The 57,671-nt window shown below is 34.9% G+C and carries 48 protein-coding genes, 1 pseudogene, 1 riboswitch and 2 other annotated features (2 of these 52 only partly in view); of the genes and pseudogenes, 37 read left to right on the forward strand and 12 right to left on the reverse strand.

Annotated features, from left to right (window positions below; genetic code table 11):
* Positions 1-107, forward strand: the end of a protein-coding gene (locus tag M1D73_RS11385) for a PBP1A family penicillin-binding protein (protein ID WP_001293963.1). 2,386 nt of this gene lie to the left of the window's left edge; the window shows 107 of its 2,493 coding nt (coding positions 2,387-2,493); the start codon falls outside the window, past its left edge; it ends in the stop codon at positions 105-107.
* Between the two features lie 101 nt (positions 108-208).
* Here the strand turns inward: M1D73_RS11385 and M1D73_RS11390 are convergent, their stop codons facing one another.
* On the reverse strand, positions 209-493 hold the full coding sequence (locus M1D73_RS11390; protein WP_000270101.1) for a hypothetical protein: 285 nt from the start codon (positions 491-493) through the stop codon (positions 209-211).
* Positions 494-728: 235 nt separating this feature from the next.
* Here M1D73_RS11390 and M1D73_RS11395 point away from each other — a divergent pair, with 235 nt between their 5' ends.
* The 8 genes from M1D73_RS11395 (at position 729) to M1D73_RS11430 (ending at position 10,412) form a co-directional block, all read left to right on the forward strand.
* The gene (locus M1D73_RS11395; RefSeq protein WP_000440662.1) at positions 729-1,874 is read left to right on the forward strand and encodes an MFS transporter; all 1,146 of its coding nucleotides are present in this window, start codon (positions 729-731) and stop codon (positions 1,872-1,874) included.
* Positions 1,875-1,889: 15 nt separating this feature from the next.
* Positions 1,890-2,180 (forward strand): HesB/YadR/YfhF family protein, encoded by a 291-nt coding sequence (locus tag M1D73_RS11400; RefSeq protein ID WP_001222842.1) that lies wholly within the window; start codon positions 1,890-1,892, stop codon positions 2,178-2,180.
* Positions 2,181-2,575: 395 nt separating this feature from the next.
* The gene (mmgD, locus tag M1D73_RS11405) at positions 2,576-3,697 is read left to right on the forward strand and encodes a citrate synthase (RefSeq protein WP_002041090.1); all 1,122 of its coding nucleotides are present in this window, start codon (positions 2,576-2,578) and stop codon (positions 3,695-3,697) included.
* Between the two features lie 98 nt (positions 3,698-3,795).
* Positions 3,796-5,232, forward strand: coding sequence for a 2-methylcitrate dehydratase (prpD, locus tag M1D73_RS11410; protein WP_000598123.1), 1,437 nt, complete (start codon positions 3,796-3,798; stop codon positions 5,230-5,232).
* Between the two features lie 19 nt (positions 5,233-5,251).
* The gene (gene prpB, locus M1D73_RS11415) at positions 5,252-6,160 is read left to right on the forward strand and encodes a methylisocitrate lyase (RefSeq protein WP_000312639.1); all 909 of its coding nucleotides are present in this window, start codon (positions 5,252-5,254) and stop codon (positions 6,158-6,160) included.
* Between the two features lie 152 nt (positions 6,161-6,312).
* A complete protein-coding gene (locus M1D73_RS11420; RefSeq protein WP_000415995.1) occupies positions 6,313-8,022 on the forward strand; it encodes an acyl-CoA dehydrogenase family protein in 1,710 nt (569 codons plus the stop codon).
* Between the two features lie 16 nt (positions 8,023-8,038).
* The gene (locus M1D73_RS11425; RefSeq protein WP_121868323.1) at positions 8,039-8,929 is read left to right on the forward strand and encodes an NAD(P)-dependent oxidoreductase; all 891 of its coding nucleotides are present in this window, start codon (positions 8,039-8,041) and stop codon (positions 8,927-8,929) included.
* Between the two features lie 22 nt (positions 8,930-8,951).
* Positions 8,952-10,412, forward strand: a complete 1,461-nt coding sequence (locus tag M1D73_RS11430; protein ID WP_000633344.1) for a CoA-acylating methylmalonate-semialdehyde dehydrogenase — start codon at positions 8,952-8,954, stop codon at positions 10,410-10,412.
* Positions 10,413-10,482: 70 nt separating this feature from the next.
* Here M1D73_RS11430 and M1D73_RS11435 read toward each other — a convergent pair whose 3' ends face one another.
* Together M1D73_RS11435 and M1D73_RS11440 are read right to left on the reverse strand one after the other, a co-directional pair.
* Positions 10,483-11,115, reverse strand: coding sequence for a LysE family translocator (locus M1D73_RS11435; RefSeq protein ID WP_000572360.1), 633 nt, complete (start codon positions 11,113-11,115; stop codon positions 10,483-10,485).
* Between the two features lie 251 nt (positions 11,116-11,366).
* Positions 11,367-12,422: an enoyl-CoA hydratase/isomerase family protein gene (locus M1D73_RS11440; protein ID WP_000139777.1), complete on the reverse strand. Its 1,056-nt coding sequence runs from the start codon at positions 12,420-12,422 to the stop codon at positions 11,367-11,369.
* Between the two features lie 329 nt (positions 12,423-12,751).
* On the opposite strand from M1D73_RS11440, the gene M1D73_RS11445 reads away from it, so the two are divergent.
* From M1D73_RS11445 to M1D73_RS11460, 4 genes are all read left to right on the forward strand, one after another.
* Positions 12,752-13,009, forward strand: coding sequence for a hypothetical protein (locus M1D73_RS11445; RefSeq protein WP_001119404.1), 258 nt, complete (start codon positions 12,752-12,754; stop codon positions 13,007-13,009).
* A 184-nt stretch (positions 13,010-13,193) separates the two neighbouring features.
* Entirely contained in the window at positions 13,194-13,433 is a 240-nt protein-coding gene (locus M1D73_RS11450) for a DUF2584 family protein (protein WP_000667342.1), read from the forward strand.
* 15 nt (positions 13,434-13,448) lie between these two features.
* Complete coding sequence (locus M1D73_RS11455) at positions 13,449-14,606, forward strand: exonuclease SbcCD subunit D (protein ID WP_000765152.1); 1,158 nt, start codon at positions 13,449-13,451, stop codon at positions 14,604-14,606.
* The gene (locus tag M1D73_RS11460; RefSeq protein ID WP_121868322.1) at positions 14,603-17,692 is read left to right on the forward strand and encodes an AAA family ATPase; all 3,090 of its coding nucleotides are present in this window, start codon (positions 14,603-14,605) and stop codon (positions 17,690-17,692) included. The genes M1D73_RS11455 and M1D73_RS11460 overlap by 4 nt, the downstream gene beginning before the upstream one ends.
* Positions 17,693-17,799: 107 nt before the next feature.
* Here the strand turns inward: M1D73_RS11460 and M1D73_RS11465 are convergent, their stop codons facing one another.
* On the reverse strand, positions 17,800-17,973 hold the full coding sequence (locus M1D73_RS11465) for a hypothetical protein (RefSeq protein WP_001141668.1): 174 nt from the start codon (positions 17,971-17,973) through the stop codon (positions 17,800-17,802).
* 336 nt (positions 17,974-18,309) lie between these two features.
* Between M1D73_RS11465 and M1D73_RS11470 the strand changes: the two genes are divergently transcribed.
* On the forward strand, positions 18,310-18,609 hold the full coding sequence (locus tag M1D73_RS11470) for an ArsR/SmtB family transcription factor (RefSeq protein ID WP_000214801.1): 300 nt from the start codon (positions 18,310-18,312) through the stop codon (positions 18,607-18,609).
* Positions 18,610-18,667: 58 nt separating this feature from the next.
* Here the strand turns inward: M1D73_RS11470 and M1D73_RS11475 are convergent, their stop codons facing one another.
* Positions 18,668-18,853, reverse strand: coding sequence for a YkvS family protein (locus M1D73_RS11475; RefSeq protein WP_000646793.1), 186 nt, complete (start codon positions 18,851-18,853; stop codon positions 18,668-18,670).
* Positions 18,854-19,540: 687 nt separating this feature from the next.
* Here M1D73_RS11475 and M1D73_RS11480 point away from each other — a divergent pair.
* From M1D73_RS11480 to M1D73_RS11530, 11 genes are all read left to right on the forward strand, one after another.
* Complete coding sequence (locus M1D73_RS11480; protein WP_000627304.1) at positions 19,541-19,858, forward strand: hypothetical protein; 318 nt, start codon at positions 19,541-19,543, stop codon at positions 19,856-19,858.
* Positions 19,859-20,208: 350 nt separating this feature from the next.
* A complete protein-coding gene (locus M1D73_RS11485; protein WP_000750111.1) occupies positions 20,209-21,411 on the forward strand; it encodes an L-lactate MFS transporter in 1,203 nt (400 codons plus the stop codon).
* A 627-nt stretch (positions 21,412-22,038) separates the two neighbouring features.
* Positions 22,039-22,824, forward strand: a complete 786-nt coding sequence (gene dhbA / locus M1D73_RS11490) for a 2,3-dihydro-2,3-dihydroxybenzoate dehydrogenase (RefSeq protein WP_001048437.1) — start codon at positions 22,039-22,041, stop codon at positions 22,822-22,824.
* 25 nt (positions 22,825-22,849) lie between these two features.
* Positions 22,850-24,049 (forward strand): isochorismate synthase DhbC, encoded by a 1,200-nt coding sequence (dhbC, locus tag M1D73_RS11495; RefSeq protein ID WP_001002068.1) that lies wholly within the window; start codon positions 22,850-22,852, stop codon positions 24,047-24,049.
* A gap of 12 nt (positions 24,050-24,061) precedes the next feature.
* Positions 24,062-25,678 carry a (2,3-dihydroxybenzoyl)adenylate synthase gene (locus M1D73_RS11500; protein WP_000960126.1) on the forward strand — a complete coding sequence of 539 codons (1,617 nt, stop codon included), beginning with the start codon at positions 24,062-24,064 and terminating at the stop codon, positions 25,676-25,678.
* 24 nt (positions 25,679-25,702) lie between these two features.
* Positions 25,703-26,596, forward strand: coding sequence for an isochorismatase family protein (locus tag M1D73_RS11505; protein ID WP_001007285.1), 894 nt, complete (start codon positions 25,703-25,705; stop codon positions 26,594-26,596).
* Positions 26,597-26,629: 33 nt separating this feature from the next.
* Positions 26,630-33,787, forward strand: coding sequence for an amino acid adenylation domain-containing protein (locus M1D73_RS11510; protein ID WP_001133913.1), 7,158 nt, complete (start codon positions 26,630-26,632; stop codon positions 33,785-33,787).
* Entirely contained in the window at positions 33,784-34,008 is a 225-nt protein-coding gene (locus tag M1D73_RS11515; protein WP_000184055.1) for an MbtH family protein, read from the forward strand. The genes M1D73_RS11510 and M1D73_RS11515 overlap by 4 nt, the downstream gene beginning before the upstream one ends.
* Positions 34,008-35,438, forward strand: a complete 1,431-nt coding sequence (locus M1D73_RS11520) for an MDR family MFS transporter (RefSeq protein WP_000660191.1) — start codon at positions 34,008-34,010, stop codon at positions 35,436-35,438. Before M1D73_RS11515 ends, M1D73_RS11520 begins: the two co-directional genes overlap by 1 nt.
* A gap of 57 nt (positions 35,439-35,495) precedes the next feature.
* Entirely contained in the window at positions 35,496-36,245 is a 750-nt protein-coding gene (gene sfp / locus M1D73_RS11525) for a 4'-phosphopantetheinyl transferase Sfp (RefSeq protein WP_000573004.1), read from the forward strand.
* Positions 36,246-36,270: 25 nt separating this feature from the next.
* On the forward strand, positions 36,271-36,813 hold the full coding sequence (locus tag M1D73_RS11530) for a hypothetical protein (protein ID WP_000959125.1): 543 nt from the start codon (positions 36,271-36,273) through the stop codon (positions 36,811-36,813).
* 38 nt (positions 36,814-36,851) lie between these two features.
* Here M1D73_RS11530 and M1D73_RS11535 read toward each other — a convergent pair whose 3' ends face one another.
* Positions 36,852-37,124 carry an HU family DNA-binding protein gene (locus M1D73_RS11535; protein ID WP_001043905.1) on the reverse strand — a complete coding sequence of 91 codons (273 nt, stop codon included), beginning with the start codon at positions 37,122-37,124 and terminating at the stop codon, positions 36,852-36,854.
* A gap of 204 nt (positions 37,125-37,328) precedes the next feature.
* On the opposite strand from M1D73_RS11535, the gene M1D73_RS11540 reads away from it, so the two are divergent.
* Together M1D73_RS11540 and M1D73_RS11545 are read left to right on the forward strand one after the other, a co-directional pair.
* Positions 37,329-38,096, forward strand: a complete 768-nt coding sequence (locus M1D73_RS11540) for a DUF3891 family protein (protein ID WP_000577298.1) — start codon at positions 37,329-37,331, stop codon at positions 38,094-38,096.
* A 14-nt stretch (positions 38,097-38,110) separates the two neighbouring features.
* Complete coding sequence (locus M1D73_RS11545; RefSeq protein ID WP_000656267.1) at positions 38,111-38,635, forward strand: DinB family protein; 525 nt, start codon at positions 38,111-38,113, stop codon at positions 38,633-38,635.
* Between the two features lie 91 nt (positions 38,636-38,726).
* On the opposite strand, the gene M1D73_RS11550 is transcribed toward M1D73_RS11545, so the two are convergent.
* From M1D73_RS11550 to M1D73_RS11560, 3 genes are all read right to left on the reverse strand, one after another.
* On the reverse strand, positions 38,727-39,920 hold the full coding sequence (locus M1D73_RS11550; RefSeq protein WP_000790938.1) for a S8 family peptidase: 1,194 nt from the start codon (positions 39,918-39,920) through the stop codon (positions 38,727-38,729).
* 232 nt (positions 39,921-40,152) lie between these two features.
* On the reverse strand, positions 40,153-41,520 hold the full coding sequence (locus tag M1D73_RS11555; protein ID WP_000451037.1) for an alanine/glycine:cation symporter family protein: 1,368 nt from the start codon (positions 41,518-41,520) through the stop codon (positions 40,153-40,155).
* 106 nt (positions 41,521-41,626) lie between these two features.
* Positions 41,627-41,747, reverse strand: a riboswitch (glycine riboswitch).
* Positions 41,748-41,955: 208 nt separating this feature from the next.
* The gene (locus tag M1D73_RS11560) at positions 41,956-42,531 is read right to left on the reverse strand and encodes a hypothetical protein (protein ID WP_001170888.1); all 576 of its coding nucleotides are present in this window, start codon (positions 42,529-42,531) and stop codon (positions 41,956-41,958) included.
* 132 nt (positions 42,532-42,663) lie between these two features.
* On the opposite strand from M1D73_RS11560, the gene M1D73_RS11565 reads away from it, so the two are divergent.
* The 9 genes and pseudogenes from M1D73_RS11565 (at position 42,664) to M1D73_RS11605 (ending at position 53,040) form a co-directional block, all read left to right on the forward strand.
* Complete coding sequence (locus M1D73_RS11565; RefSeq protein WP_121868321.1) at positions 42,664-43,026, forward strand: hypothetical protein; 363 nt, start codon at positions 42,664-42,666, stop codon at positions 43,024-43,026.
* A gap of 203 nt (positions 43,027-43,229) precedes the next feature.
* Positions 43,230-43,850, forward strand: coding sequence for a YdbC family protein (locus M1D73_RS11570; protein ID WP_121868320.1), 621 nt, complete (start codon positions 43,230-43,232; stop codon positions 43,848-43,850).
* 185 nt (positions 43,851-44,035) lie between these two features.
* Positions 44,036-44,743 carry a 23S rRNA pseudouridine(2604) synthase RluF gene (rluF, locus tag M1D73_RS11575; protein ID WP_001222162.1) on the forward strand — a complete coding sequence of 236 codons (708 nt, stop codon included), beginning with the start codon at positions 44,036-44,038 and terminating at the stop codon, positions 44,741-44,743.
* 121 nt (positions 44,744-44,864) lie between these two features.
* Positions 44,865-45,088, forward strand: a binding site (T-box leader).
* A gap of 36 nt (positions 45,089-45,124) precedes the next feature.
* Positions 45,125-45,346, forward strand: a binding site (T-box leader).
* A 44-nt stretch (positions 45,347-45,390) separates the two neighbouring features.
* Positions 45,391-47,313, forward strand: a complete 1,923-nt coding sequence (thrS, locus tag M1D73_RS11580; protein WP_063219978.1) for a threonine--tRNA ligase — start codon at positions 45,391-45,393, stop codon at positions 47,311-47,313.
* A 249-nt stretch (positions 47,314-47,562) separates the two neighbouring features.
* Positions 47,563-48,330, forward strand: coding sequence for an ABC transporter ATP-binding protein (locus tag M1D73_RS11585; protein WP_481158021.1), 768 nt, complete (start codon positions 47,563-47,565; stop codon positions 48,328-48,330).
* 11 nt (positions 48,331-48,341) lie between these two features.
* Positions 48,342-50,222 (forward strand): FtsX-like permease family protein, encoded by a 1,881-nt coding sequence (locus M1D73_RS11590; RefSeq protein ID WP_000897855.1) that lies wholly within the window; start codon positions 48,342-48,344, stop codon positions 50,220-50,222.
* Between the two features lie 206 nt (positions 50,223-50,428).
* Positions 50,429-51,147, forward strand: a pseudogene (locus M1D73_RS11595) (MFS transporter); the annotation flags it as partial.
* Positions 51,147-52,037: an ABC transporter permease subunit gene (locus M1D73_RS11600; protein WP_000583165.1), complete on the forward strand. Its 891-nt coding sequence runs from the start codon at positions 51,147-51,149 to the stop codon at positions 52,035-52,037. The pseudogene M1D73_RS11595 and the gene M1D73_RS11600, both read left to right, overlap by 1 nt.
* 1 nt (position 52,038) lies before the next feature.
* On the forward strand, positions 52,039-53,040 hold the full coding sequence (locus M1D73_RS11605) for an ABC transporter permease subunit (protein WP_000267877.1): 1,002 nt from the start codon (positions 52,039-52,041) through the stop codon (positions 53,038-53,040).
* A 44-nt stretch (positions 53,041-53,084) separates the two neighbouring features.
* On the opposite strand, the gene M1D73_RS11610 is transcribed toward M1D73_RS11605, so the two are convergent.
* Entirely contained in the window at positions 53,085-54,785 is a 1,701-nt protein-coding gene (locus tag M1D73_RS11610) for a pyruvate oxidase (protein WP_000467256.1), read from the reverse strand.
* Positions 54,786-54,921: 136 nt separating this feature from the next.
* The gene (locus tag M1D73_RS11615) at positions 54,922-55,659 is read right to left on the reverse strand and encodes a ZIP family metal transporter (protein ID WP_000440626.1); all 738 of its coding nucleotides are present in this window, start codon (positions 55,657-55,659) and stop codon (positions 54,922-54,924) included.
* Positions 55,660-55,813: 154 nt separating this feature from the next.
* Between M1D73_RS11615 and M1D73_RS11620 the strand changes: the two genes are divergently transcribed.
* Complete coding sequence (locus tag M1D73_RS11620) at positions 55,814-56,680, forward strand: MBL fold metallo-hydrolase (RefSeq protein ID WP_001186119.1); 867 nt, start codon at positions 55,814-55,816, stop codon at positions 56,678-56,680.
* Positions 56,681-56,844: 164 nt separating this feature from the next.
* On the opposite strand, the gene M1D73_RS11625 is transcribed toward M1D73_RS11620, so the two are convergent.
* On the reverse strand, positions 56,845-57,671 hold the 3' portion of the coding sequence (locus tag M1D73_RS11625; protein WP_002195488.1) for a nucleoside hydrolase. Its footprint extends 127 nt past the window's final position; the window shows 827 of its 954 coding nt (coding positions 128-954); the start codon falls outside the window, past its right edge — the gene reads right to left on this strand; the stop codon is at positions 56,845-56,847.

A 57,671-nucleotide genomic window follows, 5' to 3' on the forward strand; every position in this document is an offset into this window, starting at 1 on the left:
CTCCAGCAAATAACGGAGGAGGTCAAGGAAATACAACTCCACCAGCGACCACACAACCAGAGACTGGCGGTAATGCAGGAGAGACCCCTGCTAATAATGGGCAATAAGAAAAATTTATAAAAAATATTAAAAAGCACTTAAGATTTGTGAAAATTACAATCTTAAGTGCTTTTTTCGTTTAAATGTAGTAGCTATGAAATGATGTGTTTTAAATGTTAAACGTACCATAAAAATTTTGAAAATAAATTGATGGGAAATGATAAAAGACTTGAGCCTGAGGTAGTGGAGCGTGGCTAGGATGATAAAAGGTAGTGCTACTTGGATGGGCACCATGATGCCAAAATGAAGGGGTAGCTTGACCTGGTGATTGGTATTGTTGCCAAATTGCTGGAAGTTCAATGCCGACATCGGAACTTGCTGTATGAACGGCGGGGGCATGTATTTCGGGTATCGAAGGAACCGCGACAGTTACTCTTGATGATAATACCCACATAAAATAATCACTCCTAAGTTGTGATAATAAATTAGTATATTCTTTTCACACGTATAAAGGTACATATATAGGACTTTCGTTTAAAATATGCGTACAAAGTCTTAAGACTAATGTAAGCTGATGGTGGACTATTTAATATGAAAAGATACGTCTATTTGCGGAGGGAAAAGAGATAAAAAAAATATACAATGAGAGTGTTAATCGTAATATTTTACGAGTGTATGGAGGTATTTTTATGGAACGGTTATGGACGAAATCATTTATTCAAATGACTTTCGCAATGTTATTTTTATTTACAGGATTTTATTTACTTGTTCCAACGCTCCCGCTCTTTATTAAAGAGATAGGTGGCAATGAATCGCAAGTTGGACTTATGATGGGGATGTTTACAATAGCTGCTGTTGTAATACGACCGATTATTGGAGGAATGTTAGATCAATATGGTAGAAGATCCTTTATTATTTTCGGACTCATCTTTTTTGGCTTAACGATGTATTCCTATAATATAGCATCGACTATTGTCCTTTTAGCTGTTTTACGTGTTATTCACGGAGTAACATGGGCTGTTTCTACAACAGCTGTTGGAACAGCAATAACGGATATTATTCCAGATTCACGCCGCGGTGAAGGTATGGGTTGGTACGGGATGGCGATGACAATTGCAATGGCGATCGGACCTATGATTGGATTATGGGTTGTGCAAAATTATTCATTTGATGGTCTATTTTTATTAGCGACGTTGTTATCTTTTATGGCAGTCGTATTATCATTAATAACGAAGATCCCATTTACGCCACAAAAAGAAAAAGGGAAAATTCAGCTATTTGAGAAATCCGTATTAACAATCACGATTGTAGTATTCTTTTTATCGTTTGCATATGGAGGAATAACAACCTTTTTACCGTTATTTGCATCATCAATTCATGTAAACCCGGGAACTTTCTTTCTTGTATATGCAATTGCATTAACAATTGTAAGACCAATTTCAGGGAAACTATTAGATAAGTATGGAGAAGTATTCATTATACTTCCAGCATTATGTATTACTATTTTAGCTATAGTTGTTTTAACTATTTCAAATGGTTTGATAGGTGTAATTATCGCAGCAACATTATACGGTATTGGATTTGGTTCAGCGCAGCCAGCTTTGCAAGCGGCAATGCTTACAATTGTCGATCCGAGTAAAAGAGGAGTTGCAAATGCTTCATTTTTTACAGCGTTTGATTTAGGAATCGGGTTAGGTGCTATTTTACTTGGAGTTGTTTCACAAATGTTTGGTTATCGTATTTTATTTTCAGGGAGTGCAATTTCAGCATTGATAGCCTTAATTATTTTCGTCTTCTTTGTAAAACAACGATTAGGAAAAAAAGAGTTTGCGTAAACTGGAGGAATAAAGATGAGAATTTCAATTGATCGTAAAGCTCTGCAATGGTTCCAGGAAGAATTACGTATAAAGCACGGTGAATCTGTACGTTTTACTGTAAGGTACGGAGGGGATAGTTCAATTCAGCCCGGATATTCTTTAGGGGTTGTTGCTGAGAAACCCGATGGCGAAATAGTGTCAGTTGAGAAGGAAGGTATTATATTTTTTGTAGATTCTGATGATCTTTGGTATTTTCAAAACTATGATTTATTTGTAAGTTATCATGAGGAAATGGAAGAAATTCAATTTAATTATGTAAAATAATAACTTTATTAAAAATGAATAAGTTTTATATAAAAATTATATTTAAGAGATAGTGAAATAAATATCATATAGTAACGAGCTGTATTTATGTACAGCTCGTTTTTTCTATTTCTCAAATAAAATTAGAATAATTGTATATTTGGAGGTGTTATATGAAAAATCTTTATATCTTGTTTTTGAAAATACGCAAAGAAGTCTATCCTTTCTTTATAAAATATAAGAATTATTTTCAAAAAATTGTATTGTTACAGTAAGAAAAGTGTAGGAAACTTATCATTATAAAATAAATTGAAATCTTCTAAAAACTCTGATACATTGAAATAGAAATGTAGTTTCACAATATTGTAAAGGCTTACAGTTATGTGCACGAAGATCTATTAGGATTGGAGGAAATAATGATGAAAGCTGAAGAGAAATTTTCCCCGGGATTAGATGGTATAGTGGCAGCGGAGACGAAAATCTCGTTTCTTGACACAGTAAAAGGTGAAATTGTAATTCAAGGGTATGACTTAATCGAACTCTCAAAAACAAAAGAGTATTTAGACATTGTGCACCTTTTATTGGAGGAACACCTACCGAATGAAGATGAAAAAGTAACACTTGAAAAGAAATTAAAAGAAGAATATGCAGTACCAGAAGGTGTATTCAACGTACTAAAGGCATTGCCTAAAGAGACGCATCCCATGGATGGATTACGTACAGGTGTGTCAGCGTTAGCTGGTTACGATAATGATATCGAAAACCGCTCGTTAGAAGTGAATAAAAGCCGAGGGTACAAGCTGCTAAGTAAAGTGCCAAACATTGTAGCGAATAGCTATCATATTTTAAATAATGAGGAGCCAATTGAACCTCTTAAAGAATTATCTTATAGTGCGAATTTCTTCTATATGTTAACTGGTAAAAAACCAACTGAACTTGAGGAAAAGATCTTTGATCGTTCCCTTGTTTTATATAGTGAGCATGAAATGCCAAACTCTACATTTACAGCTCGCGTTATTGCATCAACACAATCAGATTTATACGGTGCCTTAACAGGTGCAGTTGCATCTTTAAAAGGAAGTTTACATGGCGGTGCAAATGAAGCGGTTATGTACATGCTTTTAGAAGCTGGTAATGTTGAGAAATTTGAAGAGTTATTACAGAAGAAACTATATAACAAAGAAAAAATTATGGGCTTTGGACACCGTGTTTATATGAAGAAGATGGATCCAAGAGCACTTATGATGAAGGAAGCTTTAAAACAGTTATGTGATGTAAAAGGTGATTATACACTATATGAAATGTGTGAAGCTGGAGAAAAGATTATGGAAAAAGAAAAAGGAATTTATCCAAATCTTGATTATTATGCAGCTCCAGTATATTGGATGCTAGGTATTCCAATTCAACTTTACACACCAATCTTCTTTAGCTCTAGAACAGTGGGGTTATGTGCGCACGTTATTGAGCAACATGCAAATAATCGTTTGTTCCGTCCTCGTGTAAATTATATTGGCGAGCGACATGTACTTAGTAAATAAGAACAACTGGGGAGTTGTTAGCGCCGCCCGCCAGATGGGTGTTTGACCGACACCCATCATTAATAATAACGAATTTTCGACAGAAAGGGAAGAATAGCATGATTAAAACAAATGAAATTAAGCAAAAAGATGCATTATTAGAAGAGATTACCGATTATGTATTAAATAAAGAGGTTACTAGTGCAGAAGCATTCAGTACAGCTCGTTACGTATTACTTGATACACTTGGATGTGGAATTTTAGCACTGCAATATCCAGAATGTACGAAATTACTAGGACCAGTTGTGCCAGGAACAATCGTGCCAAATGGTACACGTGTACCAGGTACGTCTTATGTACTAGATCCAGTAAAAGGTGCATTTAATATCGGATGTATGATCCGTTGGTTAGACTATAACGATACTTGGCTTGCAGCAGAGTGGGGACATCCATCTGATAACCTAGGCGGAATTTTAGCAGTTGCAGATTATATTAGCCGTGTTCGTATTTCAGAAGGAAAAGAAGCTTTAAAAGTACGTGAAGTATTAGAAATGATGATTAAAGCACATGAAATTCAAGGCGTGCTTGCTTTAGAAAACAGCTTAAACAGAGTTGGTCTTGACCATGTATTATATGTAAAAGTAGCAACAACTGCAGTAGTTGCGAAAATGCTTGGCGGAACACGTGAAGAAATCTTTAATGCATTATCACATGCGTGGATTGATAATTCTAGTCTTCGTACATATCGTCATGCTCCAAATACGGGCTCACGTAAATCATGGGCTGCAGGTGACGCAACGAGCCGCGGTGTTCATCTTGCAATGACTGCTCTAAAAGGTGAAATGGGTTATCCAACAGCATTATCTGCGCCAGGATGGGGATTCCAAGATGTATTATTCAATAAACAAGAATTAAAATTAGCAAGACCACTAGAGTCATATGTAATGGAAAATGTATTATTTAAAGTGTCATATCCAGCAGAATTCCATGCACAAACGGCTGCAGAATGTGCAGTGAAGTTGCATCCGGAAATTAAAGAGAGATTAGATGAAATTGACCGTATTACAATTACAACTCATGAATCAGCAATTCGTATTATTGATAAAGAAGGTCCATTAAATAACCCAGCTGATCGTGATCATTGCTTACAATACATTACGGCAATTGGTTTATTAAAAGGAGATATTGTTGCAGACGATTATGAAGATGCAGTAGCAAACGATCCACGTGTAGATGAATTACGTAATAAGATGGTTGTTGTTGAAAACAAACAGTACAGTTTAGATTACCTTGACCCGAACAAGCGCTCAATCGCCAACGCTGTTCAAGTTCACTTTAAAGATGGCACAGTAACAGAAAATGTGGAATGTGAATATCCGCTTGGTCACCGCTTCCGTAGAGACGAAGCAATTCCAAAAGTTGTTCAAAAATTCACTGCAAATATGGCAGGTCATTATTCTAGTAAGCAACAAGAACAAATTCATGAAGTTTGTTTAAATGAAGAAAAACTAGAAAATATGAATGTAAACGAATTTGTAGATCTATTCTTAATTTAATAATAGGGGGGAATTTAGAATGGCTTGGGTTGTGAAAAAACAGTCAACACAAGAGGAGCTTGCGAATCGATTCCGAGCTTTAGTAGAAGCAAATGAAATTTTGCAAATTCCAGGTGCTCATGATGCAATGGCAGCTCTTGTTGCGAAAAATACAGGTTTTTCAGCTCTTTATTTATCAGGAGCTGCTTATACTGCAAGTAAAGGTTTACCAGATTTAGGTATCGTGACGTCTACTGAAGTGGCTGAGAGAGCAAGAGATTTAGTAAGAGCTACAGACTTACCTGTTCTTGTTGACATTGATACAGGATTTGGTGGTGTACTAAATGTGGCGAGAACAGCTGTAGAAATGGTGGAAGCGAAAGTAGCAGCTGTCCAAATTGAAGATCAGCAATTACCAAAAAAATGTGGACATTTAAATGGTAAGAAACTTGTTACTACAGAAGAATTGGTTCAAAAAATTAAAGCGATTAAAGAAGTTGCACCGAGCTTATACATTGTAGCACGTACTGATGCTCGTGGCGTTGAAGGATTAGATGAAGCAATTGAAAGAGCAAATGCATATGTAAAAGCAGGTGCAGACGCAATTTTCCCTGAAGCGCTTCAATCAGAGGAAGAATTCCGTCTATTTAATAGTAAGGTAAATGCACCTTTGCTTGCGAATATGACTGAATTCGGAAAAACTCCATATTATAGTGCAGAGGAATTTGCGAATATGGGTTTCCAAATGGTTATTTATCCTGTAACTTCACTTCGCGTTGCAGCGAAAGCGTATGAAAATGTGTTTGCTTTAATTAAAGAAACAGGTTCTCAAAAAGATGCACTTTCTAATATGCAAACGAGAAGTGAATTATACGAAACAATTTCATATCATGACTTTGAAGAGTTAGATACTGGTATTGCAAAAACAGTATTATCAGAAGATCAATAGATAAAGCAGCGAAGGCGATGAAAATACATCTTTGGCAAAATAAAATGCTTGATGTGAAAAATCATCGCCTTCTATTTTCAAAAAAGATATTCCACTCATCGTAGACGAGCATAAGCAAAAAGCTATGAAAGCCGAATGATAGGGGGATACATATGGAGAAAACGAAGTTACCATGGGATGAATTCTTTTCACTTAATAAAGATATAAATCATACTTACTTTACACCAGAAGATTTTTCAGGTGATGAAGATTTAATCGCAAAAACGACAGAACAATTCGTTAAACAAGAAATTGTTCCACAAATGGAGAATATTGAACAACATAACTATAAAGTTTCTCGTCAATTATTTGAGAAAGCTGGGGAACTTGGATTATTAGGCATTGAGGTACCAGAAGATTATGGCGGGTTCGAGTTAGGAAAGGCTGTCTCAGGTCTTGTAGCAGAGAAAATGGGTTACGCTGGTGCGTTTAGCGTTTCTTTTAATATACACGCTGGTGTCGGTACATTGCCTTACATATATTATGGAACGAAAGAGCAAAAAGAAAAATATTTACCGAAAATCGCATCGGGAGAATGGATTGGGGCTTATGCTTTAACAGAGCCAAATGCTGGTTCGGATGCATTAAGTGCAAAAACAAGCGCCGTATTGAATGAAGAGGGAACAGCTTGGAAGTTAAATGGTGAGAAGCAATGGATTACAAATGCTCATATGGCAGATGTATACGTTGTTTTTGCGAAGACAAATAAAGGAATGACAGCGTTTATTGTCGAAAGAACATGTGAAGGTGTATCTATTGGATTAGAAGAAAAGAAAATGGGGATTAAAGGTTCTTCAACAGCGACTCTTATTTTAGAAGATGTTGTCATCCCTGCTGAAAATGTTTTAGGGGAAGTTGGGAAAGGGCATCACGTAGCCCTTAATATTCTTAACTTTGCTAGACTTAAACTTGCTTTTGGAAATATTGGAACAGCAAAACAAGCAATTGGTTTGTCGGTTCAATATGGAAAAGAGCGAAAACAGTTCCAAACGGAATTAGTAGACTTTACGATGATTCAAGAGAAAATTGCAAATATGATCATTGCTACATATGGAGCCGAAAGTGCAGCTTATCGTACGGCAGGTGTAATCGATGAAGCAATTCATGAGAGCGATGAAGATCTTATGAAGAAAATGTCCCAATTTGCAATTGAATGTGCACTGAATAAAGTAAATGCTTCTGAAACACTTGCTTATATCGTAGATGAAGCTGTACAAATTCATGGTGGTTACGGTTATATGCAAGAGTATGAGGTAGAACGATTATATCGTGATGCTAGAATTAGTCGTATTTTTGAAGGAACGAACGAAATTAATAGATTAACAGTTGCCAAAATGTTAATGAAGCAAATCGAACAATTAGAAGATACTGAAGTAGAAAGTGATGTAGCAAATGTAGAAAGAAACCATCGTTACATTTTATTAGCGAAAAAATTGTTGAAACAATCTTTGAAAACGCTCTCTAAAACTCCAGGCCTAAAAATTGACCAAGAACAAGAATATTCACGTGTAATTTCAAATATGTTGACGGACGTGTACGTCATGGAATCAGCGTTTTTACGTACGAGAAAAGCGGTAAGTAAAAATGGTGAGGAAAAAGAACGTACGAAGCAATTAATAACGGATGTTATTTGTGAAGAAGGATACCGTAAAGTAGAAGAAGCGGCGATTTCTGTACTTTCAGCGGCTGTCACAGAAGAACAAGATAGACATGTGATTTTAGCTGAAATCCGTCAATTATTAGTGCCTTTATACACGAACGTATTTACGAAGAAGAGAGAAATTGCGAAAGCTATTATAAATCGCGGGAAATATATTGTGTAAATAGGAGGAAAGCGATATGAAAAAGATTGGTTTTATCGGTTTAGGTAACATGGGCCTTCCAATGTCAAAAAATCTAGTTAAATCAGGTTACACAGTATATGGCGTGGACTTAAATAAAGAGGTGGAAGCGTCTTTTGAAAAAGAAGGCGGAATTATCGGTCTATCAATCTCAAAACTAGCAGAAACATGTGATGTAGTTTTTACAAGTTTACCTTCACCTCGCGCTGTTGAAGCGGTATATTTTGGAGCAGAAGGATTATTTGAAAATGGTCACTCGAATGTAGTTTTCATTGATACAAGTACGGTATCGCCGCAGTTAAACAAACAGTTAGAGGAAGCTGCAAAGGAAAAGAAAGTAGACTTTTTAGCAGCACCTGTGAGCGGTGGTGTAATAGGAGCCGAAAACCGTACATTAACGTTTATGGTTGGTGGATCGAAAGACGTATATGAGAAAACGGAATCTATCATGGGCGTACTAGGCGCGAACATTTTCCACGTTAGTGAGCAGATTGATAGTGGTACAACTGTTAAGTTAATTAATAACTTATTAATTGGTTTTTATACAGCTGGTGTGAGTGAAGCTTTAACATTAGCGAAAAAGAATAATATGGATTTAGATAAAATGTTTGATATTTTAAATGTAAGTTACGGTCAAAGTAGAATTTATGAACGTAATTATAAAAGTTTTATAGCACCTGAAAACTACGAGCCAGGATTTACTGTGAACTTATTGAAGAAAGATTTAGGATTTGCAGTTGACTTAGCTAAGGAAAGCGAACTCCATTTACCGGTAAGCGAAATGTTATTAAACGTATATGACGAAGCGAGTCAAGCTGGATATGGTGAAAACGATATGGCTGCTTTATATAAGAAAGTTAGCGAGCAATTAATTTCTAATCAAAAATAAATTATACAAAGGAGAGAATGCAATGATTACAACTGAAATTAAACGAGTAAAAAATCACATTAACGGTGAGTGGGTTGAATCGACAGGTACGGAAGTAGAAGCAGTTCCAAATCCAGCGACTGGAAAAATTATCGCTTACGTTCCACTATCTCCAAAAGAAGATGTTGAAAAAGCTGTTGAAGCGGCAAAAGCAGCATTCGAAACATGGTCTAAAGTACCAGTTCCAAATCGTTCAAGAAATTTATATAAATATTTACAGCTATTACAAGAAAACAAAGATGAGCTTGCAAAAATCATTACGCTAGAAAATGGTAAGACGCTAACGGATGCAACAGGTGAAGTACAGCGTGGTATTGAAGCGGTAGAACTTGCAACATCTACGCCAAATTTAATGATGGGTCAAGCACTTCCGAATATCGCTAGCGGAATTGATGGATCGATTTGGCGCTACCCAATCGGAGTTGTTGCTGGTATTACACCGTTTAACTTCCCGATGATGATTCCGTTATGGATGTTCCCACTTGCAATTGCTTGCGGTAATACATTCGTATTAAAAACATCTGAAAGAACGCCACTTTTAGCGGAGCGACTTGTAGAATTATTCTATGAAGCAGGTTTCCCAAAAGGCGTATTAAATTTAGTGCAAGGCGGAAAAGATGTTGTAAATAGCATTTTAGAAAATAAAGATATTCAGGCTGTTTCGTTCGTTGGCTCTGAGCCGGTAGCTCGTTACGTATATGAAACAGGTACGAAACACGGAAAACGTGTACAAGCATTAGCAGGTGCGAAAAACCATGCGATTGTAATGCCAGATTGCAATCTTGAGAAAACAGTACAAGGTGTAATTGGATCTGCATTTGCAAGTAGTGGAGAGCGCTGCATGGCATGCTCAGTAGTAGCAGTAGTGGATGAAATTGCTGATGAATTTATTGATGTATTAGTAGCAGAAACGAAAAAATTAAAAGTAGGCGATGGCTTTAACGAAGATAACTATGTTGGACCATTAATCCGTGAATCTCATAAAGAGCGCGTTTTAGGCTATATTAATAGCGGTGTAGCAGATGGGGCAACTTTATTAGTAGATGGCCGTAAAATTAATGAAGAAGTTGGAGAAGGTTACTTTGTAGGTGCGACAATCTTTGATGGCGTGAATCAAGAAATGAAAATTTGGCAAGATGAAATTTTTGCTCCAGTATTAAGTATTGTACGTGTTAAAGATTTAGAAGAAGGTATTAAACTAACAAATCAATCTAAATTTGCAAATGGTGCGGTTATTTATACGTCAAATGGTAAACATGCACAAACATTCCGTGATAATATCGATGCTGGTATGATTGGTGTAAACGTAAACGTTCCAGCACCAATGGCATTCTTCGCATTTGCAGGAAATAAAGCTTCATTCTTTGGTGATTTAGGTACAAATGGTACAGATGGCGTTCAATTCTATACACGTAAAAAAGTTGTAACTGAGCGCTGGTTTTAATATAGAGTAAACAACCAAATCAGTTATTAGATGAAAACCACCACTATTAATAGTGGTGGTTTTCGTCTTGTTAATTATTTTTTTCAAAAGCTAGTTTAATACCAAATCCAATTAGGACGACTCCTGTTAGCCCTTGAATATAACGTTGCGTCTTCGGTTTTTTCATAAAAGCACTAATTTTATCAATTAAAAATATATAAAATGCAAACCAAATGACTGTTAAAACGAGGTAAGTAAGGCCCATTACAAGAAGTTGAATAAATGTATTATGATTTGGATTTAAAAATTGTGGTAAAAAAGTTAAAAAGAAGACTGCTACTTTAGGATTTAATAAATTTGTAAGAAATCCTTGGCGAAAGCAAGAAGTATGTTCGTTTTCATTATTCAAAGATAGATCATTTGTATCTAAGTTTTCTTTGTTTCTTACTGCTAAAAGGGCTTTAATACCGATATATATTAAATAGAGAGCCCCAACGTACTTGAAAATAGAAAATAAAAGAGCTGACTTTACAATAAGTGCAGAAAGACCAATTACAGCAGCTAAAGTATGAATTAATAGTGCAATACATGTACCAAACACTGTTTTCACTCCACCGACTTTACCAGCAACCAATGTATTTTTCGTAGCCATTGCTGTATCTGGACCAGGTAAAATGATAAGGCAAATAGACATAATGATGAAAAGAAGATAATTTTCTATCATAGCCGCCCCTCCTTTTTATTTTTAGAATATTTGATTAAAATCAGTGTAGCACAAAAATGGATTTAATAAAATTAAATTTTATTAAAAATAATTAAATAAAAAGGCTATATAGTAGCTGTAATTACACTACTATATAGCCTCGATTTTATACCGCTATTTGCGGGTAGTAAGATTTTCACCGCACAAGATTTAGCTGAAGCAAAGAAGTTAGGTGGGGGATGAACAAAATATCCCCTCATGACAATTTCATTTTATGCATTAAGTAAGTTAAAGAAACGATTCACATCTTCTTCTGAAACGTCACTTAACTGTTTATATTTATAATTCGGATTTTGATCTTTATCAACGACAACGGAGCGTACTCCTTCGAAGAAATCTTCATGTCTCATGAAGTTTTTAGCAAGTATAAGGTCCGTAGCGAAACATTCTTCAACGGATTTATCTTGTCCATCAATAAACTGTTTTAATGTTACTTTTAGTGAAATAGGGGATTTTGATAACAGTGTTTCTTTCGTTTTTAGAGCAAAGGAACTTTCATCTTTCTCCAATGAATGGATGATTTCTTCAATTGTATCGAAAGCAAAATGTGAATTGATTACTTCTAATGAAGGAGCGAGCTCGCTTTCTAAGTTTGGAGCAGTTGCAAATGTACGAATAACTTCTTTTAAATTAGTATGTACATCATCTTCTTTATGCCAATTTACACTTTCAAGTTCAGTAAGAAACTCTGGTAATGAATCAGATGTCATAAAGTAATCTGCAGCATTAATAAATAATACGTCAGAAGCTTTTAAAATAGATGCTGTTAAAGCAACGAATCGTCCTGTATATCCAGGCGCTTTATTTAAGAAATATGCAGCTCCGACGTCTGGGAAGAAGCCGATATTCATCTCTGGCATTGCCCATTTCGTACGCTCAGTTACAATGCGATACTTCGCACCATTTGTAAGACCGACACCACCGCCCATTACAATTCCATCTAAACAAGCAATAATCGGTTTTGTATATTGATAAATATATGTATCAATTTCATACTCTTCTTCAAAAAAACGTTCTGCATGTTGCAATGCCACTTCATTGGAACGCGCTTCATAAAGAGTTTTAATGTCGCCACCTGCACAAAAACCTTTTGTGCCAGCTCCTTTTAACACGATAAGTGCAATACGCTCATCGTGTTCCCACTCTTTAAGTTTTTGTCCGATAGGTTGTAACATGTCATAAGATAAAGAATTAAGTGCTTTTGGACGGTTTAAAGTAATTGTCGCAACGCCGTTTTCACTAACAGAAAATAAAACTTGTTCAGTCATAATGCATCCTCCCTTACATATCTTCTTATTCTTAATTCTTGATATGTACTGAAATGTCCTTTATAAATTTTGTCAAAAGTTGACGGTAAATATTAATTTGGTCACTGCATATTTTGACGAGTTATCTTTGCAGGATTTCAGAGACTGAGGGGGAATATTACAACATTACTGTAAGTGTAATTATTTGAAGTTATAATGATAAAAGCGCTATTATATAGGTGTGAAATGTTCATTATCAATTCTAAAAGTGTGTTTGAAGAAAAAATAAATCGTACAATTGTAATAAAAAATTTTACATTGAATTAGAAATAGAGAAAGGAGAAATCGGAATGCCAGGACCTTTACTATTGTCGGTTATTATTTTGTCTTTTTTAATGATAGGAATAACGCAGTATTTTCATCATACAGATACGACAGAAGAAGTGAAGGATAAAGTACGTCTCGTATTTCCGATTTTTATAATATCTATTTCATTCTGTATTTTATTAAATAAAGATGGCTACATTGTCGCAGTGTTCTCATTTTTCGTCGCAATCGTCTTAATTACCGTTTTATATTATGTAATGAAAGACTTTATACAAAAATAAAGATGTCACAATAGGCATTTTTATTTTGGGGGAAATGTAAAATTTCACATACCGTATTTTATATAAAATACATAAAGCATATAACAATAGAAAAGTGTGTACTTTGCTGTGTATGTACTTGTCAATCTTGCATAGCCACTATACTATTAAAATGTAGAGATTATAAAAAGGGGTTGTATCTATCATGAAATTTGAGATGCACACAAAAATTATTTCAAATGAAAAAGAAGTAAGATTACATATTGAAGAAAATATATTTCAATTAATATTGGATGGTTACCACTTATTTACAATTAAAGAAATATTGCCTTTATATAAATCAAATGAAGAAAGAATTGGAAGTGCAACGATATTGAAACTAGAGTGGGAGAACGGAAAAACTACAATAAACTATCAACTCGTTTCACTAAAATCAGTAAATTAAAAGGAGTAGAAAAATATGAAGTTATTTCATACAGCGGATTGGCATTTAGGAAAGCTTGTTCATGGCGTGTATATGACTGAAGACCAAAAGATTGTATTAGATCAGTTTGTACAGGCTGTTGAAGAAGAAAAACCAGATGCTGTAATTATTGCAGGGGATTTATATGACCGAGCAATTCCACCTACAGAAGCAGTAGACTTATTAAATGATGTGCTGCAAAAAATAGTTATTGATTTACAAACACCAGTTATTGCAGTAGCTGGTAATCATGATAGTCCGGATCGTATCCATTTTGGAAGTAGTTTAATGAAAAAACAAGGATTACATATTGCAGGTCAATTTCAATTCCCGTACGAACCTGTTGTACTAAATGATGAATATGGAGAGGTTCACTTCCATCTAATACCGTATGCAGACCCAAGTATAGTTAGACACGTGTTGAAAAATGAAGACGTACGTTCTCATGATGATGCGATGCGCATTTTTATGAATGAGCTCTCTGAAACGATGGATAAAGAAGCTAGACATGTATTTGTTGGACATGCATTTGTAACTTCTTCAGGAGAAGCGGAGGAGAATACAAGTGATGCAGAACGACCACTTTCAATTGGTGGTGCTGAATATGTAAATAGTCATTATTTTGATAAGTTTCATTACACAGCGCTTGGACATTTACATCAAGCGCATTTCGTACGTAATGAGACCATTAGATATTCAGGTTCACCACTTGCCTATTCAATTTCTGAAGAGAAACATAAAAAAGGTTATTACATTGTAGAACTGAATGAAACTGGTGAAGTAGCAATTGAAAAAAGGTTACTTTCACCACGTCGTAAAATGCGAACAGTAGAAGCGAAAATAGATGAATTATTACAGCACCCAGTAAGTGAAGATTACGTATTTGTAAGATTATTAGACGAAAACCCTGTCTTACAGCCAATGGAGAAAATACGATCTGTATATCCAAATGCAATGCACGTTGAAAGAGCGATGCAAAGGCGAGAACTCACAGATACAAATGAAGTAACGGTTTCAAGACATAAAACGGATGATTTATCTCTTTTAAAGGCTTTCTATAAAGAAATGAAAGGGTTAGATTTATCAGAAGAGAAAGAACGCCTATTTATAGATGTATTACAAACAGTGCAAGAACGGGAAGGTGAACGAGGATGAGACCGATTCAGCTTATTATGACAGCATTCGGGCCATATAAACAGAAAGAAGTAATCGATTTTGAAGATCTTGGACAACATCGTATTTTCGCTATTTCTGGGAATACGGGAGCTGGAAAAACAACGATTTTTGATGCGATTTGTTATGTGTTATATGGTGAGGCTAGTGGAGAAGAACGTAGTGATACGAGCATGCTTCGAAGTCAATTTGCTGATGATAATGTTTATACAAGTGTTGAATTAACCTTTCAGTTAAAAGGGAAACGCTATGAAATAAAACGACAACTTGGACATAAAAAACAAGGGAATAAGACCATTACAGGACATGCAGTAGAATTATATGAAGTTATTGATGGAGAAAACGTTCCAGCCGTCGATCGTTTTCATGTAACAGACGTAAACAAAAAAGTGGAAGATTTAATTGGGTTAAGTAAACATCAATTTAGCCAAATTGTTATGTTACCCCAAGGGGAATTCCGAAAACTATTAACATCTGAGACGGAAAACAAAGAAGAGATTTTACGTCGTATTTTTAAAACGGATCGTTATAAATTAATGCGTGAGTTACTTGATCAAAAGAGAAAACAATGGAAAGATGTCTTGCAAGAAAAACAAAAAGAGAGAGAGCTCTATTTCCGTAATGTTTTTAAATTACCAATCCGTGATGGAGCATTATTAGAGACATTAGTGGCACAAGAACATGTAAATACGCATCAAGTAGTAGAAGCGTTAGAACAAGAAACAACCGTGTATAAGGCAGAGGTTGAGCAATTACAAGTAGAACAAGATGTTCAAACGAAGCAATTAAAGGATGCAGAAACACGTTTTCATGCAGCAAAATCTGTAAATGAGAAATTTATAGATTTACAACAAAAGAATGAGAAATATAACACTTTACAAGAGAACCGTGCAGCAATTGAAAGGAAAGAAAAATCCTTTAAACGTGCGGAACAAGCAAAGCGCTTATTACCATTTGAACAATGGTATGAAGAAGCGATGGAAAATGAGCAGAAAGCTGAAAGTTTGTTAAAACAGATAAGCGTCAAACAAGAACAGATAATGAATAGCTTTGAACTTGCTCAGGAGAAGTATGAAGTAGTAAAGAATAAAGAAGCTGAGCGAGAAGAGGCTAAAAAACTTGTTCAAAGATTAGAAGAGTTACAAGCGATTATTGAATCATTAGCTGAGAGAAAGCTGAATTTACAAAATACCGAAATCCAAATAGGGAAATTAAAAGAAAGTATGCAAAAGTTAGATCAACAACTAGAAGAGCATACAAACAAAAAGCAGAGAATGTCTGATGAATTGCAGCAATTAGAACAAGCACTTGAGCAATATGTAGCTAAAGTAGAAGAACTAACGAATATGCGAGAAGATGCAAAAGTTTTAAAGCAAGCATATGATGTTTGGCAAGAAAAACAAAAATTCGAGCAAGAAAAAGAAGCGGCAAATAATAAAATGCAAGTGGCAGTTCGTGCATATGAAAACATGGAGCGCCGCTGGTTAAGTGAACAAGCTGGTATATTAGCTCTTCATTTACATGACGGTGAATCTTGTCCGGTATGTGGTAGTACGAATCATCCGCAAAAAGCTACAGAGCAAAGTAATGCGATCGATGAAAAAGAGTTAAACGATTTAAGAGATAAGAAGAACATTGCTGAAAAATTACATGTGCAAGTAGAGGAGAAATGGAATTTCTATCGACTACAATATGAACAAGTGATAGAAGAAGTTGTGAAGCGCGGCTACAACTCGGAAAAATTAGCTGAAACATATAGTGCACTTGTTCAAAAAGGAAAACAATTAGCTGCAGACGTTAATACGTTAAAAGCAAGTGAAGAAACACGTAAGCAGATTGCTGCGAACATGAAAAGCGTAGAAGAAAAAATAGAAGAACTTCAGAAACAAAAACGAGAAGTGGAAACAATGCAGCACCGTACAGAAATGGAGTGTATGCAACTTCGTACGTCATATGAACATGATAAACGAAATATTCCAGAAAACTTACAAACAGTACAAGCCTGGAAAGCACAGTTTGACCAAGCTATGCAGGAACTTAGGTTAATGGAGGACGAATGGAAGAAAGTGCAGGAAGCGTATCAGCATTGGCAAAATGAAAATATACGTATTCAAGCAGAACAAAAAGGTGCTTCTAATCAATTTGAAAGTGCAAAATTAAAGAAAGAAGAGACTTTCGCACGCTTTATGAAAGAGCTAGAACAAAGCGGGTTTACAGACGAATTCACGTATAAAGAAGCCAAATTAAGCGATCACGAGATGGAAATGTTACAAAAAGAAATTCAAGGTTATTATTCATCGCTTGAAGTGCTTGCAAAACAAATTGAAGAGTTACAAGCTGAATTAAAAGATAAAGAGTATATGGATATTACAGCGTTAGGTGAACACATAACAGAATTACAAATTAATCTCGATATCATTAAAGAAAAACGTCAACGTGCGCAAAATGCGGTAACATATATTTCTGATTTACATGAAAACATTAGACGTATTGATGAGCAAATTCATGAGGAAGAAAAAGCCTTCCAAGAACTTGTTGACTTATATGAAGTAATGAAAGGTGATAACGAGAGCCGTATATCATTTGAACGTTACATCTTAATTGAGTATTTAGAACAAATTGTTCAAATTGCAAACGAACGATTACGTAAATTATCAAACGGACAATTTTATTTAAAACGAAGTGAACGAGTTGAAAAGAGAAATCGTCAAAGTGGATTAGGCTTAGATGTGTACGATGCATACACTGGCCAAACGCGCGATGTAAAAACATTATCCGGCGGAGAGAAATTTAATGCATCACTTTGCTTAGCGCTAGGAATGGCAGATGTCATTCAAGCATATGAAGGTGGTATTTCCATCGAAACGATGTTCATCGATGAAGGGTTCGGTTCATTAGATGAAGAATCATTAACGAAAGCAGTAGACGCCTTAATTGACTTACAAAAATCAGGTCGATTTATCGGTGTCATTTCACACGTACAAGAGCTGAAAAACGCAATGCCGGCTGTATTAGAAGTAACGAAGCAGAAGGATGGGTGTAGTCAGACGCGGTTTGTGGTGAAGTAAGCTTAAAAAATGGAGTAGGGAATCTACCGATACTTTTAGTGTCATATGTATGAATAATAAAACGTCGTCTCTTCATATTGGAGGCGACGTTTTATTTTATAAAATATCTATGAATTATCTGTAGAAGGCGGCGTATTCTCCAAACGATTATAAGCTTTAAAAGCTGAAATTGCTGAGATAACCCCGCCTACTAAAAATAAAGTCGATCCTCCAACTAAGATGATACGACTGACATATGTTTCCCGTGCTTCTTCGACTTCTTCTTGTAACGCTGTAGGCATATGAATCCTCCCTTTATAAAAGTTGTTTTATAAATAGTATATACAAACGCCTAAAATGTGTTAAAATAACTGATGATTTTATGCAGTGGGTAATTAGATGAGTAGGATGCGAGTGGCTAAGTAAATCTTCATCACAAATTTATGTGAACTTCACATAGAGCACATATTAACATTGTATTATGTATATGTACCAAATAAATAAATAAAGTAAATGTAAGTTCTGTTTTCAAAAATTTAAAATCCTTTTATTTCTATATGAAAGTTTTAATCAAGGGTTTTAAAAAATTTGGAAATAGATCTTATGAATATGGAATTCATATAAAAGGGGAATGTCTTATGACAACATATACGAGTGAAATGAGAAAAACTTTAGTTTCAGAAGAAGATGTAGATATTTTAAAAATTATGGCGCATCCAATCAGACTGCAAATTGTAAATGAATTAAGTACGAGAAAAACTTGTAATGTAACACAATTAACAGAGTTACTGAATATTCCGCAATCTACTGTTTCACAACATTTATCAAAAATGAAGGGTAAAGTGTTACGAGCAGAGAGAAGAGGTTTAGAAATTTATTATCATATTAACAATTTAAAAGCGAGTAAGATTGTTAATGTTTTAGGGTATATAAACTAGTGAAATATTTTTATATAAAATAGCCCCTGCTGTTGAGCAGGGGCTATTTTGTGTTGTTTTATGTATTTGTATTTAAAACTTTATAGTTTTTATGATTTACAATTGTTCGATCAAATTCAAAAGTACCACCGCTTACATTTGTAATTTCAACTAAGACCGATTCAGTATAAAGTTTTAATACAGATCCTGTAATCTTTAAATTATTTCGTTGAAAAAGTATAGTATCCCCTACGTTTGCTTTCATAGTACCTCCTCATTAAAGACAGAAATATTTTTTTATTATATATATTAAACCACGGATAGATATATTAGTGAATATTTAGTTTTATTTATTGGGAAAAAATTTGTTCTCTAATAGAAGAGTATAAAGTACTCTTATGTTAAAAGTTATATTTTATTTAAGTTTATCCCGCTATTTGCTGGGCAGTAAGACCCCCACCTCAAAATTCAGTGGAAGCAAAGAAGTTAGGTGGGGGCCCTGCTGCCCATAAAAGCCCGATTGGTGAGGGTTGATTAAAGTTTCACTTTATTATAAGCAAAGTAAATTGTTTTCAGCATTAGCGAAACAATATTTCTATGTAAATACTGCAGAGAAACAAATTATTCAAAAAACAGACACTATGTAGCACAAAACGTAAAGTAGATAAGTAAAGTTTTTTTCAGGAGTATAAGAAAAATATACGTTTATTAATAAGATCTCTAATTGGTAAAATTCCAATTAAAAACATAGAAAAACTTTAATATAAAAAGGTAATCAATTACAAATGGAGAAGTAATATATACGAAAGGAGAGATTTATATGAATAAAGGGAAAAAACAAGTTAGTCAACTTAGTTTTCTGGTGAATTTTATGAACGACAAGGGGAGTCTTGTGAAAATTTAATAGTATTATAGTATCCCCTTGTGAAAAAATGGTTGGGGGAATATATAAATGATAACAGAAATGAATATTAAAGTAGTTTGTGAAGAATCGTTTTCAAAAAGAGAAATAAAAATTTTAGAGACGTTTCTTTCAACTTTATCGGGGCATTCTAATGCTCTCGTTACAAAAGAAGGGATGTTTTTAAACCCATTAAGTAAAGAGAAGAGTGTGATTTATTATCATAACTTTGTATTTGTAAAATCACTTACAGAACAAATGTGTGCAGAATTAAAAGAAGTTTTAACAAGACGTATTAAAAATGCTTTCATTATGATGGAATTTGTAGAGCCAATTGTTACATTTGAAGAAACAATTATAAACGTATAAAAAAAGTCAGGCTTATGAATTGACCTAATAAAACCGTCTCTTTAATAAATAGTAAAGAGACGGTTTTATTGTTTCACTTTTTAAAAAAGGGTTCAAAAACAAATGTAAATCGAGCTTATACAAAAACTACTTATTAAATAACTGTTACGTATTTAATAAGTAGTTTTTGTATTTCATCCTTCGTTTTTTGTAACTGATTCTACGTTTTTGACGCTCTGTCTTGTAAGTGCTTACATGAACGAAAACATCTTATACAATGAAGGTGTCAAATCAAAAGAGGTGACCAAAATGAACATAAAAAAAGTAAATTTAGCGAATAGCATTGAAATAGAAAGAGGAGGCGGAAAGGTATGAAAAAATCAACTGTTAATCCATGGTTTGTTGTCCTTGGCACAGTTATAGTACAAATGGGGCTTGGGACGATATATACATGGAGTTTATTCAATCAGCCTTTAGTTAGTAAATACGGTTGGAGTCTTAACGCTGTTGCGATAACTTTCTCAATTACTAGTCTTTCTTTAGCATTTTCAACTTTATTTGCGAGTAAATTGCAAGAAAAATGGGGACTTCGTAAACTTATTATGATAGCTGGATTAGCATTAGGACTAGGGTTAATACTTAGTTCACAAGCTTCTTCATTAATATTGCTTTATGTACTAGCAGGAGTTGTTGTAGGTTATGCAGATGGTACAGCATATATCACTTCACTATCAAATTTAATAAAGTGGTTTCCAGAGCGTAAAGGTTTAATTGCTGGTATTTCTGTCTCTGCATATGGTTCAGGTAGCTTAATCTTTAAATACGTTAACGCACAGTTGATTGAATCAGTTGGTGTATCGCAAGCATTTATATACTGGGGTTTAATTGTTACAGCTATGATTGTAATTGGTGCTTGTTTAATCCATCAAGCTGCAGATCAAGGAGCAGTTCATGAAACAAAAACTAAGGAATACACAACGAAAGAAATGTTAGGCACAAAACAAGTATACTTATTATTTATCATGTTATTTACATCATGTATGAGTGGCTTATACTTAATTGGTATGGTAAAAGACATTGGTGTTCAACTTGTAGGACTTAGCGCAGCAACAGCAGCTAATGCGGTGGCTATGGTTGCAATCTTCAATACATTAGGTCGTATCATTTTAGGACCGTTATCGGATAAAATTGGGCGTTTAAAAATCGTTACTGGTACTTTTGTTGTTATGGCGAGTTCAGTCTTAGTTCTAAGTTTTGTAGATTTAAATTATGGTATTTACTTCGTATGTGTAGCAAGTGTAGCGTTTTGCTTTGGTGGAAATATCACTATTTTCCCAGCTATTGTTGGTGATTTCTTCGGTATGAAAAACCATAGTAAGAACTACGGAATTGTGTATCAAGGATTTGGATTTGGGGCGCTTGCAGGTTCCTTTATCGGTGCACTTCTAGGTGGATTCAAACCAACGTTCATGGTGATCGGTGTATTATGTGTCGTGTCATTCATTATCGCAATTTTAATTCAAGCACCTAAACAGAAAAAAGAACAAGAAGAAGAGTATCGCAGCGTAGCATAAGTATACAAATCTTCTATAACACTATGATTACGAAAAAGCATCCTATTCTATTAATTAGGATGCTTTTTTATGAGTTATTTTAACAAGGTTAAATTACTTTTGTGATTTTTATAGATGTAAAAGTGAGTGGAATACCCATTTGGAATATAATAAATTGATACATCATATTCGAAATATATATTAAATCTTAAATGATAAAGAAGACATTCATTAGTATTTGTAAGATATATTTTCAGAAAAATATTGAGAAAATATATACTTGAGTTTTTCATAAAGCATTGTAAATGAACGTATCTCTAGTTTATCTTCTTCAATTTTAAAAAGAGGAGTTTGAATTTTATTTATAATATAAGTACATTTAATGCGTTTAGGTATGATTTTATTAAGAAGCATTAAAATACTTTATCTGAAAAATAAAAAAAGATTGACAAGTTTATTGAGAAACATTATCATTTCGGTGTAAGATAGTAAATGAAAAACATTATCAATAAAATGGATTTTAAAGTAATGCGCACTTGACCAATTAGTTTAGTAAGTGTATTATTTTTTACAACACGACTGATAATGAAAATCAATATCATTTATGTTACTTAATGAAATTAATGTTTATGTGAAAGGATAGAGAAAATGAACTTAGGGGAATTTGATGGGCAAACAGTTTTAGTAACAGGTGCAGCACAAGGCATAGGCAGTGTTGTTGCCAAAATGTTTTTAGAAAGAGGAGCCACAGTTATTGCGGTTGATCAAAATGAAGAGGGGTTAAATGTACTCTTAAATCAAAATGAATTAAATAAAACACGTATGAAAACGTTTCGTTTAGATGTGAGTAATAGCGCTGCTGTTGAAGACATGGTAAATCATATTGCAAATGAAATAGCGCCAATAGATATTTTAATAAATGTTGCAGGGGTTTTACGTATGGGACCAATTCATTCGTTAAGTGATGAAGATTGGAATAAAACATTCTCTGTAAATACTACAGGGGTTTTCAATATGTCCCGAGCGGTAAGTAAAAATATGATGTTAAGAAAATCAGGGGCAATTGTTACAGTCGGTTCAAATGCGGCAAATACGCCGAGAATGGAGATGGCTGCGTATGCTGCGTCAAAGGCTGCAACGACGATGTTTATGAAATGTTTAGGACTAGAGCTTGCGGCATACAATATACGCTGCAACTTAGTTTCTCCAGGTTCTACTGAAACTGAGATGCAAAGATTACTATGGGCTGATGAGAATGGAGCTAAAAATATAATTGCTGGTTCTCAAAATACATATAGACTCGGAATTCCATTACAAAAAATTGCACAACCTTCAGAAGTTGCTGAAGCCGTGTTATTTTTAGCCTCAGATAGAGCAAGTCATATTACAATGCACAATTTATGTGTCGATGGCGGTGCTACGTTAGGAGTTTAATCAAAATTCAGGAGGTTATTATATTATGAATGAACATATAGCTGTAAAGGAATTGTCAGAAAAACTTTTAGAAGATTATAAGACTGAATCTTCATTCTTTTTTGCTTCACCAACTCGAACGATATTAGCAGAAGGAGAGTTTACTACAGTAAAGCATCGTGAAATTGAAAATTTCCCAGAGCTTGTGCAAGCGACATTAAGTAATGCGAAACAAGCTGGAAATCCAAATCCTATCGTTGTGGGTGCTTTGCCATTCGATCGTAGAAAAGAAGTCCAACTTATCGTACCAGAATATAGTAGGATTTCTGAGCGTTTACAATTGGATACAACAAATCAGCTTGAAACAAATGAGAACGTAACATTTGAAATGACGCCAATGCCAGACCCTGAAGTTTATATGAATGGTGTGAAGCAAGGAATTAAAAAAATACAGGACGGTGATTTAAAGAAAATCGTTCTATCTAGATCGTTAGATGTTAAATCTTCGGAAAAGATTGATAAGCAAAAACTTCTGCGAGAATTAGCAGAGCATAATAAGCATGGTTATACATTTGCTGTGAATTTACCGAAAGATGAAAAAGAGAACAGTAAGACGCTAATTGGAGCAAGTCCTGAATTACTTGTTTCACGTAATGGTATGCAAGTTATTTCTAACCCGTTAGCTGGTTCAAGGCCACGTAGTGAGGACCCAGTAGAAGATAAAAGAAGAGCAGAGGAATTACTTTCTTCTCCAAAAGATTTACATGAACATGCGGTAGTAGTGGAAGCGGTTGCCGCTGCACTTCGTCCGTATTGTCATACATTACATGTTCCAGAAAAGCCATCAGTTATTCATAGTGAAGCGATGTGGCATTTGTCTACAGAAGTGAAAGGTGAACTGAAGGATCCAAATACTTCTTCTTTACAATTAGCAATTGCCCTTCATCCTACGCCAGCAGTTTGCGGAACTCCGATGGAAAAAGCAAGAGAGGCTATACAGCATATTGAGCCATTTGACCGCGAGTTCTTTACAGGAATGCTAGGATGGAGCGATTTAAATGGAGATGGAGAATGGATTGTTACAATTCGTTGTGCTGAAGTACAAGAAAATACACTGCGTTTATATGCAGGAGCTGGAGTTGTTGCTGAGTCAAAACCAGAAGATGAGTTAGCAGAAACATCAGCTAAGTTCCAAACAATGCTAAAAGCTTTAGGGTTAAGAGATAGTTCACTTAATGAAAAATAGGGGGAAGAAAGAATGCTAGTAGGTTATACAGAATGGCCAAAAGAATTTGCCGATCGTTACCGAGAAGAAGGATGTTGGCTTGGTGAAACATTTGGAGGAGTGTTAAGAGAGCGGGCTGAGAAATATGGAGATCAAATCGCGGTTGTAAGTGGTAAGAAGCATATAACATATAGTGAACTTAATAAAAAGGTAGATCGTTTAGCAGCAGGTTTACTGAATTTAGGAATAAAGAAAGAGGACAGAGTTGTAATCCAGTTACCTAACATTATCGAGTTTTTCGAAATATGTTTTGCACTATTTCGAATTGGAGCGCTTCCTGTCTTTGCACTGCCGTCACATCGAAGCAGTGAAATTAGTTATTTTTGTGATTTTGGCGAGGCGAGCGCTTACGTTATTTCAGATAAGGCTCTCGGTTTTGATTATCGAAAACTAGCAAGAGAAGTGAAAGAGAAAGTGCCAAATTTACAACATGTAATTGTAGTGGGAGAAGAAGAAGAGTTTGTGAACATAAATGATCTGTATATGGATCCCGTCTCATTACCAGAAGTTCAGCCAAGTGATGTTGCGTTTCTCCAATTATCAGGAGGCACAACAGGTCTTTCTAAATTAATTCCTAGAACACATGATGACTATATTTATAGTTTACGTGTTAGCGCTAAAATTTGTAATTTGAATGCAGAAAGCGTCTATATGGCAGTTCTTCCAGTAGCACACAATTACCCAATGAGTTCTCCAGGGACATTTGGAACTTTCTATGCGGGTGGAAAAGTGGTATTGGCAACTGGTGGTAGTCCAGATGAGGCATTTGCTCTTATCGAAAAAGAAAAAGTTACAATTACAGCGCTCGTTCCGCCATTAGCAATGATTTGGCTTGATGCTGCATCTTCTCGTAATACCGATTTATCGAGCCTAGAGGTTATTCAAGTAGGTGGTGCTAAGTTTAGTGCTGAGGTAGCAAGACGTATACGCCCTACATTTGGATGTACGTTACAGCAAGTATTCGGTATGGCGGAAGGATTAGTGAACTATACAAGATTAGACGATCCGGAAGAAACTATTATTCATACACAAGGTAGACCAATGTCTGCACTCGATGAAGTACGAGTTGTTGATGAAAATGACAACGATGTACAACCGGGCGAAGTAGGTAGTTTATTAACACGAGGTCCATATACAATTCGTGGTTACTATAAAGCCGAAGAGCATAATGCACGATCATTTACAAAGGATGGATTTTATCGCACAGGTGATCTTGTAAAAGTAAATGAACAAGGATACATCATTGTAGAAGGAAGAGATAAAGATCAAATTAACCGCGGTGGTGAGAAAGTTGCTGCAGAAGAAGTTGAAAATCATCTATTAGCACACGATGCGGTCCATGACGTAGCAATTGTATCTATGCCTGACGATTATTTAGGTGAACGCACCTGTGCTTTTGTTATAGCTCGCGGACAAGTTCCGGCAGTAAGTGAATTAAAAATGTTTTTAAGAGAACGTGGTATAGCGGCTTATAAAATTCCAGATCGAATTGAATTTATTGAATCATTTCCGCAAACAGGAGTCGGAAAAGTCAGCAAAAAAGAACTACGTAAAGTCATTGCTGAAAAACTTATTACAGTAAAACAATAATAAAAACCGGAAGGAAGTGATTAGATGGCTATTCCATCTATTTCAGTATATAAAATGCCAATTGAATCAGAACTACCGAAAAATAAAGTGAATTGGACACCAGATCCGAAACGTGCAGTACTTTTAATTCATGACATGCAAGAATATTTTCTTGATGCATATAGCGATAAAGAATCACCAAAAGTAGAACTTGTTTCAAATATTAAAATGATAAGAGAAAAATGTAAGGAACTTGGTATACCAGTTGTTTATACAGCACAACCTGGTGGGCAAACGTTAGAACAACGAGGTTTATTACAAGACTTTTGGGGTGACGGTATACCTGCTGGACCAGATAAAAAGAAAATTGTTGATGAACTTACTCCTGATGAAAATGATATATTCCTAACAAAATGGAGATATAGTGCATTTAAAAAGACAAATCTATTAGAAATTTTAAATGAACAAGGAAGAGATCAACTCATTATTTGCGGTATTTATGCGCATATTGGCTGTCTTTTAACAGCTTGTGAAGCATTTATGGATGGTATAGAGCCGTTCTTTGTAGCAGATGCAGTTGCTGATTTTTCACTAGAGCATCATAAACAAGCATTGGAGTATGCATCTAATAGATGTGCAGTAACGACATCAACAAACCTACTGTTAAAAGATTTACAAAGTGTAAAAGGTGATGAGGGTGAAGGAATCACTATACAGGAAGTGCATGAACTAGTTGCACAACTACTTCGTGAGCCAGTAGAGAGTATTGATATTGATGAGGACTTATTAAATAGAGGGCTTGATTCGGTCAGAATTATGAGTTTAGTAGAGAAGTGGCGTCGTGAAGGGAAAGAAATCACTTTTGCAGATTTAGCAGAACGTCCAACTGTTACAGGTTGGTACAGTTTACTATCTTCACAAACAGCACAGGTGCTGTAACAAATAGACTACATAATAAAGGGGTAGTAAAGAATGCCTAACAGTCAAAAGATTCGTCATTCGTTATCATCTGCGCAGTCTGGTATGTGGTTTGCGCAACAATTAGATCCGCTTAATCCAATTTATAATACTGGGGAATATGTAGAAATAAACGGAAATATTCATCAAGACATTTTTGAATTAGCTGTACGTAAAGTTGTAATGGAAACAGAAGCACTTCATGTTCGCTTCGAAGAGGATGAAATTGGCCCATGGCAAGTTATTGAAGAATCACAGTTTCATATGCATTTTATTGACGTTCGTAAAGAAGAAAATCCTGAAGAAGCTGCTAAAGTATGGATGAAAAATGATTTATCTATGCCAGTCGATTTGAAAAAAGATACTTTATTTACTGAAGCACTTATTCAAGTTGAAAATAATCGTTTCTTTTGGTATCAGCGCATCCATCACATTGTGATGGATGGCTATGGATTTTCACTTCTTAGCCAAAAAGTAGCGAATGAGTATACATCACTTATAGAAGAAACAAACAAGAATGAAAAACCATTTGGTTCTCTTGCAAAAGTCGTGCAAGAAGATATTGAGTATCGTGAGTCTAAACAATTTCAGGAAGATCGTACTTTTTGGTTAGAAAAGTTTGCAGATGCCCCAGAAGTTGTAAGTTTGGCAGAACGAGCACCGAGAACATCAAATGGATTTTCACGAGAAACAGCTTATTTATCTAGTTCTAGCACGAAAACTTTACTAGAAGATATCAATATTTCGTTAACAAGTTGGCCGGAATTCATTGTGGCTGTAACAAGTATTTATATGCATAAATTAACAGGTGAAAATGATATTGTTTTAGGTTTACCGATGATGGGACGTCTAGGTTCTGTATCTATTCATACACCAAGTATGGTAATGAATTTAGTTCCACTTCGTATTACAGTAACTCCAAATATAACTCTTGCGGAATTATTGCAGCAAGTTTCTAAAGAAATCCGAGATGTACGTCGCCATTATAAATACCGTCATGAGGAATTAAGAAGAGATTTAAAGTTACTAGGTGAAAATCAAAGGTTGTTTGGACCGTTAGTGAATGTTATGCCTTTTGATTACGGGCTTAATTTTGCTGGAAATCGTGGTATTACGCATAACTTATCAGCAGGACCTGTCGATGATTTATCGATAAATGTATATAAACGTTTTGATCAAAATGAGATAATGATTCATTTTGATGCAAATCCTGAAGTATATAATAACGCGGAGCTAGCATTGCATAAAGAAAGATTTATGAATCTATTTGAATTAGTAATAAATAATTATGAGAAAAACGAGTCGATTGGAAAAATAAACATTACTCTGCCTGAAGAAAATCATAAAGTTTTATTGGAATGGAATGAAACGAAGGAAGACGATGAATTAATCAGTCTGCCTATATCATTTGAAAAACAAGTGAAAAAAAATCCCAATAAACTAGCGATTACTTGTGACGGTGTAATCCTTACGTATAAAGAGCTAAATGAACGAGCGAATGAACTAGCACATTATTTAGTAGAAGAAGGAATACGACCAAATCAGTTTGTAGCTTTAGTATTCCCTAGATCAATAGAAATGGTAGTTAGTATGCTAGCAGTCTTAAAGGCTGGTGCAGCGTATTTACCAATAGATCCAGAATACCCAGCAGATAGAGTTACTTATATAGTAAATGATGCAAAACCAGTTTGTATCATAACACATTCATCTGTTTCATCTAAGTTAGTTATAGAAAAGGATATGAAAAAAATTGTATTAGATGACGAAGAAACGAAACTAGCGTTACATACATATTCTCGTATGAATATAGCATGTAAGAATGATGTATCACTGTTAAACCCAGCCTATACAATATATACTTCAGGCTCAACAGGAAACCCAAAAGGTGTAATTGTTCCTATGAGAGGTTTAAGTAACTTTTTAATGGCTATGCAACAAAAGTTTTCATTAAATGAAAATGATCATTTATTAGCAGTTACAACGTTTGCATTTGATATTTCTGCACTAGAAATTTATTTACCTCTTATTAGTGGTGCAAGTTTAACAATTGCGCAAAAAGAAGACATACAAGAGCCTTCTGCATTAACGACACTTTTACATGAAGAAAGAGTGACCATTATGCAGGCTACACCGACGCTTTGGCAGGCGTTAGTAACTGATTATCCAGAGAAGCTACAAGGGCTAAGCATACTTGTTGGTGGTGAAGCTCTTCCAGCGCATTTAGCAAATAAATTACGAGAATTAGGTTGCTCAATAACTAATTTATATGGACCAACTGAAACGACGATTTGGTCTACTTTCATGAACATTGATGAAGGTGAAAAGGGCATACCTCCTATTGGAAAACCAATTTGCAATACAGAAGTGTATGTATTGGATGCAGGGTTACAACCAGTGCCACCTGGAGTTATTGGGGAATTATATATTGCAGGGGAAGGACTTGCAAGCGGATATTTAGGAAAACCTGAGTTAACAGCTGAACGGTTTGTTGCAAATCCTTATGGAGAATCAGGGAAGCGCATGTACCGTACAGGAGATCTTGTGAAATGGCGTAGTGATGGTGCGTTAGAGTACATTAGTCGCGCAGATCATCAAATTAAAATTCGTGGATTCCGAATTGAATTAGCTGAAATTGAAACGGTATTACAACGACATGAAAATATTCAACAAGCGGTAGTAATGGTACGAGAAGATCGTGCAAATGATAAACGCATCATTGCGTATATCGTTGCAGAAGAAAAGGAACCGATTAATCTTTCAGAAATTCGTTCTTATGTTTCAGAAAGTTTAGCGAATTATATGATACCATCGACATTTGTTGTGCTAGAAGTATTACCATTAACGCCAAATGGTAAGGTTGACAGAAAGAAATTACCTGCTCCTGATTTTAATGGAATGAACAATGAGAGAGTTGCTAGAAATCCGAAAGAAGAAATATTATGTGATTTATTTGCAGAAGTACTTGGTGTTTCTCGAATTAGCATTGATGATAATTTCTTTGAAATGGGTGGACATTCACTTCTCGCATCTCGTTTAATGGCAAGAATTCGTGAAACGTTAAGTGTGGAATTAGGAATTGGGAAACTATTTGAATCACCAACTGTTGCCGAACTGGCGAAACAATTAAACCATGCAAAAAGCGCAAGACCAGCTATTCAGAAAGCAAGTAGGCCAAATGAAGTTCCACTTTCATTTGCACAGCGCAGGTTATGGTTCTTAAATTGTTTAGAAGGTCCAAGTCCTACTTATAATATTCCGCTAGTCATTCGTATGAATGGAATATTGAATCGGGAAGCATTACAAGGTGCTTTTTATGATGTAGTTGAGAAACATGAAACACTTAGAACAATTTTCCCTAACGTATTAGGTAGTTCCTATCAGAAAATTTTAGATATGGAAAACTTAAATTTAGAAATGGTTATAACTAATACATGTAAAGATGAATTAGAAAGTGTACTTTCAGAGGCGGTAAGATATAGCTTTAACCTCGATTTTGAGCCGGCAGTTCGTTTGCAACTTTTTACAATGAGTGAAAACGAACATGTATTATTAATTCTATTACATCATATTGTAGGTGATGGCTGGTCATTACAGCCGTTAACGAGAGATTTTACAGCGGCGTATAAAGCGCGATGTCAAGGTGACAGAGTTCAGCTGGAGACACTACCAGTTCAATACGCAGATTATGCACTTTGGCAACAGCAATTGCTAGGTGATGAAACGACACAAGAGAGTCTTATTTCAACACAATTAGATTTTTGGAAAGAAGAACTTAAAGGTTTACCAGACCAAATGGAGTTACCTACAGATTTCCAGCGTCCAATTGAGACGAGTTACCGCGGGGAAACAATTCATTTTCATATAGATGAAGGTATGCATAGTAGGTTAGTAGAGCTTGCACGTAAAAATGGAGTTAGTTTGTTTATGGTATTGCAAGCAGGGCTTAGTGCACTATTTACAAGATTAGGTGCAGGCACTGATATACCAATTGGAAGTCCGATTGCTGGAAGAAATGATGATGTACTTTCAGATATTGTTGGTTTATTTGTAAATACATTAGTGTTACGTACAAATACTTCAGGAGATCCAAGTTTTAAAGAATTATTAAATAGAGTGAAGCAGGTAAATCTTGCAGCTTATGAAAATCAAGATGTTCCATTTGAAAGGCTTGTTGAAGTATTAAATCCAGTACGTACTCGAAACAGCCATCCGTTGTTTCAAGTTATGTTAGCTTTTCAAAATACACCAGAAGCAACGTTTCATGTACCAGATTTAGAAGCGAGCCTTGAAATTCAAAGCGTTGGTTCTGCAAAATTTGATTTAACATTTGAAATTAGTGAGAGTAACGGGGTTGATGGTACTCCGAACGGTTTACATGGATTACTAGAGTTTAGTACCGATTTATATAAACGTGAAACGGTTCAAAAACTAATAGAACGATTCATTTTGTTATTAGATGATGCAACTACAAATCCAGATCAATCCATTGGCAGATTAGAAATATTAACTTTAGCAGAGAAAAATACAGTGTTAGAAAAGTGGAATGGTGGTTTTCAAATTGCACCAGAAATGACATTGCCACAATTGTTTGAAAAGCAGGCTCATATAAATCCAAATTCTATTGCTGTTGTCTTTGAAGATAAGAAATTAACTTATGAAGAGTTAAATAGAAAAGCAAATAAAATAGCTCGATTCCTAATAGCAAAAGGGATTGGTCCTGATCAACTCGTTGCTTTAGCGATGCCAAGATCATTAAACATGGTTGTAAGCTTATTAGCTGTTCTTAAAGCTGGTGCTGGATACCTTCCGTTAGATCCAGATTACCCAGCAGACCGTATTTCATTTATGCTACACGATGCGAAACCATCATGTGTTTTAACGAATTCAGAAGTGGAAATTGAATGTAATGAGGCACTAAAAGTTTTAGTTGATGATGTGAAAGTAATAGCAGAGGTTGAGAAATATAGTGAAGACAATATTGATGAAGTGGAACGAATTAAGCCATTATCTCCATCACATATTGCTTACGTTATTTATACGTCAGGGTCAACAGGCAGACCGAAAGGCGTTATGATACCTCATCAAAATGTAGTGAGACTTTTAGGAGCAACTGATCATTGGTTCCAGTTTGACGGAAACGATGTTTGGACGATGTTCCATTCATATGCTTTTGATTTCTCGGTTTGGGAAATTTGGGGACCTTTATTATACGGAGGGCGTTTAGTTGTAGTCCCACATACTGTAAGTCGCTCGCCGAAAGAATTTTTACAGCTTCTTGTTAAAGAAAAGGTTACGGTTTTAAACCAAACTCCATCAGCGTTCTACCAATTGATGCAAGCAGATCGTGAAAATGAAGAGATTGGCCAAAAATTATCTTTACGATATGTTGTTTTTGGAGGAGAAGCACTTGAGCTAAGTCGCTTAGAAGATTGGTATAGTCGACATCCTCATAACGCACCAAAGCTTATTAATATGTATGGTATTACAGAGACGACAGTACATGTTAGTTATATTGAATTAGATGAAACTATCGTCTCTTTACGGGCAAATAGTTTAATTGGGTGCAGTATACCTGACCTTAAAGTGTATGTGTTAGACAACTATTTACAACCAGTCCCACCTGGAGTAGTTGGAGAAATGTATGTTGCAGGTGCAGGACTTGCGCGTGGATATTTAGGAAGAGCAGGATTAACGGCTGAACGCTTTATCGCAGATCCATTTGGCAAGCCAGGTACAAGAATGTATCGTACAGGAGACTTAGCTCGCTGGCGTAATGATGGGACGCTAGATTATATAGGACGTGCAGATCATCAAATCAAAATTCGTGGATTCCGAATTGAATTAGGAGAAATAGAAGCAGTCATAATGAAGCACCCTAAAGCTGAGCAAGTAGCCGTTATTGTACGTGAAGATCAACCAGGGGATAAACGGTTAGTTTCTTATATCGTTGCATCAAATAATGAAGCAATTGATACGAATGAAATGCGTCAGTTTGCTAGTGGTAGTTTACCAGATTATATGGTTCCATACGCTTTTGTAGTAGTAAATGAGTTACCTTTAACTCCAAACGGTAAATTAGATAGAAAGGCATTGCCAGCTCCAGCATTTATCGCATCATCTTCTAGTCGTGGTCCAAGAACACCGCAAGAAGAAATGTTATGTGACTTGTTTACAGAAGTGCTAAGTGTACCTCAAATTGGAATTGATGACGGATTCTTTGATCTTGGTGGTCATTCACTCCTTGCAGTGCAGCTTATGAGCCGCATGAAAGAGGCGCTTGGAGTGGAACTAAACATTGGTACTTTATTTGCAGCACCGACTGTTGCAGGGTTAGCTGAAAGACTTGAGATGGGGAATGGTCAAAGTGCACTTGATGTGTTGCTTCCATTACGAGCAAGCGGGGATCAATTACCACTATTTTGTGTACATCCAGCAGGTGGATTAAGTTGGTGCTATGCAGGACTTATGAAATCTTTAGGAACAGATTATCCAATTTATGGTGTGCAAGCACGTGGTATTGCTAAAAATGAAGAACTTCCAAAAAGTTTAGAGGAGATGGCGGCGGATTACTTGAAACACGTTCGTGAAGTACAGCCTCATGGACCATATCGTTTATTAGGTTGGTCGCTTGGAGGAAATGTTGTGCATGCAATGGCGGCGCAATTACAAAATGAAGGGGAAGAAGTAGAATTACTCGTTATGCTTGACTCTTATCCTGGACACTTCTTACCGAATACGGAAGCGCCTACTGAAGAGGAAGCGTTAATCGCATTACTTGCTTTAGGCGGATATGACCCAGATAACATGGATGGTAAACCACTTACAATGGAAAGTGCAGTTGAAATCCTTCGTAAAGATGGAAGTGCATTAGCAAGTCTTGAAGAAGAGACTATATTGAACTTGAAAGAAACATATGTAAATTCAGTAGGGTTGTTAGGGAAATATGTACCGAAAGTTTATAACGGAGATATCCTGTTCTTTAGATCTACTGTTATACCAGACTGGTTTGATCCTATTTCTCCAAATACGTGGCTAAATTATTTAGACGGGCAAATTGTGCAGCACGATATTGATTGTAGACATAAAGATCTATGTCAGCCAGGTCCGCTTACGGAAATTGGACAAGTATTAGCGAAATATTTGCAGAATAAGAAAGGGGTAAGTAGAGTATGACGAATCCATTTGAAAATGATAATTACACATATAAAGTATTAATAAATGAGGAGGGCCAGTATTCTCTCTGGCCTGCTTTTCTCGATGTACCTATTGGCTGGAATATCGTATATGAAGAAGCTAGTAGGCAGAGCTGCTTAGAATATGTTGAATATAACTGGAAAGATTTGAATCCAAAAAGTAATCAAGTTCGCGAAAAAACATTAGCAGGAAAACGATAATGAAAGAAAAACTAAATCCAAAAGTAGTTGTAAGTATCGTTTATATAACTGCGATGTTTATGGCTGCGATGGACGCAACGATTGTAAATGTAGCACTGCAAACGATAAGTAGAGAACTACAAGTACCTGCATCTGCAATGGGGACGGTTAATGTTGGGTATTTAGTTAGTTTAGCTGTTTTCCTTCCGATTTCTGGTTGGTTAGGAGATCGATTTGGTACGAAAAGAGTGTTTTTAATTGCTCTTTTCGTATTTACAATTGCCTCTGCTTTATGCGGAATGGCTAATGATATTACTTCATTGAATATTTTCCGTATTATTCAAGGTGCTGGTGGAGGGCTTTTAACACCAGTTGGAATGGCAATGTTATTTCGAACATTTTCACCAGAGGAAAGACCGAAGATTTCTCGGTTCATTATACTTCCAATTGCTGTAGCACCAGCAATTGGTCCTATCATCGGTGGTTTCTTTGTAGATCAAATGTCTTGGCGTTGGGCATTTTATATTAATCTACCGTTTGGAATCGTTGCATTGCTATTTGGACTTCTATTTTTAGCAGAGCATGTTGAAAAATCAGCTGGTCGCTTTGATTCGCTCGGCTTTATTTTATCAGCACCAGGATTTGCGATGCTCATATATGCGCTTAGCCAGGGACCATCAAAAGGGTGGATTTCTCCAGAAATTATGAGTACTGGGATAGCTGGGGGTGTATTCATTACATTGTTTATAATCGTAGAACTGAAAGTAAAGCAACCGATGTTAGATTTACGTTTATTAAAAGAACCAGTGTTTAGAAAGATGAGTCTTATATCATTATTTTCATCAGCTGGTTTACTAGGAATGTTATTTGTTTTTCCACTTATGTATCAAAATGTGATAGGAGTTTCCGCGCTGGAATCAGGACTTACGACATTTCCAGAGGCGATTGGATTAATGATTTCTTCACAAATTGTGCCATGGTCATATAAAAAATTAGGAGCGCGAAAGGTAATTTCTATTGGATTAATTTGTACCGTGGTTATCTTTGTTTTATTAAGTTTTGTAAATCACGATACGAATCCGTGGCAAATCCGCGCATTATTGTTTGGTATCGGTATTTTCTTAGGTCAATCTGTCGGTGCGGTTCAATTTTCTGCCTTTAACAATATCACGCCGCCTTCTATGGGGAGAGCTACTACTATATTCAATGTGCAAAATCGATTAGGTTCAGCAATAGGAGTAGCTGTTTTAGCTAGTATACTAGCTGGTTTTGGAAGTAATAACGCTCAATCCGATTTTTTACCATATCAAGCAGCATTAATTGGATCAGCAATATTTTTGCTCATAGCACTACTATTTTCTTTACGTATTTCCGATAAAGAGGTAATGTCAAAGAAGAAAGAAAAAACATTATCTGTATCAGAAAAAGAGAAAGTACTTGTCAATGAATAACAATATACGCATGCTTTCTTATGAAAATTGATATTCGTTGAATAAAGGAGAGTTTACATGATAGAAAGTAAAGTTGTAGATTCTATTCCAACTTTGAATGAGAATGATTGTCAAATATGGTGGGCAAGAATTTCGGATTTACAGTCATGGCATTACAATTTACTAAATGATATAGAGCGAGAGAAAGCAAATTCGTATCATCATTCGGCAGATCGCGCTCGTTTTATAATAGGTTGCGTAATAAGTAGATTAGTTCTCGGTAAGATACTTTCTATGTCACCAGTCCAAGTACCAATTGATCGAATGTGCTCAGTATGTAAAGTGCAGCATGGAAGACCACAATTACCAGAAGGTATGCCGCAATTATCCGTTTCGCATTCAGGTGAGTGGGTTGTCGTTGCTTTTACAAAATCTGCACCTGTTGGCATAGATGTAGAACAAATGAATCCAAATGTAGATGTTATGAAAATGGCAGAAGGTGTATTAACAGACATTGAAATAGCGCAAGTTATGAAACTGCCAAATGAACAGAAAATAGAAGGATTTTTAACATATTGGACTCGAAAAGAAGCGGTGCTGAAAGCGACAGGTGAAGGGCTAATGATTCCGCCAGTACATATTACAGTATCAGCTCCAAATGATCCTCCAAACTTGTTGGTTTTTAAGGATAGACAAGAGTTATTAAATAATACAATGATGGAAGATGTAAAGCCTAGTTTAGATTATAGGGCCTCTGTTGCAATATTCAGTAAGGAAGTAACTGAAATTACGCAATTAGATGCGGCAGCACTTTTAAATCTTAAATAAAAAAATTATAGAAGAGGTGTTCCTCATGTTAGTAGCGGAAAATAGAAAGAATGAATTCACTTATAACGTACAAGCAATTAAAAATATTTTATTTTCTGGAGATACATCATCCATTCATGCTTTAGAAAAGCTTTTAAATGATACAGTTCAGTTTGATGTTCTTGAACAAGAGGCACTTGGTAGACAGTACATTCCGAAAGAAGCAAAGAATTTCTTTGATAAAGATGGAACATTTCTTTACCGTGTATCTAATGTTAGTTATAAAGGCAAGGTGTTATCTGAAAATCTAATTTTTGCAGACACTTCGTTTTTACCGGACGCAATAAAGAGTGAATTAGAGAGTGGAAATATTCCTGTTGAAAAGCTTATAGAAAAGATGGAAGTAAGAAGAAATGTATTATATGAAGGATATCAGCCATCTGGAAATATTATTGAATTGTTTGATGGATGTTCTGTTACAGCGAATGTGTATCCAACTAGAAAGTATCAAATTGTAAGTAAATGCAAATGTGTATTTTATATTTGTGAAGTGTATCATGCAGAGAATATAAAGCAATTGCTTAAATAAAAACAAGAAACCAGCCTATAAAATGGCTGGTTTCTTGTTTATTTAACAGCTTCTTTTAATTCTTTACCTGCTTTAAATGCAGGAACTTTACCAGCGGCGATTTGAATTTCTTCGCCAGTTTGCGGATTACGTCCTGTACGAGCAGATCTTTCGCGCACTTCAAAAGTTCCAAAACCGATTAGTTGAACTTTATCTCCAGATTGTAATGCATTAGCAATTGTGTCAAATACGGATTGTACAGCTGCAGAAGCGTCCTTTTGAGAAATATCAGCTGATTGAGCTACGTTTTTAATTAATTCTGTTTTGTTCATGTTTTCACCTCATAAAAAAATTTTTGGAATGAATGTTTTAGTATAATAGATAGTAAAGATAAAGCTATCACTATGATTAGATAGAATACTATATAATTATGTTAATTTCGTTGCAAGAGACTGAATCCCTTCTATTATTTAGGGATTAATTAAGAATCGATGCATATAAAAAGCTTTAATATGAGGATGAGGGGGAGTATATGAATGATTTTTCGTGAAAAAAATGAGAAGGAAAGTATATTAATTCGTCAACATGATCATGGTTTTTTAGCTGGAGAGATTGCAAAACATATAAAAGAAGACTTTTTTGAAAGTAAAACATATTTAAAAGAAACAGTTGATGCAATATATGAGCATGACAGAGGATGGATAGAGCTTGATAAAGTACCAATTTTGAATGATGCTAAAAATATTCCATATACATTTATGGATTGTCCAAGCCCATTACGTTTTGTTTTTTATACGATTGGTTTGAATGAAATTGAAAATTCTAATCCATACGGGGCATTGCTTTGTAGTAAACATTTTTTATCATTTCCACTAAACGAGGAAGATGAAGAGATGATGTCATTTTATAAACATGAATTAGAACGACAAAAAAGAATCTTGAAAACGTTAACAAAAGAACAGTTTGCGATGTTCGATAAACATTATAGATTATTAAAGTTTTGTGATGAACTTTCTTTATACGTATGTATGAATAAGCCTGGTGTCAAAAAGAAAGATGAAATTGATTTATTTAAAGATGGTTTTGAAGGAACAGAAATGTTTAATAGTGAAGAGGAGAAACTTATTCAAGCTGAATGGGTGGACGAGGAAACAATTCGGATTACACCATTTCCATTTCAAACGGAATTTTATACGTATGTAAAATATAAAACGATAAATAAGCATGAAATGAAAGAAAAAGGGATTGCAAAGGCTGATAGAGAATCAGAAATGAAGAAACAAACCATTCGTTTCATACAATAAGGAGGTAATATAAATTGAAAGATTATATATTAAAACAGTGTGATTATCATGCTTGGGCCAATACAAGATTATTCAATCGATTAAAAGAGTTACCAAACTATGAGACGATTTTTAATGAGCAGATACAGAGTGTATTCCCATCCATTAAGGATACTTTTGTGCATATTTATATTACAGATCAAGTGTGGTTACATATATTGCATGGTAAAAGTATGAATGAAGCAATACAAGACCGAGAAGATTTACGAAAACAAATTGAAACTAAATCGTTACATGAATTAGAAAAAATGTTTGAAAACATGGCAAATCAATATAAAGATTTTTTAATTACAATACAAGATGTGAATGCTGTATTTGTTATTGAGAATCCATATGTAGGGAAATTAGAAACTTCGATTTTAGAATTAGTGCAACATGTCGTAAATCATGGTACATATCATAGAGGAAATATAACAGCGATGATCCGTCAACTTGGTCATTCGTCGACAATGATGGATTTTGTACTGTATTTACATATGGTTAAAAAGCAGGGAGAGTAATATAGTTTGTAAGAAGGAGAGGCTTTAATTATAGAAGTCTCTCCTTCTATTTTATTCCGCATTCATGGTAGATCGATTGATTAAAGTTTTCTTAAGAAGCTTTATTTTCTTGTAATTGCTTAGCGTATTGTACAGCCTTATATGCATTGACTCTACCGTTTTTCCAGTACGTACCTGTACCACTAATTTTATCAGAAGTTGACTCAATAATTTGGCGAATTTGTGTATTACTATATCCTTGATTTGCTAAAAGAGCAGCGACTCCTGCAACATGAGGTGTTGCCATAGATGTACCACTTAATGATTGATACGTGCTTCCTTTATATGTTGAATATATATTTGAACCTGGTGCTGCAACATCTACCCAGCTACCATAAGTAGAGAATGAAGATTTTCTATCTGATTGATCTGTAGAACCAACTGCAATTACTTCGCTGTAATAAGCAGGGTAATTAGCTTTTGTATTTCCAGCATTTCCAGCAGCTGCAACTATAACAGAGCCTTTATTCCATGCATATTGAACGGCTTGTTGTAATGCAGTACCACCATTTGGAGCTCCTAAACTTAAACTAATTACTTTTGCACCCGAATCAGCAGCTTCTCGAATACCTTGCGCTACAGCATCAAGAGTACCACTTCCTTGATTATCTAATACGCGGACAGCATAAATTGAAGTTTGTGGGGCAACACCAGCAATTCCGACGCTGTTATTCGTGAGTGCTCCAGTAATTCCAGCGCAATGTGTACCATGACCATTACCATCATCAGATGTATTGTCGTTATCAACATAATCATGCCCGTAAATTACTTTCGAAGCCAGATCAGGGTGTGAGCCTTGAACTCCTGTATCAATAATAGCTACTTTTACACCCGGATCACTTCGTTGGCTATCCCAAGCTTGTGGAGCTTGAATCTTTTGTAATCCATATTGATTATTAAAATATGGGTCGTTTGGAGTCCAAAAGGCGTGAACGTAATAATTTGGTTCTGCATATTCCACATCTGGATTATTTTTATAACTCTTTATTTTTTCTTTTACAGTACCTTTTGAAAATTGTACGACTTCAAAACCTAACTTATCATCTTTAGATAAGACATTAGCTCCGACAGATTTATGAAAAGATTGCACATTACTTAAAGATGCATTTTGTTTGAACTTAACGATTAATTGGTTAGGAACGTAATCAGTAGATGATGTTTCAGCACTTGAAGTATTCGTGTTAAAGAAGAAACCACCAATAATAAATGATAAAACAGATAGGAAAACAATGATTTTGTTTTTCAAAAGATTTTTCCTCCCTTTTCTTGGATGAGTTTTTCAGCGACACTTTAATGTCGCATTCCTTTTCAACTATATAGTTAGACCATACGATTTATGACATTTATGTGAAAAACTTTTGGAGGAATAAAAAGGAGTAAATATTGATATAAATATATTTTTAATGATAGTAATTAAGTAAAAGAGGGGATGAAAAAAGGAATGCTCATCATGTATGAGTCATTCCTTTTTTCATAGATTAACTTGCCTGTTTTTTATTATTTTCTTTCAATTTCTCTGCTTGTAAAAAGCGATTCGTTTCAGCAACAACAATACTACTTAATCCAATCAGACCAATCAAGTTTGGAATTGCCATAAGTCCATTTGCAATATCAGCAAATGTCCATACGATTCCTAGCTTTAAATTAGCACCAATTGCAATCATGAAAATAAAGATTGCTTTATAATATTTAACTGCACTTTCTCCGAATAAATAAGCTACACATTTTTCTCCATAATACGACCAGCCTAAAATAGTAGAGTAGGCAAATAAAATAATTGCGATACCGAGAATCATACTACCAGCAGTACCGAATACAGATTGGAATGCAAGTGTTGTAGCTTCAACACCAGTTTTACCTGATTTCCAAGCGCCTGTAGTAATTAATACTAGTCCTGTAATTGTACATACAATAAACGTATCTAGAAAAGTACCAGTCATTGAAACTAAAGCTTGCTTTGCAGGCGAATCGGTTTTTGCCGCCGCCGCCGCAATTGGTGCACTCCCTAAACCAGCTTCGTTCGCAAATACACCACGCGCCATTCCGATTTGGATAGCTGATGCAACTGTTGCCCCAATAAAACCACCAGCAGCTGCTGTACCATTAAATGCACCAGAAAAAATAAGTGAAAATGCTTCTGGAATTTGGTCGTAGTGATAGAAAATAATTATAAGACCAGCAATTATATAAAAGAAAGCTTTAATAGGAACGACATATCCCGTCACTTTCCCGATTTTTTTTACACCGCCTAAAATAACAATTGCGATTAAAAATGACATTACTATACCAGTTAAAGCAGGAGGGAAAGAGAAATTAATTCGCATTGCCTCTGCAACTGAGTTAGATTGCACCATATTACCAATACCGAAAGAAGCAGTTGTACCAAATATAGCGAATAATATAGCAAGCCATTTCTTACCTAAACCACGCTCTAAATAATACATTGGTCCACCTGAATATTCACCATTTTCATTACTAACACGATATTTCACTGCAAGTATTGCCTCTGCATATTTTGTTGCCATACCGAATAAAGCGGTAATCCACATCCAAAATATTGCACCAGGACCACCAATTGTAACCGCTGTTGCAACACCGGCTATATTACCCATACCAATCGTTGCGGCCATAGCTGTCATGAGTGCTTGGAAGTGACTAATATCTCCAGAAGAAGAAGTATCTTCTGATTTTTTAAACGCTAGTTTGTGAGCGTATAATAGTTTACTAAACTGTAAACCTTTCAAACGCACTGTGAGAATGATACCTGTTCCAACGAGTAGCAACAAAGTTGGTAATCCCCACACGTATTGATTTAGTTGTTCTAATACTTTACTTACTGTCTCCATCTTTATTCTCCTTTTTTAGAAAAAATAAAAACCACTTCAAGTAAATGAAATGGTCTCTGGAGAAACAAGGGATAGAAAAATAAACCGATACAATCGGCTTTTTCTTTCGCTTGTCTCTGTCCTTTTACCTGAGAGATTATCCGCTAAAGTAGCGGATTTGCTCCTTCGGTGCTCGTTTTCCTCCGCGCTCTATGAAAGCGAGAGGGAGTCTCTCCAGAGATTCGTCCCCATGCAGTTCTACTTGTAACCAAGACCTGAGAGTTTCAAAGTTGGTATAACAACTTTTTGCCCCGTCGGTAGATCAATAGACCTTCTCCTGAATGGTTCATCCGAATTATAAAATTTATAAACACATTGATTGTAAATCAATAAAAACATTATAGACATACAAATTGTGAATTGCAATCATTTTTTATTTTAAAATAGTAAATAGTTTTATTTTTTTGTAAGTCCTAATTTATCTTCAACTTCATTTAAAGTAGATAAAGCGATGACAATATGTTGATCCGCAAGTCCTAAAGCTTGTTTTGTTTTTTCAATAGCTTCATTGGTTGGAGTAGAGTTATTTGCTCCGTCTATAATCAAATTTGCTGCATTTTTCATGAAATTTGCTGCGGATTTAAACTGAGTTGTGAATTGAAGTAGTTGTTTTTGTATATCTATATCTGTTATGTTTTCTTCAATTTTAAGCGTGTCTATTTCGTTCATAATTGTTTCGTACTGTTTGGAAACAGCACTCATTGTAACTAATAGTTTATTTCGATCTACTGAATCTCCATTCGTGTTAATCTCTTCCCAGGCAGGTAACCAATCTTTTTCGATGATGTCATTATAATGAGTAGTCAATTCATGAATTTTAGGTTGTAATTTCGTTTTGAAAGTTTTTGTCTCCGCTGTTTCTACAGTTGCTTTTTCGTTGTTATTTTTAACATTAGTAACATAGAAAATCGTACCGAAAATGATGAAAATAGAAATAACAACTGTCCATTTAGTAAAAAGTAATTTCTGCAATATGTAACGCCTCCAAAATTTAAAAACTTATAATTATAATATATAACAATAATGTTGTTTAAAGTAGAGAAAATAGGTTAGAAATAATTTAAATTAATTCTTTTATATACATGAATAATTAAATTTAGTAAAATGATGAAAGCTATATGCGAGAAAAGAGGGTTTTTAGTGAAAATGAATAGAAGAAAACTGTTTTTAAGTATTTCAATGGCTATGTTATTAGTTGGTTTATTTGTACTCATATATGTAGACAAAGAATCTAAAATTAAAGATTTTCCAGTGCCAATGTCAGCAATCCATATTAACGATGATAATGAAGAGGACTATCAATATATAAGTGTAATGCCGATTACAAAGGCGAATGGATGGGAGAACTTAGGGGAAAACGGGCATACTGTTAGTTTTAAAAAAGGGGAGCGGAAGGTAGCAGTAGTACATTATCCGGGAGAAATTACGTATTATTTATTTGAGAAAAAGATGAATAAGGGAGATTAGCTAAAGATGTAATTCATTAAGAGTTACATCTTTTTTTATTCTGAATCATTTGAAATTAAATTCGATAGATGTTTTGATAGATGTAGTGATAAATATGATTAGTTCTATATGTCTATAAAGAGTATTAGGGTGATTATAAAAATATTATGTGAACTAATTATTGTGAGAAGAAGATAAATTATATGCTAAAGGGGGAATTAAAAATGTTACTAAAAACAATCTACTGTAAGGTGGAAGAAGACAAAAAGGAATTGTTTTCAAATGCGCAAGAAAAATGGAGTGATATACGGCATCTAGATGGTTTTCATGGACAATTTGGTGGATGGTATGAAGATGAGGCATGTGTATTTACTTTATGGGAAGATAGAAGTACATATCAATCATTTATGAATGGTGCTCACGATACAATTTATTTAAATAGTAATCAAGAGGATACGTTTCTTTCGTGTGAAATTGAATTATTTCAAACGTTGTATGATATAACTGATACGCATTTGAAAGAAGTTGTTACAGAAGGATCATTCGTAAGAGTTGCTATATGTGATGTAAAGGTGGAAAAGGAAAAGTATTTTTTACAGAAGCAAGAAACAATTTGGAATAAAGGAATGGAAAAAGCAAAAGGAATGTTAGGTGGAGTAGTTGGGAAGTCTTTAAAAAATGAAAATCGTTACATAGTGTTAACGTATTGGAAAGATGAACAGACGCATCAACATTATGTGGAAGAGATTTTCCCAGATTTATATAAATTAGCTAATATTCATGAAGATATAGAAGAGATAAAAGGAAAACAAGCTGTATGTAAGGAAGAATGGCTTGTATATTAAACGCTGAAAAAGTGTATAAATGAATGTATAATAAAGATATTTTCTTATAAACAAGTAATTAATAGAAGACGTTATATACCCTTTCATGTTAATATATTTAAGTTATAATAGGAGGCTTACCCTTTTGTATTGTACGGTAGAAGCAGTGTGAGCTTGAAATTTTTTTAGAAAAGGATGTGCCTAATTTGCGTATCAATAAATTTATTAGTGAAGCTGGAAAAGCGTCTCGACGTGGAGCGGATAAACTAATTAATGAGAGAAGAGTAATTATTAACGGTAAGGTTGCAAAAATTGGTGACCAAGTGAACCCAGGTGATGATGTACGAGTAAATGGAGAGCAGCTTCGAATTGCTCGAGATCACGTATATATCGCTTTAAATAAACCAGTAGGTATTACATGTACGAGTGAAAAAGCTGTAAAAGGTAATATTATCGATTTAGTGAACCATCCTTTACGAATTAGTCACATTGGACGTCTTGATAAAGACTCAGACGGTTTAATTTTGTTAACGAATGATGGTGATATTGTTAATGAAATTTTACGTGCTGAAAACAAACATGAGAAAGAATATATCGTTTCAGTAGATAAGCCAATTACACCTGATTTCTTAGAGAAAATGGCAGCGGGTGTTAAAATTTTAGGAACAAAAACGCTTCCTTGTGAGGTTACACAGTTATCAAAATATGAGTTCCAAATTATTTTAACACAAGGGCTAAATCGTCAAATTCGCCGTATGTGTGAAGCTTTAGGTTATCAAGTATACACGTTAAAACGTACGAGAATTATGAATATTGAATTGAATAATTTACCAGTTGGGCAGTGGAGAGATTTAACAAAGAAAGAGAAAAGACGTCTATTTGCAGACTTAAATTACGAACCACAAGATTGGTAAAATTGTGAAGTGAAACCAAAAAAATTTGGTTTCACTTTTTTAATTAAATAAATAATTTTTTTAAACACTTGCAAAAATAAAATGAATAAGATATATTAAATAACAATAAATGGATGTTTTACAAAAAGCAAAGAAAAGGACACGAGTTATTTTCCCCGGTTATACAGAGAAGGAAGGAAAGCTGAGAACTTCCTAACGCAGAAAAATAACTTACCACCTTAGAGCTGCACTAGGGAAATTAAGTATCTAGTGCCGTGTATGCGACGTTATCGCAAAAGAAGCCATTATGTTTTTTGTGATGGGAATCTGGGTGGAACCACGGATATAAGCATATTCGTCCCTATATTTAGGGATGAATATGCTTTTTTGCATTCAATTTCATAAAAAGCGAAGAAAAGGACACGAGTTATTTTCCCCGGTTATACAGAGAAGGAAGGAAAGCTGAGAACTTCCTAACGCAGAAAAATAACTTACCACCTTAGAGCTGCACTGGGGAAATTAAGTATCTAGTGCCGTATAAACGACGTTACCGTAAAAGAAGCCATTGCATTTTGTGATGGGAATCTGGGTGGAACCACGGGTAAAAGCACGCTCGTCCCTATGTTAGGGATGAGTGTGCTTTTTATTATGAAATGGAGAGATGAAAAATGAAAGAACAAATGATTGAAATTAAATTTCCAGATGGTAGCGTGAAAGAATTTGTAAATGGAGTTACTTTAGAAGAAATTGCGGGATCCATTAGCAGTAGTTTGAAAAAGAAAGCAGTCGCGGGGAAAGTAAATGATGGATTATATGATTTACGCCGAAAGATTGAAGAAAATGCGGAAGTAGAAATCATTACTATAGATTCAAATGAAGGTGTAGAAATTGCAAGACACTCTGCGGCACATATTTTAGCGCAAGCTGTAAAAAGATTGTATGGTGATATAAATCTTGGAGTAGGGCCTGTTATTGAAAATGGATTTTATTATGATATGGATCTTCCAAGTAGTGTAAACGTAGAAGATTTACGGAAAATAGAAAAAGAAATGAAAAAGATTATAAATGAAAATATAAAGATAGAACGAGTTGAGGTTTCTCGAGAAGAAGCAGCAAAACTGTTTCAAGAAATGAACGATCGCTTGAAATTAGAACTTTTAGAAGCAATTCCTAGTGGGGAAAGTGTAACACTATATAAACAAGGTGAATTTGTAGATTTATGTAGAGGGCCACATTTACCATTTACAGGTTATTTGAAAGCATTTCAATTAACTCACGTTTCCGGTGCATATTGGCGAGGTGATAGTAATAACCAAGTGCTTCAGCGCATATATGGTGTTGCATTCTCTTCTCAAAAAGAATTAGAAGAGTATTTACATTTCGTTGAAGAAGCAGCAAAAAGAAATCATCGTAAGTTAGGCAGTGAGCTTGAGTTATTTATGTTTTCTGAAGAGGCTCCGGGAATGCCATTTTATTTACCGAAAGGACAAATGATTCGTAACGAATTGGAAGCATTTTTAAGAGAAATTCAAAAAGAGTACAATTATCAAGAAGTACGCACTCCGTTCATGATGAACCAAGAAGTATGGGAGAGATCAGGGCACTGGGGACATTATAAAGATAATATGTATTTCTCTGAAGTAGATAATAAAAGTTTTGCATTAAAACCGATGAACTGCCCAGGGCACATGCTTATGTTTAAAAATAAATTGCATTCTTATCGTGAATTACCGATTCGTATGTGTGAATTTGGTCAAGTACATCGCCATGAATTTAGTGGTGCCTTAAACGGATTATTAAGAGTACGTACTTTCTGCCAAGATGATGCACATTTATTTGTAACTCCAAAACAAATTGAAGATGAAATTAAATCAGTAATGGCGCAAATTGATTACGTATATAAAACTTTTGGATTCGAATATGAAGTAGAGCTTTCTACTCGTCCAGAAGACTCAATGGGTGATGATAAATTATGGGAGCAAGCAGAAGCAGCATTAGAAAATGTATTACAATCGCTAAATTATAAATATAGACTAAATGAAGGTGACGGTGCATTTTACGGGCCGAAAATTGATTTTCATATTAAAGATGCTTTAAATAGAAGTCACCAGTGCGGAACAATCCAGCTTGATTTCCAAATGCCAGAGAAATTTGATTTAAATTATATAGATGAAAATAATGAAAAGAAAAGACCAGTTGTTATTCACAGGGCAGTTTTAGGGTCATTAGATCGCTTCTTAGCAATATTAATTGAGCACTTTGGAGGTGCGTTCCCGGCATGGGTGGCACCAGTTCAAGTGAAAGTAATTCCAGTTTCAAATGCAGTACATGAACAATATGCCAATGAGATTGCACTTAAATTAGCACAAGCTGGAGTTCGTGTTGAACAAGATGCACGAGATGAAAAATTAGGATATAAAATAAGAGAAGCACAAATGCAAAAAGTACCGTATGTTCTTGTTATTGGAGATAAGGAAATGGAAAACGGAGCTGTAAATGTACGTAAATATGGGGAAGAGAAGTCAGAAGTTATTGCACTAGATGTATTTGTGGCAACTATTGAAGAAGAAATAAAGAATAGAAAATATTGATTGTAAAGAAAACACACTATTAGAAATTAGTGTGTTTTCTTTTTTATCTTACAAAAATGTAAGGTAAATGTAAGCGAAATCGAGGGAACGAGTTGTAGAAAAATGAGAATATGAAGTAGGAAATAGGTTCATGTTACAGGTGTAACTCTTATTGAATGAATAATTAAAAAAATCTTAAGGATTTACATGACAAAATAATAAGAAATATGTGAGAAATTAATTTTATACAAAAGGGATGGAGTGAAAGAGATGTCAACAAATGTAGTTACTGTAGAAAGTGTAGAAAAAACGTATGGAAAAAGAAATGAGAATCAGTCAAAAGCATTAAGGGGTGTATCGTTAAGTATTAAAGAAGGAGAATTTGTCGGGATTATGGGTCCTTCTGGGTCTGGAAAAACGACTTTACTTAATGTGATAAGTACACTTGACCAAGCGACAGGTGGTAGTGTGACGATAGCTGGTACAAATATTACTTCTATGAAGGGCAATGCGTTATCTGATTTTCGCTCTCAAAAATTAGGTTTCATTTTTCAAGATTTTAATCTACTAGAAAACTTATCAATTTATGAAAATATAGCTTTACCACTTTCTCTGCAAGGCGTACCATCAAGTGAGATTACTGGAAAGGTAAATGACGTTGCGAAGAAATTAGGAATTACTGAAATTTTAACAAAATATCCAACTGCTGTTTCTGGTGGACAAAAGCAAAGAACAGCGGCGGCAAGAGCTTTAGTACATAATCCAGCAATTGTATTAGCAGATGAACCGACAGGTGCGCTTGATAGTAAAAACGCAAAAAGTTTATTAGAAGCAATGCAAGATTTACATGGAAATCACAATGTAAGTATTTTGATGGTTACACATGATGCATTTAGTGCAAGTTATTGTGAGCGTATTTTATTTATTCAAGATGGTCTTCTTTATAAAGAATTAAATCGTCAAGGCACTAGAGAGAATTTCTATCAAGACATTTTAGGTGTGCTCGCTCATATGGGCTCAGCTGCTGAGTCTAAGTAGGGGGCGAAACTATGTTATTTAAATTATCACGTCATAGTATGAAAAAAATGTTAAAAGATTATATGGTTTTACTTATTGGCCTCGTTATTAGCATTAGTATTTTCTATATGTTCCAAACGATGGCGATGAATAGCGAATTTACGAAAGATAATAGCCTAATTAGTAGTATTAGACTCGTCTTTTGGGTAGGTGCAATACTATTATCTTTCATTACTGTATTTTATATTATATATGCCAACTCTTTCTTACTCACGTTAAGAAGAAAAGAACTCGGTATGTACATGATGCTTGGTGCAAAAAAGAAAAAAGTAGCACAGTTATTATTTATTGAAACATTCGGTATGGGTATTGTCAGTATTATTATCGGTATTTTAGTAGGGATGTTACTTGCAAGTGTAGCAGGAAATTTTTTAATGAATGGAATGGAAATTTCAGCAAAAGGTAGTTATGCATCTGTATACACACCAGCAATTTTAGTTACAGCTATTTTCTTCTTAATACTATTTTTCATTACTGGCTTAATGAACAGTGTCCGATTGTTACGTAAAACTGAACTAGAGTTAATTCGTGAAGATGAAACACTAGATGAAGTAAAGAAAAGTAAAACTCGCATTATTATAATGACAGTACTTGGTGTATTACTAGTAAGTATAGGGTACTATTTTATGATCAATGTAAAAATATATGCTGAATTAGGTTTTATTATAGCAACCATCGTTACAACACTTGGAACATATTTTATCTTTAGTTCATTACTCCCATTTTTTGTGATGAAAATTAAGGGGAATAAAAAACGAAATGAAACTGGTCTAAATAGTTTCACATATGCACAGCTACGCTTTCGAGTAAATAGTTTATCGAGAGTATTAGGTACTGTAGCGATGTTAATTGCATTAGGCGCAGGTGCGATGACGGCAGGTATGGCTTTCCAAAAAAATGTAGGTATTATGACAGACTTTTCTCGTGTATATGATGTTGTAATTCATGATCCGAATGATCAAGACAAAGCTGCCTTAAAAGAAATGGAAATTGTTGAAGAAAGCAAGTACAAATATAAAGTAGATGGAGAAGCGGTTTATTATTTACGTAACGACTTAACTGCGAAACCACCACTTGTTTCAGACCATTTTGATACAAAAACGTTAAAAGAGCCTGTTCGTAAACGTGTGACTGAACCTTTAACAGAACCTGTATATTCAGCTTTAGAGGCTCCTGAATTAGCAAAATTCCCTCGTATGCCAAAGGATTGGGAAGACGCAGTTGTAAGAGAGATACAAATTACGCATAATCAATTTAACGGAAAACCAGTAAGAATTGCAGACGAAGAGCATTATAAAGGAATTCAAGGAACAGAACACACTGTAACATTAGCAAAAGTAGATGATATGAAAAAATATAAACCGTTATTGATCGAAATAGACAAGAGACAAAAAGCACAAATTGAAAAAGCAACAGGTAAAAAGGTAGACTTATTTACGAAAATGACAATTTATCAGTTTATGAACAGCTTCATGAGCGGAACAATGTTTATGGGATTTTTCCTCGGAATTGCCTTTTTAGCAATGATGGCAAGTTCCCTTATGTTCAAAATATTAACAGGTGCTTCTCGCGACGTACGCCGTTATGAAATGTTACGAAAAATTGGTGTGAGACGCAGTATGTTAACGAAAAGTATATATAAAGAAATTTCATATTTATTTATCTTCCCAGCAATCATTGGCATTTCTCACGTTTTAGTAGGGCTTAACTTATTCAGCTTTATATTAGTTGACCCGTTTGTAAAAGTGTGGGTGCCAATTGGGATATTCTTAGTCATTTATTTCATCTATTACTGGATAACTGTTCAACTTTATAAAGGTATGGTAATGCCGAAAGAAGAGATAGCTAAATAGTTTATCCCGCTATTTGCCAGGCAGCCCGATTGGTGAGGGCTGATTAAAGTTTTATTTTATGAAAAGAGTCCTTGTTTTGAAAATAGGGGCTCTTTTTTATGTTTTTTATAAAGAAGGAAAAGATTGGATAATGGTCGAAAAATATAATGTAACTTCCAAGAAATGACTAAAATAATACTATTTTGTCGAGAGGAAGGATACGAAGTATGAAAGAAATGCTACAGTTATTTCGCAACAAAGTGTATGCACGTTTTTTCTAGCAAATATTTTAGAGCGACTCGGTTCTATGATTGCTGGAATTTCTTTAATGTTTTACTTGTTAGATCAATACGGAAAACAACCAGTTTACGCAACGATGACAAAAATTATGATTGCATTACCTGCATTAATCTTTTTTCTATTAGTAGGGACAGTAGTGGATCGATTTGATAGACAACGTATTTGTACAGTAAGTAACATATGTTGTTCGCTCTGTAATATTGGAATCCTAATTTCGCTTTATTACGGGATGATTATACTTGTCTTTATATTTTTATTTTTGGAAAATGCATGTATACAATTTTTCTCTCCATCAGAACAATCGATGATACAGGGAGTAGTTGAATCAGACCAATATGGTGCAGCAGCGGGTATTAATCAAATGGTAAATAGTTTGTATGCTTTGTTTGGTGTAGGAATTGCAACGATGGTGTACTGAACTTTTGGAATTTACGGGAGCATTTTAGTAAATACGCTCACTTTTATTATGAGTGGTATTTTGATTCAAACAATCTCCATTCCAGAAAAAGTTTGTTTACCAAATGGTAGAACAAAATGGAAAGAAGTTAATTTGAAGATGTTAATAACAGAGTTTAAAGAAGGGATTAGGTATATATACCTAAATGAAACTTTTAAAAAATTACTTTTGGGATTTATCGTGTTTGGTTGATTATTTTTTGTTACGTGTTTATTCCAAGCTATTTTACTAAGTGGTGTGGGATTACTTGTTTACAATTATTCGCTACAATTCTATGTATAATCTGTTTAGGTGCGCTCCCTCGATTATTTAAGGGATTACAAATTGATTTAATTGGTTTTTGGAACACGATTGTGTTTATTGGAGGAAAGTTACTCCAACCTTGGGAAATTACATATGGATTTCGAGATTCGAGGAAATTATTTCCGCAAATATGGATTCATTATTTAGAGACAATGTTTGTATTTATTTCGGCATTTTTACTGTCATTACTTATTGCGTATGTTCTCGTTGTGTGGGTATTACAACGGTCTCAATCAAAGCAACGAATGTGGAATGGGATTTTTGTCGTACTTGAAAGCATCCCAGATATTTTAATAATTTTATTATCGCAACTTCTAGTCGTAATAATCTTTCAAAAGACAGGCTTTATGCCAGTAAAACTAGCGGGGATTGGGGAGGAAAGGGCTCGCCTATTGCCAATAATATGTCTAACTTTGCCTACAACACTATTATTTATTAAGCTACTACTATTACGTTTCAGAGAAGAATTAGAGAAAGATTATAGTATATTTGCTAAAAGTAAAGGGCTTAGTTTACGACATATTTTAACAAATCATATTTCAAGAAATGTTTTGTTAACAACAATCTATTATGCAAAAACAAATATTTTATTTATGTTATCAAATTTATATATTATTGAATGGATATTTAATACGTACGGTATGTTTGTTTTTGTAAAAGAAAATTCGAAATTAGAAATATTTACAGTAAGTTTAATTATATTATACGTACCGCTTTTTATACTATTTCGTTTATTACATACGTTTTTACAAAATGTAATAAAGGAGCGTGTTTAGCATGTGGCAAGTTGTAAAAAGAGATGTGAGATTTTGGTTTGGTGTTACTTTTTTAAGCGTACTTATGATTGTTAGTATTGGAAATACTTTATTTTTCGATGGGAATATCCGTGAACTTACGATGATGTATAACGAAAAAGGAGAACTAGAGGCTGCTCCATTTTCACCGTCGAATAAATTTTGGTTCGGTAGTGATGAGAAAGGACGCGATCTTTTCCAGCTAATAATAGAAGGAGCGAAATGGACAGTTGGTGCGAGCGTAATTATAGCGATTCTACGAGTTATAGTTGGAGGAGGTATTGGTTTGCTTCTTGGTATGTATAGCAAACGTTCTTTTCCAGTTATAGCATCTTTTTTTGATCCGTTCAGCATTGTACCTATGGTTATGATTTCTTTTTTTGTGTTAAAGGAAGTTTTAGTGTTTGAAAATGGGACAGTACCAGAGCCGTTTCATTTAAGGGTAATATTTCAAATGGTTATCCTTACATGTTTAGCGGTACCAACAATTATGTTATATACAGCGCAGGAAGTCCGTCGGATAAAAAGAGAAGAATTTATGATGGCAGCAACTGTGCTTGGGGGCAGTAAATGGCATAGAGTGAAAAATCACGTATGGCCACACGTATTACCATCATTTTTTTTACTTGTTGCTCAACAATTTGTGAGTACTTTATTACTTCTCTTGCATCTTGGCTTGTTAGAGTTATTTTTTGGCGGAACAATTATCTTTGGTACAGAGGCAGATAGTGTAACAAAAGAATGGACCGGCCTAATTGGTCAAAACTTCCGTCATTTAACTACTCATACATGGATTGTACTTATACCGATTGCTTTTTATAGTATGACAATTTTAGCTGGAAATCTAATTAGTAATAGCATGCAAGATGCGATTAAGTTAGGAAATGTGAGAAAGCTAGAGAGGGAAAGTAAAGAATTACAAGTAGAGAAACAAGTACAACTAACTATGGATGACTTTTCTTTTTATAGAGAGATACAAAAATAAAAAAGATAGCTGAAGACAAATTGTTTTCAGCTATCTTTTTTCGCTTAAAGTGGTGGTAAATCAATCTTACCTTCTTCAAATAATTCTTTTATCATATGTTTCGTATAACCAGCGGCTTGACCAAATGTGATTTTTGCTGGCATTGGTGCTTCGTTAGCATCTACAACTACATCAATAATACATGGTTTATTTTGTTTTACTGCATTTTGGAAAGCGGGAAGTAGTTCATCTAAATTCTCAACACGGTATCCAATACCTCCACACGCCTCTGCATATTTTGCAAAATCAGGGTTCGTTAAGTCTGTTTCGAATTCGATATTACCCATAACTTCTTGCTCGAATTTAATCATCGCAATTTTATTATTGTTTAATACGACGACAACGATTGGTAATTTATATTTTACAGCTGTTACGAAGTCATTCATCGTCATTCCAAATCCGCCATCACCACAAACTGCAAATACTTGTTTATCCGGGAATGCAATTTTTCCAGCAAGAGCACCAGGTAAACCGCAACCAAGTGTTGCGAGCCAGCTAGAAATGACAAATTGCTGGTTTGTCATACGGAAGTGTCTTGCGGTCCATACTGTTACATTTCCGACATCGACTGATAGAATTGCGTCATCATGTGCTACTTGCTGCAGAGCATGCATAACGCGTTGTGGTTTAATTGGAATGGAAGAGTCTTCTTCTTGATCGTGTAATTTTTCTTCCCACTTTTTCATCATTTCTTGGTGATGTTCTAAGAAGGAATGGTCTGTGTGTTCTTCAACATTTTCAATTAACCATCGTAATGTTTTATCAGCATCACCAGCTAAACCAATATCTGTCGCATAACGTTTCCCGATTTGGGCAGGATCTGTATCGATATGAATTGTTTTTGCTTTTTCAGGTAAGAAGCCGGTGAACGGATAAGAAGTACCGACCATAATTAAAGTATCTGCATGCTTCATTACTTCATAAGAAGGTTTCGTGCCAATCAATCCTAATCCACCAATACAAAGAGGGTGTTCATCAGGAATAATTCCTTTAGCTGGCAATGTAAGTACGATTGGAGCACCAATATGTTCTGCCAATGCAAGTAAAGATTCTCTCGCATGTTTCGTACCTTTTCCAGCTAAAATAACAGGCTTTTTCGCTTCATTAATTGCGAGTTTTGCAGCATCTAAATCTTCTTCTTGAGGAAATAAATCAGGTAATGTAAAGGAAGTATTTGTAACTCGAGCACCACTTTTTACTTCGAATTTCGGAACATCATCAGGAATTGTAAGAACAGAGACCCCTTTTTTCGTATAAGCCATTCGAATCGCTTGATTCACGACAGCAGGTAGCTGTTCTGCTGACATAATACGCTGGTTATAAACCGCAACATCATCAAACATTCTTTCTAAATTTACTTCTTGGAAAAAGTCCGTTCCAAGTAAATCGGTTTCTACTTGACCTGAAATTGCTAGAACAGGGGCTTTATCGAGTTTCGCATCATATAAACCATTTAATAAATGAATAGCACCAGGTCCTGCAATTGCCATACAAACGCCAAGTTTTCCTGTTAATTTTGCATAGGCAGCCGCTGCTAATGCACCAGCTTCTTCATGGCGAACTTGAATGAATTTAATTTTATCTTGTTTTTTTCTTAAAGCTTCAATGATAGAATTGATGGAATCTCCAGGCATACCGTATATGTGTTCTACTCCCCAGTCAATTAATAAATCAACTAATGCTTCACTGGCTGTTTTCCCAAACATAAGTGTTCCTCCTTATAATAGGTAGATAACATTATGTTTTGGATAAAAAGGAAAAATATACAAATAAGAAAATTTATCTGGTTATTTGTAATCTAAGAATCAGTGTGGGAGGAACAAAAGTTTTACTTTAGCAACTTTAATGATGACCAGCGAATAAAGTGAACACTGTTATTAGTAAAAAACCACTAGTCGCCCACATTAGAAATGTAAGGAAAGAGAGCTGTTTCTTAGCTTTCCAAAGCATTTCATGAATTGTGACATATCCAAGTGAACCAATAGCACTTCCCATAATGAGCCCTTGCAGGTGAAGAGCTTTTCCTTCCATCAAAATGCCAAAAACTGTGCCAGTACCGAGAATAAGCGAAAGTAATAAAGTCGTTAATAAAAAGGAAATATATTTATGTTTTGTAAAAAGAAATGGAATAATTAAAGCTAATCCTTCTGGAATATGGTGAACGACAATTGCTATTAAAAAGGGAATGGCAGAGTCATTATGATTTATAAAAGCTGTACCTAACGCAAATCCACTAGGTATATTATGAATAAATATAGCGAAAGAGAGAAAAAGGAAGGTTTGCCATGCTTGTTGATCTTTTTTATGTATCATTGGATGGTGACAATAGTTATCTAATAAGCTCATAACTAAAATACCGATGGCTATACCAAGTATAGGCCCAATCATTTCGTAGCTTGAAAATGTTTCAGGAATAATTTCAAGGGATAAAAGCCCAAGTAAAATTCCGCCACATAATGCGTATAAACGATGCATCTTTTCTTCAATGAGTTGGCGTGTTGCTACTCCAACAGCACCGCCTAATAGTAATCCACCAAATGAAAAAAACGTAACAATCATTGGAATCCATAATCGTTCCATAGTATCACACTCCGATTCTTCCACTTATTTTTAGCTTACGAAAAGGAAAGTTAGAATAGTCCAAGTAATTGTGTTTGAGTATAGAGAAAAAAGTAGTGATTCGTTATAATCTATATATTAAACTTAAGTGAGGAAATGAAAAGAGGAATTGGTTATGCAACAAATTAAAAAAATAGGAAACTCATTTTGGTATATGACACCTGTTTCTGAAACAGATAGACCTATCTTAGGAATGGTCGTTGGACAAGAAAAAACGTTAATGATTGATGCAGGGAATTCAGAAGAACATGCACAATTATTTTTAGAAATGTTAAAAGAACAAAATGTATCGAATCCAGATTTCGTAGCACTAACCCATTGGCATTGGGATCATATTTTTGGATTGCCTGTACTACAAGATGCATTGTCTATTGCACATTCTGAAACGAAAAAAGAGATGCGTACACTTGTTTCTTATGAATGGACAGATGAAGCTTTGGACGCACGCGTAAAAGAGGGTACTGAAATTGCATTTTGTGCGGATTGCATAAAAAAAGAGTTTGAAGAAAAAGCGAGAAATATTAACATTATTCCTCCGACCTTAACGTTCCAGAATCAAATGGAATTAGATCTTGGTGAAGTGACATGCGTGTTAAAACATGTGGGCGGAGATCATGCACATGATTCAGTTGTTATTTACGTGAAAGAAGAAAAGATATTATTTTTAGGAGACTGTATATATGCAGATATTTTTTCTTCGAAGTGGAACTATACGACGAAAAGAACGTTTGCATTAATAGATGAATTAGAAAAATTTGATGCTGAGACATATATTCTTTCTCATGGGGAAGCGATAAATCGAGAGGAGTTTTTACAAGAGATTCGCATGTTAAAAGCAGTAGGAACTTATACAGAAGCTCATAAGGGCGATGAAGAGAAGATAAAGGCAGCGTATAAACAAGAACTAGATAGAGAATTAAATGAAGATGAGTTAGAAACAATAACTTATTTTGTCAATGGTTATGAAATGAATAATCAATAAGACACTACATTAATCCAATATAATTAAATTGCACAAAAAGAGTATTGAAATTTAATTCAATACTCTTTTCAATAGTTAAATATGTAGTTTCAACTAAATTCTAAATATAGGGGTTCATCGTCTGAAGTGATTTTATTCTATTTATTTTTCGTATAGATAGTGGTTCAAGTAGAAGCTTTCTTTGCTAATTCAGTAATATATTCAAAGAATACATCACGTTTTACATCATAAACGACATTTACAGGTCGTCCATCAGCAGTTTCCTCTGTACGTCCTTGGCTTGGTCCGTATGTATGAACGATACTATTAATTGTTTCAGTTTTTGCAAGGTTAGTGTTTCCGACAAGCGCGGTAGTTAGTACATCCCATAAATAGTAGGTAGAGTTCGTTGAGAAGTGAACGAGAGGGGGAACCATTGCATAGCATTGACCAAGGAAATCCATACCAATATACTTTCGTTCTTTTGCCCATTGTTCCCGTATGTCTATAGTTAACGGAACTTGGTTTGTACTTTCTAGTGTCACTAAGTCGATTTTAATTTTTGCATCCCATACACGAGCCACTGCTTCAGGGTCCCAAAACGAATTCCACTCAGCTGTTCCATCATGCTCTGGTTCATGTACATTGCCTGCTGTAAGAAATGTACCACCCATCCAAACGAGACGTTCAATTTTATCTTCTATGATGGGAGTTTCATATAATGCACGAGCAAGGTCAGTTAGGGGCCCGGTAAATAATAAAGTTGTTTTTCCTTCCGTTTGTAGAAGTGTTTCTATTAAATGGTGATGTGCAGGCTTTGCCACCACGGGTGTTACAACTTTTCCAGACTCATTTAAAATTGGTAGAGCATCTACATAAAATGCATGCATCCGCCAGTCTTTTGGAAACGGGTTTTGCCCGCGAGAGTTTGAAGCGGCTACTGCAATATTACCTTTGCCGAAGCGATCAATAATTTTACGACTTGCAGACATTGCGGGTTCTAAATAGCAGT

It is taken from the genome of Bacillus sp. PK3-067 (assembly GCF_056738645.1).

Excerpts from the sequence above, each read along its gene's own strand:
- M1D73_RS11390 (WP_000270101.1), bottom strand. The coding sequence starts at position 493 with ATGTGGGTATTATCATCAAGAGTAACTGTCGCGGTTCCTTCGATACCC.
- M1D73_RS11395 (WP_000440662.1), top strand. The coding sequence starts at position 729 with ATGGAACGGTTATGGACGAAATCATTTATTCAAATGACTTTCGCAATG.
- M1D73_RS11400 (WP_001222842.1), top strand. The coding sequence starts at position 1,890 with ATGAGAATTTCAATTGATCGTAAAGCTCTGCAATGGTTCCAGGAAGAA.
- mmgD (WP_002041090.1), top strand. The coding sequence starts at position 2,576 with ATGATGAAAGCTGAAGAGAAATTTTCCCCGGGATTAGATGGTATAGTG.
- prpD (WP_000598123.1), top strand. The coding sequence starts at position 3,796 with ATGATTAAAACAAATGAAATTAAGCAAAAAGATGCATTATTAGAAGAG.
- prpB (WP_000312639.1), top strand. The coding sequence starts at position 5,252 with ATGGCTTGGGTTGTGAAAAAACAGTCAACACAAGAGGAGCTTGCGAAT.
- M1D73_RS11420 (WP_000415995.1), top strand. The coding sequence starts at position 6,313 with ATGGAGAAAACGAAGTTACCATGGGATGAATTCTTTTCACTTAATAAA.
- M1D73_RS11425 (WP_121868323.1), top strand. The coding sequence starts at position 8,039 with ATGAAAAAGATTGGTTTTATCGGTTTAGGTAACATGGGCCTTCCAATG.
- M1D73_RS11430 (WP_000633344.1), top strand. The coding sequence starts at position 8,952 with ATGATTACAACTGAAATTAAACGAGTAAAAAATCACATTAACGGTGAG.
- M1D73_RS11435 (WP_000572360.1), bottom strand. The coding sequence starts at position 11,115 with ATGATAGAAAATTATCTTCTTTTCATCATTATGTCTATTTGCCTTATC.
- M1D73_RS11440 (WP_000139777.1), bottom strand. The coding sequence starts at position 12,422 with ATGACTGAACAAGTTTTATTTTCTGTTAGTGAAAACGGCGTTGCGACA.
- M1D73_RS11445 (WP_001119404.1), top strand. The coding sequence starts at position 12,752 with ATGCCAGGACCTTTACTATTGTCGGTTATTATTTTGTCTTTTTTAATG.
- M1D73_RS11450 (WP_000667342.1), top strand. The coding sequence starts at position 13,194 with ATGAAATTTGAGATGCACACAAAAATTATTTCAAATGAAAAAGAAGTA.
- M1D73_RS11455 (WP_000765152.1), top strand. The coding sequence starts at position 13,449 with ATGAAGTTATTTCATACAGCGGATTGGCATTTAGGAAAGCTTGTTCAT.
- M1D73_RS11460 (WP_121868322.1), top strand. The coding sequence starts at position 14,603 with ATGAGACCGATTCAGCTTATTATGACAGCATTCGGGCCATATAAACAG.
- M1D73_RS11465 (WP_001141668.1), bottom strand. The coding sequence starts at position 17,973 with ATGCCTACAGCGTTACAAGAAGAAGTCGAAGAAGCACGGGAAACATAT.
- M1D73_RS11470 (WP_000214801.1), top strand. The coding sequence starts at position 18,310 with ATGACAACATATACGAGTGAAATGAGAAAAACTTTAGTTTCAGAAGAA.
- M1D73_RS11475 (WP_000646793.1), bottom strand. The coding sequence starts at position 18,853 with ATGAAAGCAAACGTAGGGGATACTATACTTTTTCAACGAAATAATTTA.
- M1D73_RS11480 (WP_000627304.1), top strand. The coding sequence starts at position 19,541 with ATGATAACAGAAATGAATATTAAAGTAGTTTGTGAAGAATCGTTTTCA.
- M1D73_RS11485 (WP_000750111.1), top strand. The coding sequence starts at position 20,209 with ATGAAAAAATCAACTGTTAATCCATGGTTTGTTGTCCTTGGCACAGTT.
- dhbA (WP_001048437.1), top strand. The coding sequence starts at position 22,039 with ATGAACTTAGGGGAATTTGATGGGCAAACAGTTTTAGTAACAGGTGCA.
- dhbC (WP_001002068.1), top strand. The coding sequence starts at position 22,850 with ATGAATGAACATATAGCTGTAAAGGAATTGTCAGAAAAACTTTTAGAA.
- M1D73_RS11500 (WP_000960126.1), top strand. The coding sequence starts at position 24,062 with ATGCTAGTAGGTTATACAGAATGGCCAAAAGAATTTGCCGATCGTTAC.
- M1D73_RS11505 (WP_001007285.1), top strand. The coding sequence starts at position 25,703 with ATGGCTATTCCATCTATTTCAGTATATAAAATGCCAATTGAATCAGAA.
- M1D73_RS11510 (WP_001133913.1), top strand. The coding sequence starts at position 26,630 with ATGCCTAACAGTCAAAAGATTCGTCATTCGTTATCATCTGCGCAGTCT.
- M1D73_RS11515 (WP_000184055.1), top strand. The coding sequence starts at position 33,784 with ATGACGAATCCATTTGAAAATGATAATTACACATATAAAGTATTAATA.
- M1D73_RS11520 (WP_000660191.1), top strand. The coding sequence starts at position 34,008 with ATGAAAGAAAAACTAAATCCAAAAGTAGTTGTAAGTATCGTTTATATA.
- sfp (WP_000573004.1), top strand. The coding sequence starts at position 35,496 with ATGATAGAAAGTAAAGTTGTAGATTCTATTCCAACTTTGAATGAGAAT.
- M1D73_RS11530 (WP_000959125.1), top strand. The coding sequence starts at position 36,271 with ATGTTAGTAGCGGAAAATAGAAAGAATGAATTCACTTATAACGTACAA.
- M1D73_RS11535 (WP_001043905.1), bottom strand. The coding sequence starts at position 37,124 with ATGAACAAAACAGAATTAATTAAAAACGTAGCTCAATCAGCTGATATT.
- M1D73_RS11540 (WP_000577298.1), top strand. The coding sequence starts at position 37,329 with ATGATTTTTCGTGAAAAAAATGAGAAGGAAAGTATATTAATTCGTCAA.
- M1D73_RS11555 (WP_000451037.1), bottom strand. The coding sequence starts at position 41,520 with ATGGAGACAGTAAGTAAAGTATTAGAACAACTAAATCAATACGTGTGG.
- M1D73_RS11565 (WP_121868321.1), top strand. The coding sequence starts at position 42,664 with ATGATGAAAGCTATATGCGAGAAAAGAGGGTTTTTAGTGAAAATGAAT.
- M1D73_RS11570 (WP_121868320.1), top strand. The coding sequence starts at position 43,230 with ATGTTACTAAAAACAATCTACTGTAAGGTGGAAGAAGACAAAAAGGAA.
- thrS (WP_063219978.1), top strand. The coding sequence starts at position 45,391 with ATGAAAGAACAAATGATTGAAATTAAATTTCCAGATGGTAGCGTGAAA.
- M1D73_RS11585 (WP_481158021.1), top strand. The coding sequence starts at position 47,563 with ATGTCAACAAATGTAGTTACTGTAGAAAGTGTAGAAAAAACGTATGGA.
- M1D73_RS11590 (WP_000897855.1), top strand. The coding sequence starts at position 48,342 with ATGTTATTTAAATTATCACGTCATAGTATGAAAAAAATGTTAAAAGAT.
- M1D73_RS11605 (WP_000267877.1), top strand. The coding sequence starts at position 52,039 with ATGTGGCAAGTTGTAAAAAGAGATGTGAGATTTTGGTTTGGTGTTACT.
- M1D73_RS11610 (WP_000467256.1), bottom strand. The coding sequence starts at position 54,785 with ATGTTTGGGAAAACAGCCAGTGAAGCATTAGTTGATTTATTAATTGAC.
- M1D73_RS11615 (WP_000440626.1), bottom strand. The coding sequence starts at position 55,659 with ATGGAACGATTATGGATTCCAATGATTGTTACGTTTTTTTCATTTGGT.
- M1D73_RS11620 (WP_001186119.1), top strand. The coding sequence starts at position 55,814 with ATGCAACAAATTAAAAAAATAGGAAACTCATTTTGGTATATGACACCT.